The sequence below is a fragment of the Micromonospora sp. NBC_01740 genome (genome assembly GCF_035920365.1).
In the GTDB taxonomy this organism is placed as follows: domain Bacteria; phylum Actinomycetota; class Actinomycetes; order Mycobacteriales; family Micromonosporaceae; genus Micromonospora; species Micromonospora reichwaldensis.
In genome coordinates, this window is the sequence record NZ_CP109150.1 from 5,073,133 (window position 1) to 5,129,422 (window position 56,290).

The following is a 56,290-nucleotide window of genomic DNA, read 5'->3' on the forward strand; positions in this document are numbered from 1 at the left end:
GAACTCGTTCATGCAGAACCCGGTCGGCTACCGGATCAACCCCGACACCGGCCGCGCCGAACTCACCGACTTCGTGGCCGTGCTGACCAACAAGGTCGCCATGATCACCTTCCCGCACACCATCGCCGGCGCGTTCCTCGTGGCCGGCTCGCTGCTGGTCGCCGTCGCCATGTGGCACCTGGTACGCAACCGCGACTCCGCCGACACCCCCGCCTACCGCTTCGCCGCGAAGTTCGGCTCCTGGGTCACCCTGGTCTCCGCCGCCGCCGTCGCCATCACGGGCGACATCCAGGGCAAGATCATGACCCAGGTGCAGCCGATGAAGATGGCCGCCGCCGAGGGCCTCTACACCACCGAGAGCCCCGCCTCGTTCTCCGTGCTCACCGTCGGCAGCCTCGACGGCAGCCGCGAACTGTTCGCTCTCAAGATCCCGCACCTGCTGTCCTGGCTGGGCACCGGCGACCCCAACGGCACCGTGCAGGGCATCAACGACCTACAGGCCCAGTACGCCGCCCAGTACGGCGCCGGCAGCTACACCCCGATCATCCCGGTCACCTACTGGAGCTTCCGCTTCATGATCGGCTTCGGGATGGCCGCCGCCGCCATCGCCCTGCTGGTGCTCTGGAGCCAACGCAAGGGCCGCACCCCCACCAGCAAGTGGCTGCTGCGCGCCGGCCTGGTCATGCCCCTGCTGCCCCTCGCCGCGAACTCCTTCGGCTGGATCTTCACGGAGATGGGCCGCCAGCCGTGGATCGTCTTCGGCGAGATGCTCACCCGCGACGGCGTCTCCCGCAGCGTCTCGCTCACCGAGGTGCTCACCTCCTTCACCGCCTTCACCCTCATCTACGCCACCCTCGCCGTCGTCGAGGTCAAACTGCTGCTGCGCTACGCCAAGGCCGGCGTACCCGACCTCACCCCCGACCCCGAGATCGACGACACCCACGACGACGCCGAGCGCCCGCTCGCGTTCGCCTACTGATCACCGGAGACAACCGTGGAACTCACCACCATCTGGTTCCTGCTCGTCGCGGTCCTGTTCACCGGGTACTTCATCCTCGAGGGCTTCGACTTCGGCGTCGGCATGCTGCTGCCCGTACTCGGCCGCGACGACCGGGAACGCCGCGTCCTGATCAACACCATCGGCCCCGTCTGGGACGGCAACGAGGTCTGGCTCATCACCGCCGGCGGCGCCATGTTCGCCGCGTTCCCCGAGTGGTACGCCACCCTGTTCTCCGGCTTCTACCTGCCGCTGCTGCTGATCCTGCTCGCCCTGATCATCCGCGGCGTCGCCTTCGAATACCGCCACAAGCGCCCCGAGGCGTCCTGGAAACGCCGCTGGGACACCGCCATCTTCGTCGGCTCGGTGGTGCCGGCGATCCTGTGGGGCGTGGCGTTCGCCAACATCCTGCGCGGCGTGCCGCTCGACGCCGACCACGAGTACGTCGGCGGGCTGGTCGACCTGCTCAACCCGTACGCCCTGCTCGGCGGCGCGACCACCGCGGCCCTGTTCCTCACCCACGGCGCCGTGTTCATCGCCCTGAAGACCGTCGGCGAGGTCCGCGAGCGCGCCGCCGCCCTCGCGGTACGCGTGGGCGTGGCCGCCGCCGTGCTCGCGGTGGCGTTCCTGACCTGGACGCTGAACATCCGCTCCAGCACCGCCGCCGTCGTGCTCGCCGTCGGCGCGGCCCTCGCCCTGCTCGGCGGCCTCACCGCCGCCCGCGCCCGCCGCGAGGGCTGGGCGTTCACCGGCACCGCCGTGGCCATCGCGCTGGCCGTGGCGACGCTCTTCGCGGCGCTCTTCCCGAACGTGTTGCCCTCCACGCTCGACGCGGCCGGGACGCTGACCGCCACCAACGCCGCCTCCACCCCCTACACCCTGAAGATCATGACCTGGGTGGCGGTGGTGTTCACCCCCATCGTGCTGGCCTACCAGGGCTGGACGTACTGGGTGTTCCGCAAGCGCATCGGGGTGGCCCACATCCCGCGACACTGACCCGCCCACGGCGGGTGGCGGTGAGGTCCCGCCGCCGCGTCCCGCGCCGGCCGCGGGATCGACGCGCCCCTCCCGCGTCGTTACTCCGGCCGGAGCGTGATGTCGCCGAAGGCTGCCGCGAGCGCCTTCGCGATCAGGTCGGGCAGATCGGTACGCCCGTCGTCCTTCGCCCACCGCACCAGCGCGGTGTGCATGGCGGCCAGACAGGCGCTGGCCGCCGCCGCGGCGTGGAAGGCCGTCTCCGGATCGGCTGCCTCGTCCCCGAGGCCCTCCACGATGGCTTGTTGCAGCACGTAGTGGTTGTCCAGGTGCCGGGCGCGCAGCGCGGGCGTCGAGATCATCAGCCGCAGGCGGGCCAGCAGGAGCCGGTCGTCGCCGGCGGTCAGCGTCCGCGTGGAGTCAACCAGCGCGCTGCCGATGCGGCGCACCAGGGGCTGCCCGGCCGGCGTCGCGGCGATCCGTTCGGCGACCAGCGGCCCGTTCTGATCGACCAGCACGAGGTCCTCCTTCGTCGGGAAGTGCCGGTACACCGTCATCGCAGACACGCCCGCAGCCGCTGCGACGTCGTTCACGGTCGTGCCGTCGTACCCGCGCTCGACGAACAACCGCACCGCGTGCGCCTGGATGACGCGCTGCGTCTCGGCCCGTCGTTGCTCCCGCAGTGTCGAGTGCCGCTCGCTCATGTGGTAGACACTACCGCACTGGTAGTGACTAACAAGTTGGGAGTAACTAACATCATGGGTGATCTGATCGGCAGGACAGCCCTGGTGACCGGCGCGTCGCGCGGCATCGGCCAGACGATCGCGATCCGGCTCGCAGCGCGGGGAGCGGTCGTCATCGCGCACTTCGGCACGGACAGGCAGGGCGCGACGGCGACGGTCGACCAGATCGTGCGGGACGGTGGAACGGCGTACGCCGTCGGCGCGGAACTGGGCGTGGACGCAGATGTCGAGACGCTGTTCGCGGGAGTCGAGGCCAGCCTCGCCGGGCGACCACTCGACATCCTCGTCAACAACGCGGCAGCGCCACCCGCAGGCCCGCTCGGCGCCACGACACGAGCAGCCTTCGACCATCTGTTCGCGGTCAACGTACGGGCGCCGTACTTCATCATCGAACGCGCGTTGCCCCTGCTGCGCGACGACGGCCGGATCATCACGATCTCGTCCGCGGCGACCCGGATGGCCAACGCGACCCAGACGTCGTTCGCCATGACCAAGGGCGCGGTCGAGACGATGACCCTGACGTTGGCCAACCACCTCGGCGCCAGGGGCATCACGGTGAACGCGGTCGCGCCCGGCGCCACCCGGACCGCGACCAACGGCCCGGTCTTCGAGACACCGGGCCTGGCCGAGCTGATCACCGCAATGACGGCACTCAACCGCCTGGGCGAGCCCGGCGACGTCGCCGACGTGGTCGCGTTCCTCGCCTCCGACGCCGCACGCTGGGTCACCGGGCAGGTCATCGACGCCAGTGGCGGCCTGTTCCTGGGCCCGCGCGCCTGACCACCCAAAGGCGCCCGCCAGCCAGCCCGACCTCGCCCCACCGGGCGCGTCGGCAGGCTCGTCGACCACCACACCCGCCAGCGCCGGCGGGGCGAGCGGCACCGCCACCCACCCCGCCGGCCGTCCGCGTCAGTGCGCCTCGCGCAGCTCCGCCAGGCGCGCCTCGATCTCCGCCAGCTCCGCGCGCAGCTTCTCCGCCTGCTGCTCCGCCTCGGCCCGCTCCGCGGCCATGATCTGCTCCACCGCCTCCTGCACGCCCGGCACGTCCACCAGCGCCACCATCCGCAGCGCCTCCGCCGGCTTCACCACGTACGGCTTCGCCAGGGACTTGCTGCCCTGCTGCGCCGCGACCGTCCACTCACCGTCGGCGTACGCCAACGTCACCGTCAGCCCCGCTGGCCCCTTCGGCTTCACGGCCTTCACCGCCTTGCGCGCCGGGGCGGGCTTCGCCTCCGTCGTCTCCACCTTCGGCTCCTCCCGCCGCTGCTGCGGCACCTGCGCCCGGTCCAACACGAACTCCGGCTCCGCAGGCGCCGCCGGCTCGGGCTCCGGCGTCTCCGGCTGCGGCTCCGCCGCCTTGCGCCCGGCACCGCGCGGCGCCACCGCCACGTCGGCGGGGGAGAAGGGCAACTCGTCGCGACCGAACCGGACCACCACGAACTCGTCCGACCCGGCCGGGTCGGTCAGCTCCACCACCTGACCCACCTGCCCGGCGATCTGACCCGCCGAGGCGGTGAACACCACCTTCGGCTTGCGGCCCGCCGCCAGCGCCTCCCGGATGCTCTGCACCTCGTCAGTGGACAAACCCTGGCCAGCAGCACCCATCAGCAACCTCTTCCCCTCGTACACCTGTTCAGATGACTGCCTTGATACCAGCCCACGCCGACAAGCGGAAGATCAACCCCCCAGCGCCCGCAACGCCGCGTCCGCGTGGTCGTTCATGTTCAGCTCACTGTGGACCACCTCGACGATCCGCCGGTCGGTGCCGATCACGAACGTCATCCGCCGCGTGCTCAGCGCACCCAACGGCAGTCGCCGCCGCACCCCGAACAGGTCCGCGACCGTGCCGTCCACGTCCGACAGCAGGGGATAGTCGAACCCGTGCCGGCGGGAAAACTCCGCCTGCTTCTCCACCGGGTCGCGGCTGATGCCCACCCGCGTCGCGCCCACCGCCGCGAACTCCGCCGCCAGGTCCCGGAAGTGGCAGCTCTCCGCCGTGCACCCCCGCGTCAACGCCGCCGGATAGAAGAACAACACCACCGGACCGGTGGCCAGGAACTCCGACAGCCGCCGCGGCGTGCCCGTCTCGTCGGGCAACTCGAAGTCCCGCACCACGTCGCCGACACCCACACCCGCCACCGCACACCTCCACGTCACCGTCCACCGACGTGCCCGAGCCTATGCGCCCACCCACCGGCCCGCCCCGCGCCGCCCGCCGGTAGCGTCGGCCCCGCAGCCACGACAGGGGAGAGGCACATGCGACCGGTCACCGTCATCACCGGCGGCAGCCGCGGCATCGGCGCCGCCACCGCCCGCCGCCTCGCCCACGCCGGGCACCACGTCGCCTTCAGCTACCGCCGCGACCACACCGCCGCCACCGCCGTGCTCGCCGACATCGAAGCCACCGGCGTACGCGGCCTCGCCGTGCCCGCCGACACCCGCGACCCCGAGCAGGTCACCGCCCTGTTCGACGCCGCCGCCGACCTCGGCCCGATCACCGGCCTGGTCAACAACGCCGGCGTCACCAGCCCCATCGGCGCGTTCGTCGACCTCGACCCCACCGACCTGCGCCACGTCGTCGACGTCAACCTCATCGGCTACGTCCTCTGCGCCCAGCAGGCCGCCCGCCGGATGAGCGACGGCGCCGCCATCGTCAACGTCTCCTCCGCCGCCGCCACCCTCGGCAGCCCCGGCGAGTACGTGCACTACGCCGCCGTGAAGGCCGCCACCGACACCCTCACCACCGGCCTCGCCAAGGAACTCGCCCCCCGCGGCATCCGCGTCAACGCCGTCGCCCCCGGCATCATCCGCACCGACATCCACGCCCTCTCCGGCCAACCCGACCGACCCGAGCGGGCCGCCGCCCGCATCCCACTGGGCCGCCCCGGCGAACCCGACGAGGTCGCCGGCGCCATCGCCTGGCTGCTCGGCCCCGACGCCACCTACACCACCGGCACCGTCCTACGCGTCGCCGGCGGTCTCTGACCCGCTGCTTCCTGTCGGTGGTCTGCACTACCGTCCGCCGACGTGAGCGCAACGCAGACGTACCGGTACCTCGGATCCTCCACCCTCGCCAGCGACGGCCTCGGCCTGCAGACCAGCGGCGGACCCGCACCCCACCCCCGATTCTTCACCGGGTTCCTCACCACCCCCCAGGCGGCGGCCGCCGGCCTGCTCGCCGTCGCCGAGGTCGCCCGCACCCGCTACCACCGGCCCGTCAGCCCCGCCAGCCTCGACCCGGTGGTCACCGGCAGCCGCGACCGGCTCCGGTTCGAATCCTTCTCCGGCTGCTGCGGCGTCTACGCCCGCCTCGACACCCTGCCCGCCGGCCTCGACGGCGACGTGATCGAGCACGGCACCACCAACGTCGACGTCAACAACCCACTTCGCGAGGCACTGGCCCGCGTCGGCGGCCTCGACCCACTGCACCTGTCCGTCGGCCCCGACGACCTGACCGTCGCCACCATGAACGGCCCCATCGTGGAGAAGAAGGTCCCCCTCCCGGCGCGCTGGCTGCGCGGCTTCGCCGAGGTGCAGATCCTGTCGGCCACCTTCGAACCCCGCGCCGAGATCCCCGCCACCGAGGCGGCCACGTTCCTGCGCCGACTCCCCACCACCAGCGACCGCTCGGTCCTCTGGGCGGTGCCCGCCGGCCGATCCCTGCGACTGACCTCCCGACCCGTCCCCGGCGCCGTCTGCCTGGCCGGAGCGAGCCGACTCACCGCCCTCCGCGCCATGCTGCGCTTCGCCCAGACCCTGCGCGTGTACGGACCAACCGTCGCCACCGGCTCGGCACCCACACCGAGCACCTGGGAACTGGACACCGGCGCCCTGCGCCTCTCCCTCACCCTCTCACCCGAGCCGTACCGCGGATTCTCCGGCGAAGGCGCCGCCCTCACCGCCCTCGCCAGCGACGATGTCGCCGACGACGCCAACCTCGTCGCCGCCGTACTCTCCTGGGATCCCACCATCGACGTCGACCGGCTGGCCACCGACACCGGCCTCGACCCGGCCCGCGTCCGCGCCGCGCTCGCCCAGCTCGGCACCGCCGGCCGCGTCGGCTACGACGTCTCCGAGGCCGCGTACTTCCACCGGGTCATGCCCTACGACGCGGGCCGCGCCGAACGCGACAACCCCCGCCTCGTCGGCGCCCGGGCGCTGCGCGACGCCGGCGCCGTCCACCTCGACACCGCCACCACCGCCACCGTCCACAGCGGCGACCAGGTCTACCGGGTCCGCCAACTGCCCGGCGGCGACTTCACCTGCACCTGCCCCTGGTGGGCCAAGCATCGCGGCCAACGAGGGCCGTGCCGGCACGCGCTGGCCACCCGCATGTCGACCGCCGCGCGGGCGGAGGAGCGGGTGTGAGAAACGCACAGCAGGCGTTCATCAACAGCGCCGTACGGCGGCGACGGGAACTGGCCGCCGGCGGCACCAGCGACCTGTTCGACCTCATCCAGAACGCCTCCGCCAGCCAGATCGTGGCGGCCCTGGCCGGGCTGCCGGAGCAGCGCCGCCGGGAGATCGGCGCCGAGGTGACGACCTGGTTCAAACAGCGGCAACGCACCACCTGGTGGACGGCCGGCTCCGGCACCGCCCTGGCCGTCGCCGTGGTCGGCTGCCTACCCACCGCCGCGCAGGCCGCGACGATCCTCGCCCGCAACACGGTCAACCCCGACGGCGAACGCGCCGCCGCCCTGATGTCCACGGTCGCCGAGGAACGTGGCATCACCTGGCTCGGCGACCTGGCGCACCGGCTGGCCACGAAGATCAACCAGCAGACCGGGATCGAACACTGGCGGTTCGCCGCCGCGCTGCTGCGCGTCACCGGGACGACAGCACCGGCCAACGACCGGTTCGTCGAACTGTGGCTGGACTCGGTGCAACTGCCCGACCGGCGACGCGCCGGCCGACCGGCAACCCTGATCGAACGGCTCCGCGACGACCCGTTCCTCGACGCCATGCTGCCCCGGCTGTTCGAGATCGACGGCCTCGGCCTGCGCATGACGTTCGACGAGGTCACCACGACCTGGGACGAACGACGACGCCACGTCCTGCCGACCGCGCTGGCTCAGCTCGCCACCGAAGGGACCATCGACCGGACGGTCCTGATCGACGGCGCGATCGGCCGGCTGCTGCGCGGCGACCGGGCGTCGGCCCTGCGCGCCTTCACCATCCTGCTCACCGAACTCGAACCCACCACCACCGAGGTCGCCACCCGCGCCACCGACTACCTCCGCCTGCTCGCCGACGCGCCGGCGCCGGCCGCCACCATGGCGCAGAAGGCCCTACGGGACCTGCCCGACCTCGAGATCGACACCGTCCTCGACACCTCCCGCGACGTGCTGCTGCGACCGGACAAGGCACTCGTCAAGGCCCAACTCACCTGGCTCGACCGGCTAGCCCGCCACCACCGCGACCGGGCGGCCCAGGTCGCCGAGGTCATCGCCGTCGCCGCCGAACACCCCGCCGTCGAGCTACGCGACCGCGCCAACACCCTCGCCACCCGCCACGGACACGACCCGACAGCGGGCGGCATCGGCCCAGCGAAGGCCCGGCCCCGCGGCGACGACCTGCCCCCGCCCGCACCACCGGCACCGGCACCCGCCCCCATCACCGACGTCGACGAACTCGCCGAGGAGGTCGCCGCCCTGCTCGGCACCCCGTCACAGGGCACACCGCTGGACCGCATCCTCGACGCGCTGGTCCGGCTCTCCGCCACCGACGGCGCCCGGGTGCACGCCGCCCTCGCCCCCGTCGTCGAACGCTGCCACTGGTCCTGGGGCAACGAACACCGCCACGACCCCCTCTCCCTGTCCGAGGTGGTCGTCGACGTCCTCACCACCGCCCCGACCACCGACCAGCAGGCCCGCCGACGCAGCCGGTGGGAGACACTGCTCACCGCGCTGCGCCGCACCGACCGGCAGACACCGCAGCCGGAACTGGTCACCACCGACCCCCGGGTGCCCCCACCCCACCGGCTGCTCCGAGCCCGCCTCGCCGAGATCGGCGCGCACCTCGCCGAGCCGGGACACCCCGGCCTGCTCGCCACCCCCACCCACGCCAACGGCACCCTCGACCCGCTCACCCTGATCGAGCGCCTCGCGGCCCTCGGCGACCGCCCAGCCTGGCACTGGGACCTCACCCAGGCCCTGCTGCGCCTACCCGCCGACACCGACGAGACGGTCGCCGGCAAGGCCGCGGCGCTGGGCACCCCGGCGGGGGAGCGGCTCGCCACCTGGCTGCGCGCCGGCGGACTGCCACAACCCGTCACGCGCGCCGTCACCCTCACCCGACGCCCCCGCCGCAACGGCTACGACTGGGAGTACGACCAACTACCGCCCAAGCGCATCCTCGTCGAGCTGCGCCCACCCGACGGATACGACGACCCGTACGGACTGCTGACCGTCGACCCCGCACCGATCGGTGTCGAGCACTCCGCCTGGGCGAACCTGCTGCCGTCGACCCTGCCGGGACACCGGGCAGTCGTCGCCGCGTACGCCCTGCCGATCGTGGCCGCCACCGCGGACATGGACCAACGCGGCGGCACGACCATGCTGCCGCTGCTCGCCGAAACCACCGGCCCCGGCGGACCGGCCCTCGACCTCGCCCTGTCCTACGGCCTCGCGGCCCGCCACGGCACCGACCGGATCGCCGCCCTGGACGCCCTGCTCGCCCTCGCCGCGGCCGGGCAGCTCGACGCCACCGCGACGGGCGGACACCTCGGCCGACTCGTCGCCGGGCAACTGGTGAAGCTGTCCAGGGCACTCGAACCACTACGCGACGCCGCCCAGGCCCGAGCACCGCTGACCGTGTGGCGACTGATCGCCGCCGCACTGCCGTCGGCACTCGCCGCACCCCAGCCCCCGCGCGGCCTGCCGGACCTGCTGAGCCTCGCGGCCGAGACGGCCAGCACGACCGGCACCCGCATCGACGTGCCCGGCCTGGTCGACGTCGCCGGCCGGGGCGGATCCGGCCGCCTCGTCACCGAGGCCCGACGCCTGCACCGCGCACTCGACACGGTATGACCCGGCACACTGGCGGCGACAGGCCGCCGACCCTGCTGGGCAACCCCGACGACACGTGGCACGATCTCGCAGGTGACCAGCAGAGACGCCGCCGACCAGCACCTACGCGACCTCGCCCGGCTGCGCCGCGTCCGCGACCGCATCGACCGCGAGTACGCACAGCCCCTGGACGTCGAGGCGCTCGCCCGCGGCGCGAACATGTCAGCCGGACACCTCAGCCGCCAGTTCCGCCAGGCGTACGGCGAGTCACCGTACGCCTACCTCATGACCCGGCGCATCGAACGCGCCATGGCGCTGCTGCGCCGTGGCGACCTCAGCGTCACCGAAGTCTGTTTCGCCGTCGGCTGCTCCTCGCTGGGCACCTTCAGCACCCGCTTCACCGAACTGGTCGGTGTGCCGCCGAGCACCTACCGCGCCCGGACGGCTCACGCGACGGCGGAGATGCCAGCGTGCATCGCGAAACAGGTGACCAGACCGATCAGGAATCGAGAAGCACGCGCCAGGCAGCCGCAACTAGCCTGACCGGCATGGACATCACCATTCACTACGCCTTCCTCCCGCACACCGACGCCGACGCCGCCCTGACCTTCTACCGCGACACCCTCGGCTTCGAGGTCCGCAACGACGTCGGATACGACGGCATGCGCTGGCTCACCGTCGGCCCCGCCAACCAGCCCGGCACGTCCATCGTCCTGCACCCGCCGGCCGCCGAACCCGGCATCACCGACGACGAACGCCGCACCATCCTCGAACTCATCGCCAAGGGCAGCTACGGCGCCCTCACCCTGGCCACCGACGACCTCGACGGTCTCTTCGAGCGGCTACAGGCCAGCGGCGCCGACGTCGTCCAGGAACCCACCGCCCAGCCCTACGGCGTCCGCGACTGCGCCTTCCGCGACCCCACGGGCAACCTGATCCGCATCAACGAGCTGCACTGAGCCCTCCGGCACACCCAGACACCAGCCAGGCAACACCTCGACGCGGACCGCGACGGCGGCCCCGCGCAGCAGATGGAGACACGATGAGCACCGCCACGGGGACGGACACCCAGGCAACCGCCCACATCGCCGACAGCCACGACCTGATCCGCGTGCAGGGCGCGCGCGTGAACAACCTCAAGGACGTCAGCGTCGACATCCCGAAACGCCGCCTCACGGTCTTCACCGGCGTCTCCGGCTCGGGCAAGAGCTCACTCGTGTTCGGCACCATCGCCGCCGAGTCACAGCGGATGATCAACGAAACCTACAGCGCATTCCTGCAGGGCTTCATGCCGTCGCTCACCCGACCGGACGTCGACCTGCTCGACGGCCTGACCACGGCGATCATCGTCGACCAGGAACGGATGGGCGCCAACCCCCGCTCCACCGTCGGCACCGCCACCGACGCCAACGCCATGCTGCGCATCCTGTTCAGCCGCCTCGGCCAACCCCACATCGGCTCGCCCAACGCGTACTCCTTCAACATCCCCACCGTCCGCGCCAGCGGCGCGATCACCGTCGAACGCGGCAACAAGACCAAGGCCGAGAAGGCGACGTTCCACCGCCTCGGCGGCATGTGCCCCCGCTGCGAGGGCATGGGCACCGTCAACGACATCGACCTGACCGCCCTCTACGACGCCGGCAAGTCACTCAACGAGGGCGCCCTCACCATCCCCGGCTACAGCATGGACGGCTGGTACGGGCGCATCTTCCGCGGCTGCGGCTACTTCGACCCCGACAAGCCGATCAGCAAGTTCACCAAGAAGGAACTGCACGACCTGCTCCACCGGGAACCCACCAAGATCAAGATCGACGGCATCAACCTGACGTACGTCGGCATCATCCCGCAGATCCAGAAGTCCATCCTCGCCAAGGACGTCGACGCCCTCCAGCCCCACATCCGGGCCTTCGTCGAGCGCGCCGTCACCTTCCAGACCTGCCCGAGCTGCGACGGCACCCGACTCAGCCCCGAAGCCCGCGCATCGAAGATCAACGGCAGGAGCATCGCCGACGTCTGCGCCATGCAGATCAGCGACCTGGCCGAGTGGATCCGCGACCTCGACGAACCCCCGGTGGCCCCCCTGCTCAAGGGGCTGCAACACCTCCTCGACTCGTTCACGCAGATCGGCCTGGGCTACCTCTCACTCGACCGACCCTCCGGCACCCTGTCCGGGGGAGAGGCACAACGCACCAAGATGATCCGCCACCTCGGCTCGTCCCTCACCGACGTCACCTACGTCTTCGACGAACCCACCATCGGCCTGCACCCGCACGACATCGAACGGATGAACAACCTACTGCGGCAACTGCGCAACAAGGGCAACACCGTGCTCGTCGTCGAACACAAACCCGAGACCATCATGATCGCCGACCACGTCGTCGACCTCGGCCCCGGCGCCGGCACCCACGGCGGCACGATCTGCTTCGAAGGCACCGTCGAAGGACTGCGGGAAAGCGACACCGTCACCGGCCGCCACCTCGACGACCGGGCCGCCGTCAAGAAGACCGTACGCACGCCCACCGCCACCCTCGAGATCCGCGGCGCGACCGCGCACAACCTGCGTGATGTCGACGTCGACATCCCACTCGGCGTCCTGTGCGCCGTCACCGGCGTCGCCGGCTCCGGCAAGAGCTCGCTGATCCACGGTTCCGTCGCCGGCCGCGACGGCGTCGTCGTCATCGACCAGGGCGCGATCCGCGGCTCCCGACGCAGCAACCCGGCGACGTACACCGGCCTGCTCGACCCCATCCGCAAGGCGTTCGCCAAGGCCAACGGCGTCAAACCGGCACTGTTCAGCGCCAACTCCGAAGGCGCCTGCCCCACCTGCAACGGCGCTGGCGTCATCTACACCGACCTGGGCGTCATGGCGACCGTCGAGACCACCTGCGAGGAATGCGGCGGCAAGCGGTTCCAGGCGGCCGTCCTGGAATACACGCTGGGCGACCGGAACATCGCCGAGGTGCTCGCCATGCCCGTCGCCGAGGCCGAGGAGTTCTTCGGCACCGGCGAGGCGCGCATCCCCGCCGCCCACGCCATCCTGAACCGACTCGCCGACGTCGGACTGGGCTACCTCAGCCTCGGCCAACCCCTCACCACCCTCTCCGGCGGCGAGCGGCAACGCCTCAAGCTCGCCACCCACATGGCCGAGAAGGGCGGCGTCTACGTCCTCGACGAACCGACCACCGGCCTGCACCTCGCCGACGTCGAACAACTGCTCGCCCTGCTCGACCGGCTAGTCGAATCCGGCAAGTCGGTCATCGTCATCGAGCACCACCAGGCGGTCATGGCACACGCCGACTGGATCATCGACCTCGGCCCCGGCGCCGGCCACGACGGCGGCCGGATCGTCTTCGAGGGCACCCCCGCCGACCTCGTCGCCAAGCGGTCCACCCTCACCGGCGAACACCTCGCCACCTACGTCGGCGCCTGACCAAGGCCGCCGGCGGGCACCGGTCCGGCGGGCGCTCCCGCGCTGCGTCGGGCCGGGCCCGCCAACCGCGCCGACTGCGAACGCTCCGCGCCTTCATGGTGGCGGGGGAGCAGCGCCCGGCGGGCCGGGATCCGGCCGCTCGGCATGCGTACGCTCGCGGCCATGCCGACCGCAGTGATCGAGATGGACGACGGTGCACAGCTGCGCACCTGGACCACCGGCTCGCTGGAGCACGCGGACACTCCCTTGGTCGTCCTGCACGGGGGTCCGGGACTGCCGGACCATCTCGGCCCGGTCGCCGCCCTGGTCGGAGACCTGTGCCTGGTCCACCGCTACGACCAGCGAGGCACAGGCGGATCGGCCTGGGAGGGGGAGCACACGATCGCCCGCCACGTCCGGGACCTGGCGCTGTTGCTGGACGCGTGGGGGCATGACCGGGTCGTCCTGGTGGGGCACTCGTTCGGAACCAACCTGGCCGGCTACTTCACGCTGGCGCATCCCGAACGCGTGGCGGGGTCGATACAGATCGCCGGGCCCTTCCTGGACCCCTGGCGGGACGCCTACCGGGCGGTGCAGCGAGCACGACGCACCGGCGAGCAGCAGCACAGGCTCGACGAACTCGACGCGCTCGCATCGCGCACCGACGCCGAAGAGATCGAGTATCTCACCCTGTCGTGGTTCACCGACCACGCCGACCGGGCTCGAGCGTGGGACTGGGCACTGGCGTCGGCCCGCGCGCTGCGACCCGTCAACTACGCGATGAACAGCCAGCTCAATGCCGCGAAGAGGGCGGACCCGCTCGAATCGCACGTGGACGAGCTGCGCGAGCGCCTTCCCGCCGGCACCGTGATCATCGGTGGGGCAGACGACAGCCGTCCCGCCGAGGCCCTGCGACGACTCGGAGCCCGCCTCGGCTGCGAGGTCGTCTCATCCCGAACGCGGGCCACCATCCCTGGCTGGAAGCGCCGGACCAGTTCACCGCGGCGTTCCGCGCCGCGGTGACGAGAGCGTGCCTGACGAATCACCGGGACGATGGCGAAGGCGCGGCGCCATAGGCCTCAAAACCACAGGCAGACCGACCGTGGCCAGTGATTCGATAATGTACATTATGTCAAGTAAGCCGGATCGGGCCCTCCCTCGGCTCGGTCCGACGGCAGGTCGGCGAGGCGCCACAGGTGCGCCTCCACCAGCGCCACACGCACCTGCACCGGCGCGGGCGGCACCGCGATCAGGTGGTGCCCGTGCGCCCGGTAGACCTTCTCGTGCACGCGGGCGAACGCCAGCGACTCGGCGTAGCCGATCCGGCGGGCGGCACTCGGTGTCACGAAGCCCAGCGGCTCGACCAGGAACACCTGCCGCTGGTAGGCGCCGTCCCGCAGCACCCGCCGCACCTCCTCGGTGAGCAAGCGCCCCGGCGGGCGCCCCAGATATTGCGCGAGGGCCAACGTGCACAGCGGCGACCGGTCGTGGAACTGCACCGACCCGTACGCCCCGGGCGCCTCGCGGCGCTCCCGCTGGAGCCGCGTGACGGCGTCGACGAACCCGGCCTCCCGCCACGGTTCGGCGACGCCCCGCCCCTGCTGGGCCGCGATGACGTCGGTGGCCGCCTCGGCGACGACGTCCCACCCGCGTCGACGCAGCGCGTCGGCGAGTGTCGTCTTGCCCGCCCCCGGCGCACCTGTCAGTACGTACCGCCGCATGCTCTCCCCTCTCCCGCCGTTGCCGGCGAACCCGAAAATGCTGCATAATATCCCTTATGCATGACAAACAGGACGAATCGGTACGGCGGCTCATCGAGGAGTTCCTGACGGCCCGCGCGACCCGCAAGCCCTCCCCCCACACGCTGGAGGCGTACCGGCGGGACCTGCGCGCCGTCGCCGAACTGGCGGCCGAGGAGAGCACCCCTCCCCTCCCCCTTGACTCGCTGCCCGTCGCCGCCCTCACCGCCCGCGTCATGCGCGCGGCATTCGCCCGGTTCGCCGCTCCCCGCGCGGCCGCGTCGGTGCACCGGGCGTGGTCCACCTGGAACAGTTTCTTTTCCTTCCTGGTCGCCGATGGAGTGGTCGCCGGCAACCCGATGCCGGCGGTCGGTCGTCCCCGGGCGCCTCTCCCCCAGCCCAAGCCGCTGCGCGGCGCGGACACCCCCGAGCAGCTGCTCGCCTCGGTGGCCCGGCAGGAGGGCCGGCAGCGCGACCCGTGGCCGGAGCGCGACCTGGCGGTGCTGGCGTTGGCGCTCTGCGCGGGGTTGCGGCTGTCGGAGCTGCTGGCGCTGCGGGTGGGATCGTTGACGGGCCGTGCGGGCGAGCGGCGGGTCGACGTGGCCGGCAAGGGCGGGCGGCCGAGGGTGGTGCCGATCGAGCCGGAGCTGGACGGGGTCCTGGCGGGCTACCTGGACAGCCGGGTGCGGCGGTTCGGGTCGCGTACGGTGCGGCCGGACGCGCCGCTGCTGGTGGACCGGCAGGGTGAGCCGCTGCGCCGGGGCGGGCTGCAGTATCTGGTGGAGTCCTGCTACCGGCGGGCGGGCATCACCGACCGGGTGCCGCGGGGGGCGCGATTGCACGCGTTGCGGCACACCTTCGCGACGCGGTTGGCGGAGGACGGAGCGAGCGCGGCGGAGATCATGCGGTTGCTGGGTCACGCGTCGTTGGCGTCGTCGCAGACGTACATCGAGGTGACGGCCGGGCAGCAGCGCGCCGCGGTGCGGTCCAACCGCACCAATCGGGCGTTGGCGGGGTTGGTGGCGGCGGAGGGCGACGCGCGGTCGTGAGGCGGTACGCGGCGGGCGTCGCGGAGCGCGGTGCCCGGCCGGCGGGCTCGTCGGAGCGCGCGCCCATGGCCCGTGCGGGTGTCGGGCGTGGCCGCCGAGGGGCGGTCGGCCCGGCGTCGGGGACCCCGACGCCGGGCCGGGGACGGTCAGGCGTGGCCGGTGGCGCGGCGGGCGGCGTCGAGGGCGTTGCGGAAGAGCATGGCGACGGTGGTGGGGCCGACGCCGCCGACGCGGGGGGTGATGGCGCCGGCGACGTCGGCGCAGCTTTCGGCGACGTCGGGCAGGAGGCGTCGGCCTTCGTAGCGGACGCCGCCGCCGATGACGACGGCGCCGGGGCGGACGTGTTCGGGTTGGATGATGCCGGGGACGCCGGCGGCGGCGATGAGGATGTCGGCGCGGCGGGTGTGGGTGGCCCAGTCGGGGACGCCGGTGTGCACGACGGTGACGGCGGCGTTGGCGGTGGGTCGTTTCTGGGTGAGCAGCAGGGCGAGGGGGCGGCCGAGGGTGGCGCCGCGGCCGAGGATGACGACGTCGCGGCCGGCGACGGGGATGTCGTGGAAGGCGAGCAGGGCTTCGATGCCGGCGGGTGTGCAGGGCAGGGGTCCGGGCAGGCCGAGGGCGAGGCGTCCCATGTTGAGGGGGTGCATGCCGTCGACGTCGAGGTCGGGGTCCATGGTCTGCAGGGCGCGGTCGTAGTCGAGGTGTGCGGGGATGGGGTGCTGGATGAGCAGTCCGTGCACGTCGGGTGCGGTGTTGAAGTCGGCGATGGCGTGGTGCAGGTCGGCCTGGGTGGCGGTGGCGGGCAGGTGTACGTGGGGTGAGGCGAAGCCGAGTTCGCTGGCCTGGCGTTGCTTGATGCGGATGTAGCCGGCGCTGGCGTCGTCGTCGCCGACGAGGATGGTGGCGAGGCCGGGGGTGGTGCCTGCGGCGCGCAGTGCGGTGACGCCGGCGGCGACGTCGGTGAGGATGTGGTCGGCGACGGGGGTGCCGGGCAGGAGTCGGGCGGTGGGCATGGTGCTCCTCTGCCGGCGGGGCCCAGGCGGTCGACCTCCGCGCGTGGAGCTCCCCGATGGTTTGGTGCCCATCCTCTGGCCGCCAGTCGCGTCTGGGGTCAGCTTGCCACAGGGGGTCGGGTGTGGCGTGTCCCGGTGGTGGCTGCCGCGTCGGCGTACTGACTGTGGGTGTCCCGTTGGTCACTGGTTCGGGCTACCCTGTCGGCCTGTCCGTGTCGGGCGCTCGCCCGGGTGTCGTGAGTGGAGGCCGTGGTGCCGGTGCAGGTCGGCGGGGATGGTGTGGTGTCGGGTCCGCGGTTGGGGGTGGAGGAGGAGTTCCTGCTGGTCGATCCGGTGAGTCGGGGTGTGGTGCCGGGTGCGGGGGCGGTGGTGGATCGGGCCGTGGCGCGGTTGGGTTCGCGGGTGTCGGGTGAGATCACGACGTTGCACGTGGAGACAAGGACGGATCCGACGGCGTCGGTGCGGGGGTTGTTGGAGCAGTTGGTGGAGGCTCGTCGGGTGGTGGCGGAGTGCGCGGCGGTCGACGGGTTGCGGATCGTGGCGACCGGTACGCCGGTGTTGCCGGGTGCGACGGCGCCGCCGGTGACGCGGGGGCCGCGGCAGGATCGGGGTACGGCGACGTTCCGGGGGTTGCACGACGAGTTGGCGATCTGTGCGTTGCACGTGCACGTGGAGTTGCCGGATCGGGAGCGGGCGTTGCTGGTGAGCAATCATCTGCGGGCGTATCTGCCGTTGTTGATCGCGTTGACGGCGAATTCGCCGTTCTGGGAGGGGCGGGATTCGGGTTATGCGGGTTGGCGGTCGATGATCTGGTCGCGGTGGCCGGTGGCGGGGCCACCGCCGCGGTTCACGTCGGTGGCTCACTACGAGCGGGTGGTGGAGATGTTGTCGGCGGCGGGGGCGGTGGTGGATCCGGGGACGTTGTTCTGGGACATCCGGCCGTCGGTGACGCATCCGACGTTGGAGGTGCGGGTGTCGGACGTGCCGGTGTCGGCGCAGGAGTCGGCGTTGGTGGCGGCGTTGGTGCGGGCGTTGGTGGTGCGGGGGTTGGAGGCGGTGGATCGGGGTGATCACGGTCCGGAGGTTGCCGGGGAGTGGTTGCGGGCGGCGTACTGGCGGGCGGCGCGTGACGGGTTGGCGGGTTCGTTGCCGGAGGTCGGTTCGGGTCGGTTGCGTCCGGCGCGGGAGGTGTTGGGTGAGGTGGTGGCGTGGTTGGCGCCGGTGTTGCGGGCGTGTGGGGACGAGGATCTGGTGCGGGGCTGGTCGGAGCGGTTGTTGGCGGTGGGTGGTGGTGCGGTGCGGCAGCGGGCGGCGGCGGGTCGGCGGGGTCGGTTGACGGATGTGGTGGATTTTCTGGTGGCGCAGACGGTGGTGGGCGAGTTGCAGCCGGCGTAGGTGTGTGGTCGAGGTTGGCCCGGTGGTGGGGCGTGCGGGTCAGCGGTGGCGGTGCAGTTCGCGGGTGAAGTAGTCGCGCAGGGGTGTCACGTGGCGGTCGGGGCGGCGCCATTCGGCGAGCAGGTCTTCGAGCAGGTGGAGTTCGTCGACGAGGGTGTCGCCGTGGTAGCGGCGGATGACGGGGTGGATGAAGGCGCTTTCGGCGGCGCGGTCGGGTTGGGGGTGGCGTTCGATGGCGAAGACGTCGCCGTAGTCGTCGCGGCCCCAGCGGAGGCTGACGGTGTAATAGTGCGGGTGGTCGTGGAAGCGGGCGCGGACGTGGTCTTCGGGCAGGTCGGTGTAGTGGCGTAGCTGGCCGTGGGGGTCGACGACGAGGGCGTCGCAGAGGAATTCGAACTGGGTCCAGAGGGCGGAGCTCCAGTTGACCCGGTCGAGGACGAGGGTGGTGAGGGTGTCGGGGTCGGGGTCGACGAGGGTGTGTGGCAGGGGTACGCCGTCGTAGCGTTCGCGTAGCAGGGCGGTGAGGGTGCGCAGGTTGTAGCGGAATCCGTCGATGAAGGCGGAGGAGGCCTTCTTGAGGTCGCGGTCCTGGGCGAGGGTGCCGGCGAAGTAGAGGCCGTCGATGTTGGTGGACTGCCAGTCGCCGGTGGTGGTGGGCATGCGGCCGCTGGGGACCATGTCGGGTCGGCAGGTGGGGTCGAAGGGGCTGGTGTCCATGGTGAAGCCGGTGCAGCGCAGGACGGTTTCGTAGTCCATGACGGCGGTTTCGCCGTCGGCGTGGGTGTAGGTGAGGTGCACCTGGTAGCGGTTGTCGAGGGGGCGGATCTCGTCGATGACGCAGTCGAGTACGGAGTGCAGGGTCTTGAACTGGTAGCTGTCGAGGACGGCGCCGTGGTGGCCGCGGACGTCTCCGGGGTGTTTGGTGTTCCAGGCCAGGCGTAGTGGGCGGGGGCTGGCGAGGTGGATCATGGCGGCGTGGCCGAGGATCGCGGAGGCGGTTTCGAACGCGGAGTTGCCCTTGCCGAGGATGAGGACGCGTTGGCCGGCGTAGGCGGCGGGGTCGGTGTGCATGTCCTCGTAGCCGGTGGCGTGTTCGATGCCGCGGATGTCGGGGATGTTGGGTCGGCCCCAGCCGGTGGCGACGATGAGGCAGTGGCAGTGCAGGACGCGGTCGGGGGTGTGGACGAGGAAGCCGTCGTCGAGGCGTTCGATCCGGTTGGCGGGGGTGTCGAAGCGTACGGCGAGTTGGTGGTAGCGCTGGAAGTCGGTGAGGTAGCGCACCATGTCGTCGGCGTGGGGGAAGTATTCGCTGCTGTACTTGGCGAAGGGCAGGTCGGCGGGTTCGTGCAGCAGTGAGTTCCAGTCCCAGCGCAGGCGGATCTCGGGGTCGGTGCTGGTGGTGTGGACCTTGTTGAGGGAGATGAGCCGGCGGTGGCGGGGGAAGTGGCGGAAGAATTCGGCGGGTGCGGGGGCGCGTTCGAGGGTGACGTAGTCGCAGCCGGCCTGTTGGAGGTAGTAGCTGAGTTGGATGCCGGCTGGTCCGGCTCCGATGATGACGTACCGGTGGTGTTCGGTGGTGGGGTCGTGGTGGCTCGTCGGGCCTGGGGTGGGTGCCGTCACGCCAGAGACCTTCGCCGATGTGGCGGGTTGGTGTCAACGCTGGGTGGGGTGACGGTGACGCGACCGCTGGTGAGTGGTGTCGCCTCCCCTGCGGTGTGCGCGGTCAGCCGAGGTCGACCAGGAGGGGGCGGTGGTCGGAGATGGTGGACAGGGGGGTGTGTACGGCGGTGACGGGTGGCAGCTGGTCGAGGCTGTGGCGGTCGGCGAGGATGTGGTCGAGTTGGACGCGGGGTTGCCCGGCGGGGTAGGTGGGGCGGCGGCCGAGGGGGTGCCAGCCGGTGAGGAGTCGGGCGGCGCCGGCGGGCAGGTTGAGGTCGCCGAGGAGGATCCGTGGGGCGGGCAGGGTGCGCAGTGCGCGGACGGTCTGGCGGAGTTGGTGGGCGTTCCAGCCGGGGACGAAGGACAGGTGGGTGGCGGCGACGGTGAGCCGTCCGTGTGGGGTGTCGAGGACGGCGGCGAGGACGACGCGGGGTTCGTCGCGCAGGAGGATGAGTCCGCCGCGGGGGCCGGGGACGTAGACGGGTGAGCGTACGGGGGCGGGGCGCAGTCGGGTGACCTGCCAGGTGTGGACGCGGTGGCGGGTGACGAGGCCGACGCCGTAGCAGGGTTCGCCGTGTCCGTCGTCGTCGTGGGTGAGGGGGCGGAACTGTTCGCCGGGGGTGCCGACGACGGCGGCGGCGAAGCGGTGTTCGCTGGCGTCGAGGGCGCGGGCGGCGATGGCGGTGAGGTCGAGTTTGCCGCTGCGGCTCTGGTCGCGGTCGACTTCCTGTAGGGCGAGGACGTCGGCGTCGAGGGCGGTGACGGCGGCGGTGAGCCGGTCGGGGTCGACGAGTCCGTCGGCGAGGGATCGGCCGTGCAGCAGGTTGAAGGTGGCCAGGCGCACGCTTGCACCCTACGTGGCCGTGGGAGGGTTGCCGGGTGTTGAAGGTGTTGTTGTGCTCGGTGCTGTTGTTCGTGGCGTTGTCGGCGGTGGGTGTGTGGCTGCGTCGGGCGCGGGGTCGGTGACCTGCGGTTCCGGTGAGGCTGGCCACAGGCGGCGTCGTGGGGTGGGTGGTGGTGGGCAGAATGGCGGCCCGTGGATGTGGATCCCCTGTCGTTGACGACCCTGCTCGCCGCGGCCGCGATGGCCGGTTGGATCGACGCCGTGGTGGGTGGTGGTGGTCTGCTGTTGTTGCCGGTGTTGATGGTGGCGGCGCCGGGGATGCCGGTGGCGTCGGCGTTGGCCACGAACAAGTTGACGGCGATCGCGGGTACGACGACGGCGGCGGTGACGTACGCGCGCCGCACGAAGATCGACTGGGCGGTGGCGGGGCCGTCGGCGGTGCTGGCGATGTGTTGCGCCGGGGTGGGTGCGGCGTTGGCGGGGGCGGTGCCGGCGTCGGCGTACCGGCCGGTGGTGCTGGTGGTGCTGGTGTCGGTGGCGGCGTTCGTGGTGTTGCGTCCGCGGTTGGGGGTGGTGGCGCAGCCGCATCGGCGTACCCGGGTGCGGGTGGGTGTGGCGGTCGCGGTGGCGGGGGTGGGTATCGCCCTGTACGACGGGCTGGTGGGTCCGGGTACGGGGACGTTCCTGGTGGTGGCGTTCACGGCGCTGGTGGGGGCGGACTTCGTGCACGGCTCGGCGATGGCGAAGGTCGTGAACGTGGGCACGAACCTGGGGGCGTTGGCGGTGTTCGCGGCGACGGGGCACGTGTGGTGGCTGCTGGGGGCGGCGATGGCGGTGTGCAACATCGCCGGGGCGGCGTTGGGGGCGCGGATGGCGTTGCGGCGTGGCTCGGGTTTCGTGCGGGTGGTGCTGTTGGTGGTGGTGCTGGCGTTGGTCGGCAAGTTGGGCTTCGACCAGTGGGTGGCGGCCTGACGGTCGCCACCCACTGCTCGTCGGTCCCCCGGTGGTCGCCGGGTCAGGCGTGTCGGACGACGTCGGTGTAGTCGAGGCGGGGCAGGCGGGGGAACCAGGCGTTCTCGCCGGGGCGGCCGATGTTGACCACGAGCAGGGTCTTCCAGGTGTTGTCGGCGAAGAACTCGCGGTCGATGGCGGCGGCGTCGAAGCCGGCCATGGGGCCGGCGGCGAGGCCGGCGGCGCGGACGGCGAGCAGGAAGTAGCCGATCTGGAGGGTGGCGTTGAAGCGGGCCATGCGCTCGCGCGCCTCGGGCTTGTCGGCGAGGTCGTCGCGCATCTGGGGCCGGATGGGGAAGACCTGCGGGATGAACTCGTGGAAGTCGGTGTCGGCGGCGAGTACGGCGACCATGGGGGCGCTGGCGGTCTTGGCCTTGTTGCCTTCGCTCATGTGGGCGACCAGGCGGGTGCGGGCGTCGCCGGGGCGCACGTAGAGGATGCGCAGGGGCTGGGTGTTGGCGGCGGTGGGTGGGAACTTGGCGATTTCGAAGATCGCCTGGAGTTGTTCGTCGGTGACCGGCTCGTCGGTGAAGGTGTTGGCGGTGCGGGCGTCGGTGAACAGCAGCGCCTGGGCCTCGGGGTCCAGGTTGATCAGGGGCGAGTGGACGTCGGTCATCGGGGTGTCTCCATCGAATCGGCGGACTTGCTTCGGCTACGGTAGCAGCTAGCTTTTTACTAGTCCCTTGTTCGGGGGATGTCCGCCGTATCCTGGGGTCATGACGGTCAGGCCACAGGTGGGCGACACGCCCCGCACGTGTGACGGGGGCGTCGCCCGGGCCTTCGCGTTTCTCGGCAAGCGGTGGAACGGCATGCTCCTGAGCACCCTCGCCGACGGGCCGGCCGGCTTCGCCGAGCTGACCCGCGCCCTGCCCGGGATCAGCGAGTCCGTGCTCTCCGACCGGCTGGGCGAGCTTGTGCGGATCGGGCTGGTCAGCCGCAGCGTCCGGCAGGGTCCCCCGGTGGGGGTGAGCTACGAGCTCACCGGGCCGGGCGCGGCACTGCTGCCGGTGCTCGACGCGTTGGGCCGGTGGGCGCACGAGAACCTTCCCGCCGAGCCGGAGGCGGCCACCCCGTCGGGCTGCTGAGCACGCCGGCGTCGGGCGGAGCGCCCCGCGCCGGATGTGTGATCATCGGCGGATGCCGGTACGCGCCGAACACGACCGGACCGTCCTGGCCGCGCTGCTCGGGCGGGACCCGGTGCTGCACGCGTACCAGCTCGGTGACCTGGACGACTTCTTCTGGCCGTACACCTCCTGGTTCCGCCACGACGAGGAGGTGGCGTTGCTCTACCACGGCGCGGACCCGCCCACGTTGCTGGCGTTCGCGGCCCCGCCACGGGTGCACCGGCTGGCGGCGCTGCTGCGCCAGATGGCGCCGGTGCTGCCGGCCCGCCTGTGGGCGCACCTGTCCCCCGGCCTGGAGCCGGCCCTGGCCGGGATGTTCCGGATGGACGCGGCCGGCCCGCACCACCGGATGGCCCTGACCGACGCGGCGCGGCTGGACACGGTGACCCCGGCGGGATCGGTGCTGGACGCCGACGACCTGCCGGCGCTGCGCCGGCTGTACGACGTGGCCTACCCGGGCAACTGGTTCGACCCGCGGATGCTCGACACCGGCCAGTACGTGGGCGTGCGCGACGGCGGTGAGCTGGTGGCGGTCGCCGGGGTGCACGTGTTCTCCCCCGCGTACCGGGTGGCGGCGCTGGGCAACGTGACCACCCATCCCCGGCTGCGCGGGCGGGGGCTGGCCGGAGCGGTGGTGGCCGCGCTGTGCCGGCGGCTGCGCGAGCACGTCACGCACGTCACGCTCAACGTGAAGGCGGACAACGCGGCGGCGTTGCGGCTCTACGGGCGGCTGGGCTTCACCCGGGTGGCCGACTACGGCGAGTACGCGCTGCGCCCCCACGACAGCTGAGTCACGCCCCCGACGACCAGGGCGTCGGGGGCGTGCAGGGTGCGGGCGGGTCAGCCGCGGCGGCTGGGTGAGTCGAAGCGGCCGGCGCGGATCTCCCGCAGCGCCTTGCGGCGGGTGTCGCCGCGCAGGGTGTCGACGTAGAGGCGGCCGGCGAGGTGGTCGGTCTCGTGTTGCAGGGCCCGGGCGAGGAAACCGCTGCCGGAGATGGTCAGCGGCTCGCCGTGCTGGTCGAAGCCGTGGGCGGTGGCGTGCAGGGCGCGCCTGGTCGGGAAGTAGAGCCCCGGGATGGACAGGCAGCCCTCGTCGTCGTCCTGCAGTTCCTCCGACAGCTCGAGCGTCGGGTTGACCAGGTGGCCGCGGTGGCCGTCGGCGTCGTAGACGAACACCTGGGCGTTGACGCCGATCTGGGGAGCGGCGACGCCGGCGCGGCCGGGGGCGCCGAGCAGGGTGTCCATCAGGTCGGTGACCAGGGCGCGCAGTTCGGCGTCGAAGCTGGTGACGGGCTCGCTGGGGGTGCGCAGCACGGGGTCACCGATGATCCTGATGGGGCGCATCGTCATGTCGGCCAGGTTATCGCTCGCCGGTCGTGGCGGCGGCGTCCGGGCGGGTGGCGACGAGGACCTCGATGCCGTCGAGGATGCGAGCCAGGCCGAACTCGAAGGCGCCGTGGGGGTTGGCGGCGGCCTGGTACTCCTGGCCGGCGGCGGTGCCGACGCGGGCGGCGAGGGGGTAGCGGCGCGGGTCGAGGGCCTTCTCCAGGTAGGGGGCGTGGGCCTGCCACCACTGCTGCTCGGTCATGCCGGTGCGCGCGGCGGCCTGGGCGGCCTCCACGGCGCTGCGCACGGCGCCGTGGACGTAGCCGGAGACGAGGGTGACGACGGCGTCCATCTCCAGGTCGGTCAGGCCGATGCCGTCGACGGCGCGCAGTTCGTACTCGTAGCGGGCGATGACGTTGGGGCCCAGCGGGGGGCGGGTGGTGGCGACCTGCAGCAGCCAGGGGTGGCGCAGGTAGAGCGCCCAGGTCTCGCGGGCGACGTGGGTGAGCCGCTCCCGCCAGCCGCCGGGCACGTCGTCGGGGCGGGCGGTCTCGCCGTAGACGGTGTCGAGCATGACGTCGAGCAGTTCGCCCTTGCCCGGGACGTAGGTGTAGAGGGACATGGTGCCGACGCCGAGGCGTTCGGCGACGCGGCGCATGGACAGGGCGGCGAGGCCCTCGGCATCGGCCACCTCGATGGCGGCGCGCACGATGCGGTCCACCGACAGGTCGGGCCGGCCCTTGCGGCTGGTGCGTTCGCGGGTACGCCAGAGCAGGGCGAGGCTGCGCGCGGGGTCGCCGGTGCCGCTGTACTCGGTCGTCATCCCGGCACTGTATCGTCCGCCGTACCGTATGCCGTACGGTACGGCGTACGAGTCGAGTGGGTGGAGGGGCGCTGATGCACCACGACGGACCGGCTGTCGAGGCGGAGGGACTGCGCAAGCGCTACGGCGGCACGCAGGCCCTCGCCGGCCTCGACCTGACGGTGCCCGCCGGCACCGTGTGCGGCCTGCTCGGCCCGAACGGGGCGGGCAAGACCACGGCGGTACGGGTGCTGAGCACCCTGCTGCGGCCCGACGCCGGCGCGGCGCGGGTGGCCGGCGCCGACGTGCTGCGCCATCCCGAGCGGGTCCGGGCCCGCATCGGCCTGGTCGGCCAGCACGCCGCGCTCGACGAGGTGCTCAGCGGCCGGCAGAACCTGGTCCTGTTCGGCCGGCTGCACCACCTCGGCGGCGCGCGGGCCCGCGCCCGGGCCACCGACCTGCTCGCCCGCTTCGACCTGACCGACGCCGCCGACCGGCCGGTCGGCACATACTCCGGTGGGATGCGCCGCCGCCTCGACCTCGCGGCGAGCCTGATTCTCGACCCACCGGTGCTCTTCCTCGACGAGCCCACCACCGGCCTCGACCCGCGCGCCCGGGCGCAGGTGTGGGACGCGGTGCGCCGGCTCGTCGCCGGCGGCACCACCGTGCTGCTGACCACCCAGTACCTGGAGGAGGCCGACCAGCTCGCCCACACCGTCCGGGTCGTCGACGCCGGACGGGTCGTCGCCGACGGCACCCCCGAGCAGTTGAAGACCGCGCTCGGCGGCGACCGCGTCGACGTCGTGCTGACCCGCGCCGACGACCTGGACCGGGCGGTACGCGTCGTCGGCGCCGCCGTCGCCGCGACCCCGCTCGTCGACGCGGCGGACCTGCGCCTCAGCGTCGCCGTCACCGGGCGGGTGGCCGCGCTGGCCGCCGTGCTGCGGGCCCTCGACGACGCCGGCCTCACCGCCGCCGACGTCGCGGTGCGCCGCCCCACCCTCGACGAGGTGTTCCTGCAGCTCACCGACGGCCACTCCCCCACCACCCGCCCCGACGAGGACAGGGTGGGCGCATGAGCACGACCGGCGTGCACCCCGTGCCGCAGCGCCTGCGCTGGGCCGTCGCCGACACCGTCACCCTCACCGGTCGGGCGCTGGCGCACTGGCGGCGCCAACCCGGGCAGTTCGTCGTCGGGCTGCTCTTCCCGGTGCTGATGGTGCTGATGTTCGGCTACCTGTTCGGCGGCGCGATGAGCGTGCCCGGCGGCGGCGACTACCGGGAGTTCCTGCTGCCCGGCATGTACGCCATGACGGTGCTCTTCGGCGTCGAGTCGACGTACGCGGCCGTGGCCACCGACACCGCGCGCGGCGTCACCGACCGGTTGCGGTCCCTGCCGATGACGCCCTCGGCGGTGCTCACCGGCCGGGCCGCCGCGGACCTGCTGCACTGCGCCGCCGGTCTGGTCGTCATGCTCGCCTGCGGGGTCGCCGTCGGCTGGCAGTGGCGGGCCGGGGCACCGGCGGCGCTGGCCGCCGTCGGGCTGCTCCTGCTGCTGCGTTTCGCCCTGATCTGGGTCGGCATCCATCTGGCGCTGGTGCTGCGCGCACCCGGGTCGGTGGTGGTGCTGCAGATCCTGGTCTGGCCGGTCGGGTTCACCTCCAACGCGTTCGTCTCCCCCGACACCATGCCCGGCTGGCTCGCCGCCGTCGCCGGGTACAACCCGCTGTCGGCGACCGTCGCGGCCTGCCGGGAACTGTTCGGCAACCCCGGCTGGGGCGGCGAGTCGTTCGCCGCGCAGCACGCCGTCGCGCTCGCCGTGGCCTGGCCGCTGCTGCTGACCGCCGTGTTCGGGCCCCTGGCGGTACGTCGGTACCGCGGGCTCGGCCGGTGACGGAGGCCCGAGCCGGTGACGTCACAGCTGCTGGCCGGTCCTGGGGTCGTAGCTCACCTCCACCGCCACCACCTGGTCGGTGGGCAGCACCTCGATCCACTGGTCGAAGACCTCGTACGGGGCCGCCGGGCGGAAGCCGCCGTCGAGCGGGTCGAACCCGGTCTCGAAGACCTTCTCGGCGACGAGGGTGTTGGCGATCTGCGTGTTGTCCTTCTGCAACTTGAGCGCGAGGATGTTCAGGACCTGCCCGACCGTCTTGTTCCGGTACTCCTCGGGATCGCCGTCCTGGAACGGGTAGGGAAGCCCCAGCGCCGCCTGCCCCTCCACGTTGGCCTGCTTGAGCCACTCCAGCGCCGCCTGTTCGCGCCCGGGTCGTACGGGCAGGACCGCCTTGGCCCACGCGGCGTTGAGGAACTCGTTGCGGCGCGCGTCGCCGTCGGCCTGGATCAACCAGCCCAGCGAGCTCCCCGAGGGGGCCGGCTGGGTCTGCTCGGTGATGAGGTAGTTCACCCGCCACTCGTCGGAGACCGTGCCGTCCGGATTCATCGCGTTCGTCTTGTCGGTGTGGGAGTACCAGGTGACCACGGTTCGGTCCGCGAGGACGCTCGGGTCCCGCACCGGGTACTTGCCGAGGCTGGTGTGGGTGGGCGGGGCAGGCGCCGGCGCAGTGGTGGGCGGCGGGGTGACCTCGCGGGGCCGCCAGTAGTCCGGTGCCACGAAGTACAGCATCTCGTCGACGTCGAAGATCTGCCGGAGCAGCTCCGAGCCCAGATACAGGTCCGCGAACAGGTCGAACGGCTTCAGCTTCTGGATCAGGCTCCCGTAGATCGCCTGGCGTTCCTCGGTGCGCAGGTCCTGCGACGGCCGTGGGCGCATGGCGCTGAGCAGACCGAGCCGGTCCCGCACGGCCGAGGCGTACGCCGTGCGTTGCAGCTCCGCCACCTGCGCCTGGTAGGCCTTAAACTCCTCGTTGTACCGGTCGTGGGCGTCGTTGGTCTGCGGTGGGTCCCACGTGACGTCGAAGGTCAGGCTGATCGGGCTGAGGTCGCCCGAGTGGAAGAACTTCGCGAAGACCGCGAAGCCGGTCTGCTCCTGGTTGGTGCGGATCAGGTCGGGCACGAACGCGCGACCCGGTGCGACAGAGACGAGTCGCGCGTCCTTCAGCTTGTAGCCCCGCTCGGGCGGCGACGGAGTGAAGTCGATGCGGGCCACCGCGTGGATGGCGTTGTCGTGGTCGGTGATCCCCTCGGCGTCCGGGGCGGTGTGGTGCACGAACTCCATGTTCGCTTCCGGCGGGTCCTGGGTGGCCCGCACCTTCCGGATGGGGAACGTCCCGGTGAACGCGGTCGTCCTGGCCACGAGCGGCGGTGGCGGCTCCGGCTTCCGCAGGGCGGTGAGGTCCGGCGCCGCGACGATGTGCACCAGATCCCCCAGGCCCAGGTTGCGGCCCGGCCCGGGGAGGTACACCTGCCAGCACAGCCGCCCGCCGATGTGCTGCACCTGCACACCGACCTTGCGCATCTTGCGCCGCAGCTCGTAGTTCACCAGCTTGCCCGTGGTGTTCTGCACGAGGTAGCGGCGGCTCGACAGGTCGGTGCTCTCGGTCACCGTCTTGAACGTCGTCTTGTAGTTCCTCTTGATCTCGCTGGTGACCTTCGCGCTCTGCGTACGGGAGTGCTTGTGGGTCTCCTCCGAGGACCGCTTCACGGTGGCGTTCAGGCTGAAGCTGGCGCTGGCGTCCGCGTGGTAGACACCGACGTTGGCGCCACCGGAGGCACTGATGCCGAGCTTCGTGTCATTGGCGTTGTCCTCCTTGACCGCGTTGGCGATGTCCTCCTGATCCGTCAGGCTCTCCTCGACCTTGCGGGTGGTCTCCTCGAACTGCTCGGCGGTCTTCTCGACCAGGGTGCGCCGCGTGCTGGTCTCGACGAGTTCCACGGTGCCGCCGGGGCTGAGCCACAGGTGCCCGGCGGGCGGACCCAGGAAAGTGTCGAACTCGAAGAAGTACTGCCGGAAGAGATTCACCAGCCCGACCGGCGAGAGCACCCCACGGATCGGGGCGTCGAAGTGCTCCGCCAGGGCGGTGAGCGCCGCGTCGTCGAGCGTGCTCGCGGCCGCAGCCCTGGAGAACGACTCGTGGCTCAGGTCCACCAGGGCGCGGTCGGTGGCGCCGTGGGCGACGCGCAGCGCGCTCTGCATGCCGAACCAGCCCGCCAGCGGCTGGTAGATGCCGAACAGTTCGCTGGCGTACGGCAGGGTGCCGGCGAAGGCGGTCAGGGGCCGGCCGGTGTGCACCGGCGGGCCGTTGACGGGCGCGGTCAGCACCTGCGCCGGAGCCGGTGTGCCGCCGGGGACGGTGGCGAAGGGCAGCGGAGTCGGCGACTGGCCGGTCACCAGCTTGACCAGCAGCGTCTCGGCGGTGCCGTCGGCGGCCGGAGCGACGAACGAGATGGTCTGCGTGCCCGCCGAGCTGGTGACCCGGCCGGCGTACTGACGCGACGAGCCGGCCTCGCGGACCAGGAACATGTTGGCCAGCGCGGGGGTGTTCGGGAATTCGCTGGGGTCCCGGACGTCCATGTCGCGTGGCAGACCGAGGGCGATCCGTTGGTTGGCCGGGATCTCCCCGGGCGGGTTGGGCTCGATCGTGTAGGACCAGATCCGGTAGCCGGGGTCGGCCCCGGCGAGGGAAGCCTTGCCGCTGAACGTGACGGTGATCGCCATGATGCCCCTTCGGCCGATGCGCGGGGGGGTGACGCCAGGATCGTACGATCGGTGACGGGCTCGCATCCTGCCGTAATCGGATGTCCGTCTGTCCTGGTCCCGCCGCAGGCGGCCTAGGGACGCGTCGCGGCCGCCCGGCCGAGTGTGGTCATCGACAGGGCGTGCGAGAACCCGATCCGGGGCATGGTGTGGTGCGGGTCGAGGAACACCGGCAACTGCGGTCCCGAACTGCCGTCCACGTACGGGTTCGACACCCGCAGGTCCGTCCAGCGGGCGTTCTGCAGCAGCCGCGCCCAGAACGCGCCCCGTGCCGGTGGCGTCGGACGGTCGAGGTCGAGGCCGGCGCCGCGCAGGTCCGTCCACACCGGATGGGGGTCCGTCAGCGGGTCGGGCGGGCCGGTGTCCCCCGAGTGGTAACTGCGTACGACCCGGCCCGGGTCGTGGTTGAACCACACCCGCAGCAGGTCGAGGTAGGCGCGCCAACCGCCGGTGCCGCTGTGGTGGCCGTCGAGGTCCCACACCTCGCGAAACGCGCGGGCCCACTCCCGCCGGCCGTCGGTGCCGCCACCCATCGGCACGCCCCAGAGCGTGGAGTTGAGCCCCACCGGGAAGGTGAGGTCGGACATGAGGGCCTTGACCGCACCGATGCCCTGGCTGAAGCCGGCGACCGCCACCTGCCCGACGCCGGGCACCGTGCCGAAGTCACCGGAGTAGAGCGGCGGGAAGATCGTCCGCAGGTTCGGCCCGGCCAGCTCGTGCGCGGTGGCGTCGGGCTTGCGCAGCCCGAGGCTGCTGGTGCGGCACTGCCGGTGCAGGAACACCGCGACCTCACGCAACATCCGCAGCAGCCCCTCGCCGGTCGCGAACGGGCCCCACTGCCCCTGTGGGAACAGCGGCATCACCAGCACCGAGCGGTTGCCCCAGCCCAGCGACTGGAAGGCGAAGAAGGCCTCGTCGAGAAGGTACTTCCGGGCCAGGTTCAGGTACTCCTGAAGTGGCGCCGCCGCGTTGACCAGCCCGTACGGGTACCGGGCGGTGTAGTCGCCGGTGCTGGGGCTGCAGTAGACGACGAAGTCCAGACTCGTCACGGGCTTGGGGTCCGGCAGGTTCGGCGACACCACGGCGACGACGAACTTCGGCTCGGACTGCGTCGCGGCGTACTCCAGGAAGTGGAACCGGCTCAACGCCGCGATGTTGACCGTGACCTCGCGTTTCTCGCCGAACCGGTCCCAGCCCGCGTCGCTCTCGGCGGCGGCTGCGGGCTTCAACAGCTCCCGGTTGGCCTGACGGAACGTCAGCGTGTTGTTGTAGTGCCCCGCGTAGGTGTGGATCCTCGGGTTGTTGGGCCAGCCCACGACCCGTGCGGCCCTCGGGTCGCGCCCCCGGCTGGCCATGATCCGCGTGACGTCGGCGTCGGAGAGCGTGACGACGGGCGACGGATCCATCCGCCCGAGCGTCACGGTCATCGTCACGTCGTCGCCGGAGACCGCGCGGCGGGCGAGGGAGTTGTCCCATGTGGCGGAGCGCAGGTCTCCGGCGAAGGTCACCCGCTCAGCGACGTACGCCGGATGGCTGACCCGGATCTGCGGCACCGTCGGCTGGTGGGACACGACGGTGCTCCAGCGCCCGGCTGCGTCCGTGGTCCCCTGTCCCCCGTCGAGCACGACGAGCGCGCCGGGCACCGCGCCGAGGTTGGCGTCGACCACGCGGACGGTGAGGGTGATGGCCACCGGCACAGTCTGCAACCGTTGGCCGGTGCACGTCAGGACAAATTGCCGACATCGGGTGCGGAGCCGGCGCGCGGGGCCTGCGGGTGGGTCTGCCGCCGTCGCTGTGGCGCGGCCGGCGGCGGGCCGGGGTCCGGGGCGGGTGGCAGGCCCGCGTCGGCGATGCGTTGGCGCAGCGGCCGTCGGCGCACCGCGGCGAGGACCTCGTGCAGCACGTCGGCCAGCGGCACCGTCAGTTCCGCGTCCAGTTCGCGTATCGCGGCGGTCGTCGCCGCCCACTCCGCCTCGATCAGTGGCAGCAGTTCGCGGGTCCGGTCGCTGAGGTGCACGATGCGCTGCCGGGCGTCCGCCCCCGCGGTCAGCTCGACCAGGCCGGCGCGGGCCATCTGCGCGACGGTCTGGCTGGCCGCCGAGTGGGTGACCCCGACCCGGCGGGCTAGGTCGCGGATGGGCAGTGGGCCGTCGGCGACCAGCACCCGCAGCGGGGGCGAGAACCGGGGCCGGTAGTCGGGCAGGCCCCGTTCGGCGTAGACCGTGGCGACGTCGCCGTCGAGCACGTCGAGCACGTGCCGAAGCAGCGTGCCCAGGGCCTCACGTTCAGGTACGGCTGTCACTCCGCTAATGTAACAGCGCTGTTGTATCGATGATCACGAAGGGGACGACGATGGCGCAGCGGTACCCCCCGATCGAGCCGTACGCACACGGGATGCTCGACGTCGGCGACGGGCAGCTCGTGCACTGGGAAACCTGCGGCAACCCGGACGGCAAACCCGCCGTGGTGCTGCACGGCGGGCCCGGCTCCGGCTGCACGCCCGGCTGGCGGACCCTGTTCGACCCGGCCCGCTACCGGGTGGTCCTGTTCGACCAGCGGGGCTGCGGCCGCAGCACCCCGCACGCCGCCGACCCGGACGTGGACCTGTCCACCAACACCACCGACCACCTGGTCGCCGACATCGAACTGCTGCGTGAACACCTCGGCGTGGACCGCTGGCTGGTGCTCGGCGCCTCCTGGGGCGCCTCCCTCGCCCTGGCGTACGCGCAGCGGCACCCGCGGCAGGTCAGCGAGCTGGTGCTGTTCAGCGTGACCGCCGGCACCCGACGGGAGATCGAGTGGCTCACCCGGGAGATGGGGCGGATCTTCCCGGCCGAGTGGGCGCGTTTCCGTGACGGCGTGCCGCCGGCCGAGCGCGACGGCGACCTGGCCGACGCGTACGCCCGGCTGCTGGCCGACCCGGACCCGGCGGTGCGCGAACGGGCGGCGCGGCAGTGGTGCGACTGGGAGGACACCCACGTGGCCACCGCCCCCGGTCACCGGCCCGACCCCCGCTACGACGACCCGGTGTTCCGGATGCTGCAGGCCCGGCTGGTCACCCACTACTGGCGTAACGGATGCTTCCTGCCGGAGGGGCAACTGCTGCGCGAAGCGGGGCGGCTGGCCGGCATCCCCGGCGTGCTGCTGCACGGCAGGCTCGACATCAGCAGCCCGCCGGAGGTGGCGTGGCAGCTGGCCCAGGCCTGGCCCGACGCCCGGCTGGAACTGCTGGAGACCGCCGGGCACGGATCCGCCAACGGCATGGCGGAGCGGGTCGTGGCGGCGCTGGACGACTTCGCCGAGCGCCGCTAGCCACCCGGGGGTACGGCGCCGGCTACGGCACCATCCAGGACAGCAGAGGCGTCGCCTGCAGCCCGATGAGCACACACATCAGGGCGAGCAGCAGCACGCTCGGGCCGAACATCCGCCGGAACAGGTCGCCCTCGCGGCCGGTGAGACCGACCGCCGCGGCGGCGATCGTGAGGTTCTGCAGGCTGATCATCTTGCCGAGGGTGCCGCCGGAGGCGTTGGCCGCGGCCAGCAGGACCGGATCGAGGCCGGCCCGCTGCGCCGCGGCCACCTGGAGCGCGCCGAACAGCGAGTTGGACGACGTGTCCGAGCCGGTCAGGGCGACGCCGAGCCAGCCGAGCACCGGCGCCAGCACGGCGAAGAGTCCGCCCGCGCCGGCCATCCAGACGCCCAGCGTGGCGACCTGCCCGGAGGCGTTCATGGTGAACGACAGCGCCAGCAGCCCGACCACCGTCAGCACGGCCCACCGCAGCTCGAACAGGGTGCGCCCGTAGAGCCCGACGGCCTCGCGCGGCGGCACCCGCAGCAGCGCCACCGTGATCAGGCCGGCCACCAGCAGCAGCGACCCGGGGGCCGCGAGCCAGGCGAACCGGAACGTCGTCAGCGGTGACGGGTCACCGGAGGCGGTGACGACGTGCAGTCCGGGCCAGGAGAACGCGAGCGTGCCGGCGTCGAGCAGCCGCTTGACGGCCGGCACCTGGGAGACGGCGAAGACCGCCACGATCGTCGCGTACGGCGCGTACGCCCGCCAGCGCGATCCCGCCGGATCCGGCGCGTCGGGCTCCGACGGCCCTGCGGCGTCAGGCTCCGACAACCCGCCGGCGGCGCGCTCCGGCGGCCCGCCGCCGACCGGCACGGCAACCGTCCGCCGCGCCGCGCCACGGCGGACGACGAGCAGCAGGACGCCCGCCCCCGCGAACGCGGCGGTGATGTCGGCGAGGGCGGCCGTCAGCCAGTTCGCCGTGACGAACTGGGCCACCGCGAACGCGCCGCCGCACGCCAGCGCCGGACCCCACAGCTCGCGTACGCCCCGGCGGCCGTCGGCGACGACGAGCAGGACCAGCGGGACGACGACCGCGACCACCGGGACCTGCCGGCCGGCCATCATGCCCAGTTCCGTGGCGGGCAGCCCGGTCACGCCGGCGAGGGTGGTGATCGGCAGGCCGAGGGGTCCGAAGGCGGCCGGCACCGTGTTGCCGACCAGCGCCACGGCGGCCGCCCGCAGCGGGGTGAAGCCGAGGGCCAGCAGCATGACCGTGGTCACGGCGACCGGCGTGCCCTGCCCGGCCAGGGCCTCGAGCAGCGACCCGAAGCAGAACGCGATCACCAGGGCCTGCACGCGGCGGTCGTCGCTGATCCGGGCGAAGCCCTGCCGCAGCGTGTCGAAGTGCCCCGTGTGCACGGTCAGGCGGTGGATCCAGATCGCCGTGCCGAACGTCCAGACGAGCGGGAAGAGGGCGAAGGTGGCGCCCTGACCGGCGGCCAGCAGCGTCTGCGGCAGCGGCATCCCCCACAGCCACCAGGCCAGCACGACCGCCACGCCCAGCGCGCCGAACGCCGCCACCCAGGCCCGCGTACGCACGACTCCGAGCAGCACGAACAGGGTGAGCAGGGGCAGCGCGGCGCAGGCGGCGCTCAGCGCGAGCGACCCACCGACGGGTTGCAGGGGTTGCTGGTACATCGGGACCGCCTTGGCTGCGCACCCCCCTGGCCCGGGTGGCGTGGAGTACGGCCCATCTCACCGGACGCGGCCGGCGCGCGCCCCTTCCAACGTGCGCAGCCCGGCGGATGCGCCGACCGGCCGGTGGGGCCGCGCCGGTCAGCCGCCGGCGAGCGCGGCGCGCACCGGGGCGGCCTTCGCGGCGGCCTCGGCGACCTCGGCGTCGGGATCGCTGCCCCACGTGATGCCCCCACCCGCCCACACGTGCACCCGCTCGGCGTCCACGGCGGCGGTGCGGATGGTCAGGCCCAGGTCGATGCGGCCCGGGGCGACCCAGCCGAGCGCGCCCATGCTGGCGCCCCGGCCGACCGGCTCCAGCGCGGCGATGCGGTCGAGGGCGGCGAGCTTCGGAGCGCCGGTGACCGAGCCGCCGGGGCAGACCGCGCGCAGCAGGTCCGCCAGGCCGAGCCCGTCGGCGACCGCCGCGGAGACCGTCGATTCCGCCTGCCACAGGTCGCACCACCGGCGTACGGCGAACAGCTCGTCGACGCGCACGCTGCCGGTGCGGGCGACGCGGGCCAGGTCGTTGCGTTCCAGGTCGACGATCATCACGTGCTCGGCGCGTTCCTTGGCCGAGTCGAGCAGCTCGGCGCGGCCGGCGGCGGTGGCCGGCCGGGTGCCCTTGATCGGCCTGGTGATCAACCGCCCGTCGGTCAGCTCCACCAGGGTCTCGGGGCTGGCGCAGCCGATCGCCCAGCCCGCCCCGGCGAGGGTGCCGCCGTAGCGTGCGCCGGGCAGCGCGGCCAGCCGGCTCAGGGCCGGCAGGGGGTCGCCGGTGTAGCGGGCGGCGGCGTGGCCGACGACGTTGACCTGGTAGACGTCGCCGCGGCCGATCGCCGCGCGGACCGCGGTGACGGCGTCAGCGTGCTGGCGGGGCGTCCAGCTCTCCGCGAAGGTGCCACGCCACCAGGGGGTGGCGGGGCTGGCGGCGCCTGCGCCGGGCGGCGTGCCCGGGCCGTGGCCGTAGACGACCACGGCGACCTCGGGCAGCCCGGTCACGGGGTTGGCGGCGCCGGCCGGCGCGCCGACCAGGGCGGCGCCGGCGGCCGCGGAGACGTAGAGAGCGGCCCCGCACACCCCGGCCGCGTCGTGGCGGCCGGCGGGGCGGGCCAGGTCGTGCAGCGGCAGGCCGTGCGCGGCGAGGAACTCCTCGGCCCGCGCCGCCGGGTCACCGCCGTCGGCGGGCCGCCACTGCCAGCGGGCCCGCTCGACGAGGGTACGGCGGCAGTCGGCCGGCGCTCCCGGCGCACCGACCGTCAGCCCTGGGAGCGTGTCCACGCCGTCCGGCCCATCTTGCCTCATCCGTTCAGTGGATTTCGGAAAAACGACGCGCATACCTGCTCGATGCCGGCCACTTTCGCTTGGTACTGTGCGTCACTGGTCATGTGAACCATGACACAGTGCCCCCACAGTCCGGAGAACCCGATGTGCCAGCACCAACCCACCTGCCCCTCCGCCGAAGCGACCGACCGGGACGCCGCCCGAGTCCTCGCCTGCTTCCCTGAGCAGGGCTGGAGCCTGCTCTGCAACGGTGTCATCGTCTTCGAGGACACCGGCGAACTCCTCCCCGACGGCAGCAGCATCGCCCCCCACCGCGGCCCCGCCCGACACGCCCTCGTCGCCTGACCCCTGTCACGCTGAGTCACGCCTTTTACACTCGTCGATCCGGGCTGGTCCCCCGGTCGGGACACCCCCCGCCCAGGTCGACGCACCCGCCGGGGCGGCACCACGACCGCCCCGGCGTCACGCGAGGTCAGCCCTCGAACGCCTCCGGCGCCGGGCAGGAACACACCAGGTTCCGGTCGCCGTACGCGCCGTCGATGCGCCGCACCGGCGGCCAGTACTTCCCGGCCCGCTCCACCCCGGCCGGGTACGCGCCCACCGACCGCGGGTACGGGTGCGACCACTCGTCGCCCGACACCATCGCCGCGGTGTGCGGGGCATTGGCGAGAGGATTGTCGCCGGCCGGCCACTCCCCCGAGGCCACCCGGTCGATCTCCGCCCGGATGGCGATCATCGCGTCGCAGAACCGGTCCAGCTCGGCCAGGTCCTCGCTCTCGGTGGGCTCCACCATCAGCGTCCCCGCCACCGGGAACGACATCGTCGGCGCGTGGAACCCGTAGTCGATCAGCCGCTTCGCCACGTCGTCCACGCTCACCCCGGTCGCCTTCGTCAGCGGCCGCAGGTCCAGGATGCACTCGTGCGCCACCAGGCCCTTGTTGCCCGCGTACAGCACCGGGAAGTGCCCGCGCAGCCGCGCCGCCACGTAGTTCGCCGCCAGCACCGCCACGCCGGTGGCCCGCACCAGCCCCGCCGCGCCCATCATCCGCAGGTACGCCCACGGGATCGGCAGGATCCCCGCCGACCCGTACCGCGCCGCCGAGATCGCCGGCCGGCCGTCGACGTGCACGCCCAGCGGATCGCCCGGCAGGAACGGCGCCAGGTGCGCCCGCACCGCCACCGGTCCCACCCCGGGACCGCCGCCGCCGTGCGGGATGCAGAACGTCTTGTGCAGGTTCAGGTGCGACACGTCCGCCCCGAACTTCCCCGGCTTGGCGAACCCGACCAGCGCGTTGAGGTTCGCCCCGTCGACGTACACCTGACCGCCGGCGTCGTGGACCTTCGCGCACAGCGACGCGATGCCCGTCTCGTACACCCCGTGCGTCGACGGATACGTCACCATGATCGCCGCGAGGGCGTCCCGATGCTTGTCGATCTTCGCGTCGAGGTCCACCAGGTCGATGTTGCCGCCGTCGTCGCAGCCCACCACGACGACCCGCATGCCCGCCATCACCGCGCTGGCGGCGTTGGTGCCGTGCGCCGACGACGGGATCAGACACACGTCCCGGTGGGCCTCGCCCCGCTGGCGGTGGTACGACCGGATCGCCAGCAGACCCGCCAGCTCACCCTGCGAACCGGCGTTGGGCTGCACGCTGACCGCGTCGTAGCCGGTCACCTCCGCCAGCCACCCCTCCAACTGGGAGATCATCTCCCGGTAGCCGGTGGTCTGCGCGTCCGGTGCCAACGGGTGCACGTGCGCGAACTCCGGCCAGCTCACCGGCTCCATCTCGGTGGTGGCGTTGAGCTTCATCGTGCACGACCCGAGCGGGATCATCCCCCGGTCCAGGGCGTAGTCGAAGTCCGACAGCCGCCGCAGGTAGCGCAGCATCGCCGTCTCCGAGTGGTGACTGCGGAACACCGCGTGGGTGAGGAAGTCCGACGTACGGGCCAGCGCCGCCGGCAACGCGCCCTCGACCGGAGCGTCCGCCACGGCCACCGGCCGCCCGGCCACGGTGGCCCCGAACGCGTCGCACACCTTCCGCAGGTGCGCGGGGGTGGTCGTCTCGTCGCAGGACACCCCCACGTGGTCGGCGTCGACCAGCCGCAGGTTGACCCCCCGGGCCGCGGCGTCGGCGACCACCGCCTCGGCGCCGCCGGGCACCCGCACCAGGACGGTGTCGAAGAACGCCTCGTGCACCACCTCGACGCCGTCGACACCCCGCAGCGACGCCGCCAACCGCACCGCCATGTCATGGGTACGGCGGGCGATGCGCCGCAGCCCGTCCGGGCCGTGGTAGACGGCGTACATGCCGGCCATCACCGCCAGCAGCACCTGCGCGGTGCAGATGTTGCTGGTCGCCTTCTCCCGCCGGATGTGCTGCTCCCGGGTCTGCAACGCCAGCCGGTACGCCGGGTTGCCGTCCGCGTCACGCGACACCCCCACCAGCCGGCCCGGCAGCATCCGCTCCAGCCCCGCCCGTACCGCCAGGTAGCCGGCGTGCGGCCCGCCGAAGCCCATCGGCACGCCGAAACGCTGGGTGGTGCCGGCCGCGATGTCGGCGCCGATCTCCCCCGGCGCGCGCAGCAGCGTCAGTGCCAGCAGGTCCGCCGCCACGGTCACCAACGCCCCGACCGCGTGCGCCGCCTCGACCAGACCCGCCTGGTCACGCACCGCCCCCGACGCCCCCGGGTACTGCAGGTGCAGCCCGAAGAACTCCGCCGGCAACTCGTCGCGCCCGGTGTCGACGATCCGCACGTCGATGCCGAGGGGCTCGGCCCGGCTGGTGATCACCGCGATGGTCTGCGGCAGGGTGTCGGCGTCGACCACGTACACCGCGCTCCGGCTCTTCGACGCGCGGCGCGCGAGCGTCATCGCCTCCGCCGCGGCGGTGCCCTCGTCGAGCATCGACGCGTTCGCGGTGGCCAGCCCCGTCAGGTCCGTGACCATGGTCTGGAAGTTCAGCAGCGCCTCCAGCCGCCCCTGGCTGATCTCCGGCTGGTACGGCGTGTACGCCGTGTACCAGGCCGGGTCCTCCAGCACGTTGCGGCGGATCACCGCCGGGGTGTGCGTGCCGTGGTAGCCCAGACCGATCATCGACACGGCCACCGTGTTGCGGGCCGCCAGGGCCCGCAGCTCCGCGAGGGCGTCGTGCTCGCTGGCCGGCTCCGGCAGGTCCAGGGTGCCGTGCCAGCGGATCACCTCGGGAATCGCCGCGTCCATCAGCTCTTCGACCGAGCCGTAGCCGACGGCCTCCAACATCCGGCGCTCGTCGTCCGGATCCGGGCCGATGTGGCGGGCGGCGAACTGCTCTGCGGTCATGGGCGGCGCTCCCGGGGGGCGAGGTCGACAGGTCGGCCTCCCCCTCTGTCGCGCCCGCGAGGCGCTCCACAGTGCCTGCCCACGAGGTCCTTTTGCCTGAGAGGTTCCGGGGAGGATTTGCCCCTTCGGCGCCGCCCGGGATGCTGCTGGGCGGTCTCTCCCACGTGGGTGCTGCCGGCATGGTCAACGCTACCAGCGCCGCACCGCCCACCGGAGGTCGTACCCCCGCCGGCGACGACAGTCGATGACCGGCCGGCCCCGCACCCCCGGCGGACCGCTACCGGCCGACGCCCGCCAGCCCCGCCGCGGCGTCGCCAGCCGTCCGGTCGGCCAACGCCGGCAGCAGCCGCCCCAGCGGTGCGTCGACGGTCAACGCCGCATACCCGTCGCCCCGGGTCGGGCCCTGGTTGACGATCACCACCGGAATGCCCAGCTTCGCCGCGCGCACCACGAACCGGCGACCCGACATCACCGTCAACGACGAACCCAGCACCAGCAGCAGCCGCGCCCGCGCCACCAGCTCGAAACAGCGCGACACCCGGGCCGCCGGCACCGTCTCCCCGAAGAACACCACGTCCGGCTTCAGCATGCCGACCCGGCAGAACGTGCAGCCGACCGTACGGAACCGGGCCACCTCGTCGTCGGCGAGATCCACGTCACCGTCCGGGTTGACCGCCGCGGCCCGCGCGTCGAAGCCCGGGTTCGCCTCCCGCAGCCGCCGGTCCAACTCCTCCCGCGACGTCCGGTTACCGCAGCCCAGGCACACCACCTCGTCGAGGCGGCCGTGCAACTCCACCACCCGCGGGCTGCCCGCGGCGGTGTGCAGCCCGTCCACGTTCTGCGTGATGATCCCCTCGACCAACCCGCCGGCCTGCAGCCGCGCCACCGCCCGGTGCCCCTCGTTCGGGGCCGCCCGCGCGATCACCCGCCACCCCAGGTGGCTGCGCGCCCAGTAGCGCCGCCGCGCCTGCGCGTCGCGCGTGAACGCCTGGTACGTCATCGGGGTGTGCCGCCGCGCCGCGCCGCTGGGCCCCCGGTAGTCCGGGATGCCCGACTCGGTGGACAGGCCCGCCCCGCTCAACACCACGACACCACCGCCGGCCACCAGGCCGGCCAGCGCGTCGACCGTCTCCGTCACCCGTCCATGCTGCCTCAGGCAACCACCCTGCGGCGAACACCCGGGCACCGCCGCCGCCCCGCGGCGGAGCTCGTGAAGATCACCACCGGCTGGTGATCTCTACCGCCGCGCCCGACCCGGGCCCCGCCGACCGGCCCCGCCGTGGCGCGACGGCGGCTAGGTTGGCGGTATGCGCGTCGTCATCGCCGGAGGACACGGCAAGATCGCCCAGCTGACCCACCGCGAACTCGCCGGACGCGGCGACACCGCCATCGGGCTGATCCGCAACCCCGACCACTCCGCCGCCCTGCGTGCCGCCGGCGCCCAGCCCGTCGTGGCCGACCTCGAACACGTCGGCGCCGACGAGCTCGCCGCCCACCTCGAGGGCGCCGACGCCGTCCTCTTCGCCGCCGGCGCCGGCCCCGGCAGCGGCGCCGCCCGCAAGGACACCGTCGACCGGGCAGGCGCCGTCCTGCTCGCCGACGCCGCGCAACGCGCCGACGTCCGCCGCTACCTGCTGCTGTCCTCGATGGGAGTGGAAGGCGAACCACCCGCCGGCACCGACGAGGTGTTCGCGGCGTACCTGCGCGCCAAGAAGGCCGCCGAGGACGACCTGACCGGCCGCGACCTCGACTGGACGATCCTGCGACCCGGCCGGCTCACCGACGACGCGCCCACCGGGCGGATCACCCTCACCCGACACGCCCCCGCGGGCGCCGTGACCCGCACCGACGTCGCCCGGGTCCTCGTCGCCCTGCTCCACCACCCACACAGCGCCGGCGCGATCCTGGAACTCGTCGGCGGCAACACCCCCATCGCCGACGCCGTCGCCGCCGTCGACCAGCACTGACCCGCCGTCCGGCGGGCAGGCGACGCCGCTACTCGCCGAGCACGGCACGCAGCTGCGCGCCGACCGCCCCGGCCGCCTCCGCGTCGGAGCGCAACTGCTCCGACTGCTCCGACAGGTACGCCTGCCACCGGCTCAGGTGCTGCTGCGCCGCCGCCACCGCCGCCACCAACGCCGCCTGCCGGCCCTCCAGCTCCCGCACCTGCCGCCGCAACTCCTCGCCCTCCGCCCCCGCCGGGCCGGCGACACCCCCGGCCAGCACGTGCGCCTCGGCGATGATCTCGTCGGCCTGCCGCCGCGCCTCCGCGATGATCTCCGCGCCCTCCGCGCTGGCCTCACCGATCGTCCGGTTCGCCTCGTCCTGCGCCCGCACCGCCAACTCGATCACCATCGGATCCGGGCCCTGCGCGCCGGTGCTGGGCAACGCGCCGTGGCGCAACATCTCCACCTGCCGCGCCAGGCCCTCGTTCTCCCGCCGTAACCGGTCCACCTCACCACCCAGCAACGCCGACCGCTCGTCGGCCGACCGGGCCAGGCCCGACACCTCGTCGGCGGACAGCCACCGGCCACCCCGGAACCGGCGCGCCTCCAACGCGCCCACGGCCCGGGTCAGCTCACCGTGCGCATCGGCGACCACCCGGTCGCCGTGGTCGACGCTCATCGCACACCCGTCCAACTGAAGTCGTCCGGCGCGGCGGCGGCAGCGCCCGCCAGCGGCGGATACAGGCAATGGTCGTAACTCTCCACCAGGATCCGCTCCCGCGGCACCCCCGACGCCGTCAACGCGGCAACCGTCGCCCCGGTCATCTCCGGACTGCCGCACACCAGCACCTCGGTGTCGTGCCACGGACCCAACCGCACCGCGGTCTCACCGGCCGTGCCCACCGCCCCCTGCCACTGCCAGCCGGACTCCACCGTCGGCACGTACCGCAGCCACCCGGACTGCCACGACTGCGCCGACGCGGCCGCCGCCAACTCCCGCAACGCCACGTCGTCGTACAGGTCGTCCGGGGTCCGTCCCCCCACCACCAACGTCGTCGAGCGCCCCGGACCCAGCCGCAACGCCTCCACCACCGCCCGCAGCGGCGCCACCCCGGTGCCCCCCGCCACCAGCAGCAACGGCAGGCCCGGCGACCGGTCGTACGACGACAACGCCGTCCCCACCGGCGCGCCCAGCAGCACCCGGTCACCCTCCCGCAGCCTGCGCACCAGATGCGTGGAGAACCGGCCCGCCGCCCGCACGTGGAACTCGATCGTCCCGTCCGGACGCGGCGCGTTCGCCGGCGACAGATACCGCCACGTCCGCAGCTGCGGCACCTGCATTGGCAGCGACTGCCCCGGCAGGTACTCACACAGGTAGTTCGGACGGACCGTGAACACACACACGTCGGCCCGCCGCCGCTGCACCGCCAGGACCTCCGCCTCCCAGTACGGCGGCGACGTCCGCTCCGCCTCCACCGCCCCGGCCAGCATCAACCGCGCCACCAACTCGTACGCCGCGGCCCACTCGGCGTGCAGCTGCGGCGTCCACCGTGGACCCAGGAACCGCTCCAACGTCGCCAGCAACGCCTGCCCGACCCGGATGTAGTGCCACTCCGCCAACGGCACCGGCCGGCCCTGCCGGTCCTCGCCCTGGAACCGCCGGTGATCGGCGCCCAACCGCTGCGCGAACGCCGTCACCTCCCGCTCGTCGTCGACATGGGTGACGATGTGCCCCAACGCCGCCAGCAACTTGTCCTGCTGGTACTGCATGTTCGTCGGGAACATCGCACGCGTCTCCGGCGCGATCAGGAACAACGTCGCGTAGAAGTACTTCGCCGCCTCCGGCCCGGCCACCGACAGCTGGGCCCAACTCTGACGCAGCGCCACCACGTCCATGCCTCAGCCCTCCCGCCGACGGGCCACGTCGTGCCGCTGCCGCAGGGACAGCGCCTCGACGCCCGCCGGACCGTACGCACGATCGGTCTGCCACAGGTTCGGGTTCGGCACCCGGGTGTCGTAGTACCGGTGGTGCACCGCGTGCAACGCCGCCCACCCCACACTGCCGTTGAGCCACGACCAGTCGCCGTGCACCGGCCGGCCCGCCCGCTCCTCCTGCGCGCAGAACCGCATGAACAGCTCCGACTCCGTGTGCGGATCCGACACCCGCACCCCCGCCGCACGGAACGAGTGCAGCACCGCCTGGTTGATGACCAGAGCCGCGTGCTCCCGCCACAGGGTGTCCTCCCGCGAGGTGTCCAACCCCAACCCCCGCGCCACCGGCAGCAACTGGTCGTACCGGTCCCCGTCACCCATGTTCCGGGTGCCGACCTCGTCGCCCAGGTAGTGCCCGTTGAACGGGGCGCAGCTGTAGTCCACCCCACCCACCCGCAACCGCATGTTGCTGATCACCGGCAGCGCGTGCCAGCGCAACCTCAACTCCTCGAACCACGGATACGCCGGATGCGTCAGGGCGACCTCACGCACGAGCTCCCGCGGCACCTCCACCAACGTCGGATCCTCGTACGCCGTCTCGAGCACCCACGGCAGCAGATCGAACCGGCCCGGCACCGGCGGCGGATGCCAGCCCAGCGCCCGCACCGCGTCCGTCATCGCCACCTGCGCCGGATCACCCAGGATCGACCCGTCGTCCATCCGGTGTCCGCAGTAGCGGATCAGCTGGTCGTTCCAGAGCCGCGCCCGCGGACCCACCCCCGGCCGGTCCGGCGCGAACACCGTCATCACCGACTGGATCCGCCCGCCGTTGTCCGCCACCGCCAGATGCCGCGCCAACTCCTCCGCGATGCCCGCGACCGTCGTCACCCCACGGCGGTCGCGGACCCTCAACCCCGCCCACCGGACCCGCCCCACGCAGCGCGCCGACTGCCGCCACGCCACCTTCGCGCCGTGCACCAACTCATCGCCGGTGTGCCGGTACGTGCCGGTCACCGCGATCTCCTCCCGTACCCGCGCGACCCGGTCCGCCACCCCCGGCAGCCGTCGCTCCTCGTGGTACAGGTGCAGGAACTCCACCGCTTCCGCGGTCACGTCCACCGGCGAGTCGGACGCGTGCGACACGGGACAGCCGCCCGCGTCCCCGGCCCGCACGCCGACGCGCGCCGACATCGCGCCGGCATCCACGTCGGTCTGCACTTCGCACTCAATCCGATCGTCGGGCAAGCGTCGCCGCCCGCTGCCTGCGTCGTCGCGTGACACCGGCCCGCAACTGCCCGTACCCCGACGGAACAGCGACCCACGTGCGAAACAGGCGCAACGACGCAGACAGGATTGCCATGATCGTCAGAAGTGTCAACAAGCCGACAGGTCAGGACGTGGCGCACGCCACACCGCCGCAGGCCCCCACGCCACCAGCCGATCGGACGGTTCGGTCGTGGACGACGATTACCGGGCAGCGCTGGTGACGCGAACCAACGACGTGCAGCGAACCCGGCCCGGCCCGGGCGGATCAGCCCGAGCGACCCCAGCGAACCCGGAGTGCGCGGGGCGGATCAGCCGAGCCGCCGGCCCCTCAGCCGGCCCGGCGCCGCGCCCGACGCGCCGCCAACTCGTCACCCACCGGCTCCGCCGCCACCTGCGGCTCCACCGACGTCGCCGGCTCAGACGGCAGGTGCGACAGGGAACCCTGGATCTCCTTGAACGCCCCACCGATCGCGATACCGAACACGCCCTGGCCACCCTGCAACAGGTCGACCACCTCCTCCGGCGACCGGCACTCATACACGGTCGTGCCATCGGAGATCAACGTGATGCCCGCCAGGTCCGCCACCCCACGGGAACGCAGCGCCTCGATCGCCTTCCGGATGTTCTGCAACGACACCCCGGCGTCCAGCAGCCGCTTCACCACCTTCAGGACCACCAGGTCCCGGAACGAATACAACCGCTGGGTGCCCGAACCCGAAGCGTCACGCACACTCGGCACCACCAACCCGGTGCGGGCCCAGTAGTCCAACTGCCGGTAGCTGATCCCCACCGCATGGCAGGCCGTCACGCCCCGGTAGCCCACGGCACCGTCACCCTCGGTCGCCCACCCCGGCGGCGCCACACCCGGCTCGTCCAGCTCCGTACCCGGATCGGGATCTCGCGGCTCGTGCATCCGGACAACCTCCCCGCCAGTGCGGTGACACGTCGTTTCCGGGACGTGCACCCCTCGACACGGCAACCCTATAGCCGCCTTCAGGAATTGCCCCGCAGAAGTCGCCGCGACACGCCGCGACACGACAACGAAGATCACCCACAGCACCGGGACATCACCGAACGTGACATCCCGAAGAAGACCGGACTCAGCCGGCGAAGTCCTCCGGACGCACCTGGTCCAGGAACTCGCGGAACTTCTCCACCTCGTCCTCCTGCTCGTCCGGGATCACGATCCCCGCCTCGCTGAGGACCTCCTCCGCACAACGAATCGGCGCACCGACCCGCAACGCCAGGGCGATGGAATCGCTCGGCCGGGCCGACACCCGCACCCCGTCCCCGAGCAACAGATCGGCGTAGAAGACGTTCTCCTTCAACTCGGTGATCTCCACCGCCTGCAAGGGCGCCTTCAACGCCGTCAACACGTCCCGTAGAAGATCGTGGGTCAGCGGCCGGGCCGGCTTGACCCCCTGCTGCTCGTAGGCGATCGCCGTCGCCTCGACCGCACCGATCCAGATCGGCAGATAGCGGTCCCCCTCGACCTCCCTGAGCAGGACGATCGGCTGGTTGCTGGGCAGCTCCACCCGAACTCCGACCACGCTCAGCTCGCGCACCGCCGCCTCCGTGTCGTTGTCACCTACGCCGCACCGCGCCCTTCCCTGCACGGTACACGGACCGCGACACGGCCGTCCCATGCGCTACCCGCACACGCCCGCGCCAGAAAGGGGTTACCCCGGCAAGCCTACGACACGCTTCCCGGGGAAGATCTTTCCGCACAGCCCCCGCCGGATCACCGACCCAACGTCGACCGCAACCCCACCCGCACCAACGCCGCATGCAACTGCTGCGACAGCGCCACCAACTCCCGCGCCGTCTCCGCCGCCCGCGCCCGCGCCGCCGGATCACTCTGCCGCGCCAACGGCGTCAACAACTGCGCGAACAGACCGGCCTCCCGATCCGCCGCCGTACGGAACGCCCGCAGATGCCGCGGCTCCAACCCGTACGCCGCCAGACCCGCCACCGCCCGCGCGATGATCAACGCGTCGTCGTCGTACCAACCCGGCGGATCCGACACCACCACACCGAGGCGCTCCAACTCGCCCAGCGTCGACTCGTCGATCCCGCTGCGCGCCACCAGGTCCAGCCGGCCGAGCCGCACCTGCGGCGACCCGACCGGCTCCTCCGGCACCCGCCCCGGAACCTCACCGTCCGGACCCACCGCCACCAACGTCGGCCGCTGCCGACCCGGCGACTCCCCGGACGCGTCCCACTGCGCCAACTGATCACGGATCACCCGCAACGGCAGATACTGGTCCCGCTGCGCAGTCAGCACGAACCGCAACCGCGCCACATCGTCCCAGCTGTACTTCCGGTAACCCGCCGCCGTCCGCTGCGGCTCCACCAGGCCCTCGGCCTCGAGGAACCGCAACTTCGAGATGGTCACGTCCGGGAAATCGACCCGCAGCTGACCCAGCACCTCACCGATACTCATCAGCGGGCGCGCACGGGCCGCCTCGGGCGGCGTGGAGGCCGCAGGCTCGTTCACCCCCGGCCGGCCCCCTCCTCGGGACGCGGACCGGCGATGAACACCACCCGGAACTTGCCGATCTGCACCTCGTCACCATTGCTCAACGTGGCCGCCTCGACCCGCTCCCGGTTCACGTACGTGCCGTTCAGGCTCCCCACGTCCCGCACCGTGAACGTCCCACCGTCACGGTGGAACTCGGCGTGCCGCCGCGACACCGTCACGTCGTCGAGGAAGATGTCACTGTCCGGGTGACGGCCACTGGTCGTCACATCGTGATCCAACAGGAACCGGGCACCCGCATTCGGACCCCGGCGAACCACCAGCAGCGCCATACCCGGCGGCAACGAACCGGACATCCGGCTCGGCACCACATCGGTGTCCGGCCCCTCCAGCACTTCGTCGAGCGAACCGAGATTGAGCGTCGAAGTGACGTCGAGTGGGGGGAACTCGTCGTCTGGGCGCGTCATGGGACCACCTCACGGATCTGTTCGGTCGGCGTCGGGTAATGGCGGGTCTGGCCGCCGGGCAGTGCAACACCCGGCGGCTGGCTCCCCGTGCCCGGAAAGGCAATTCCGCAACGCTGAACTATTTGGTTCTCGGTCGACTGGGCGAGCCTAGCCAGCGCCGAAATGCAGGGCAACCGGACGCGCGGAACACCCGCCACGCCCGAAGGGGACGCACTCAGCTCTCGGTGAGCTCACGATACGCGTCCGCGGACAGCAGACCATCGACCGCCGCCGGATCGTCCGGGGTGATCTCCAGCAACCAACCCGCACCGTACGGATCAGTGTTGATCACCTCAGGGGTGTCGCCGAGCGCCTCGTTGCGCGCCGCCACCGTACCGCTGAGCGGGGCGTAGATCTCCGACACGCTCTTCGTCGACTCGATCTCACCCAACGACTCACCGGCCGCCACCACCACACCCGCATCAGGCAGCTGGACATACACGATGTCACCCAGGGCGTCCTGCGCGAAGTGCGTGATGCCGACCCGGACAGTGCCGCCGCCGTCACCCGCCACCCACTCGTGCTCGGCGGTATACCGCAGATCCTCAGGAATCACCAGACGCGTCCTTCATCCATCGGCGCACCGGAAACCCGGTGCGGGCCGCGCCGGTCAGGAGACCGGACGGGCGTGTTCCAGCTTGATCGGCGCGTGCAGCGCCGAAACCTCGGCAGCCTCACGATCCTCGACGATCAACTTACCGCCGTCACCCGTCACCGACGCCACCACCCCGCCGGGAATGTTCAAGGCCGTACGCATCGTCGCCGGATCACCGATCACCGTGATCGTGAACGGACCCGTCAACCGACGCCCGTCCACCACCAACGACCCGCCCTCCCCGTCCAGGAAGAACGTCGACGCGATGATCCGCACCGTCGCCCGGTCACCACCGGAGATCTGCATCGCCTCCGCGCCCGCGCCCCGCAACTCCTGCACCGCGTCCAACACCCGCGACGCCGAGATCGGCTTCTCACCCGCCTCGAACCGCACCGACAACCCCGGCCCCGTCGCCGGCAAAGTCCCCGCCAGGATCCCCAACTCGTCGGCCCGCCGCGTCGCCTCCTCCAACGCCGCCTGCCGCCCCTGCTGACCCGAACGCAACTGCCGCTGACTCTCCTCCAGCGTCGCGATGTCCTGCCGCAGCCGGACCTCCCGCGAGTTCAGGTCGTACAGGATCCGCACCAGATCCTCCTGCCGCGTCGCCGCCACCGTCGGATCCGTCGACGTCGACTTGAACTGCACCACCAGGGTGAACCCCAGCAACGCCAACAGCGCCGCGATCATCACCCCGGCCGAACTCACCCGCCGCCGCGGCGTCCCGCCACCCCCGGCCACCGCCGGCGCGGGTGGGATGGCACCGGCGGCAGCCCGGCTCAGCTCCACCGTCACGCCGTCGTCGGGCTCCACCACCGCCCGCTCCTGCACGGGCGGCTCCACCGGCGGCGCGGACCGCTCCGGCGCCAACGGGCTCAACTCGTCCGGATCCGGCGCGTCCGGCCGCGGATCGGGCTCCCCCGCCGGACCCGACGGCCGCCCCGGACCCGCCGGCTGCGGCCAACCCGTGCCCGTCTCGGTGTGCTCGTCGCTGCTCATCGCCACCAACCTACGCCCGGAACAGGTGCCGACGGATCGCCGCCACGTTCCCGAAGATCCGCACCCCGAGCACGACCACCACGCCGGTGGAGAGCTGACCGCCCACCCCCAACTGGTCACCCAGGTACACGATCAGACCCGCCACCAGCACGTTCGAAATGAACGACACCACGAACTGCTTGTCGTCGAAGATCCGGTCGAGCTTCGCCCGCACCCCGCCGAACACCGCGTCCAACGCGGCCACCACCGCGATCGGCAGGTACGGCTGCAACGCCGTGGGAACCGTGGGGTCGAGCCACACGCCGAGGACCACACCGGCGAACAACGCCAGCACCGCGATCATCGACCACCTCCGGAGGGGCTGGGAGACGTCCTCGAACCGGTCGGCCCAGGACTGACGGAACGGTCGGCCCTCGACGGCGACGGCGTCGGGCTCACCGAGGGCTGCGCGTAGCGTAGCCGCGGGTCCGGAGCGGCCGGCAGGGTGAGGTCCTCCGCCTCACGCACCCCGAACGACAACCCGGTGTCCTCGGCCACCTTCCGCATCGTCAACGCGCTGCGGCTGTCCTCGTACCGGTCCCGCATCGACCCCGGACCGATCGCCGACACCTCGTACGGCCCCGTCACCGGCCGGAAGTCCACCAGGATCGCCTGCCCCGCCGAACGGATCGTCGACATCGCCGTCAACCGCTGACCGTTGATCGCGATCGCCTCAGCCCCCGCCGCCCACAGGTCGTTGGCCACACCCTGCAGATCGCTGTAGATCACCCGGGACGGCCCCACGTCCGCGCCCGTCACCGCGTCCTGGTTCTGCGGCGCGTCCGCCAGTCGCACCACCACGCCGTCACCGCGCACCCGCCCCAGGCCGGTGCCCGCCTCCAGGTTGTGCAGCCGCGCCGCCTCCGAGCCACCCAGCGCCGCCGCCCGCTGCCGCGCCACCTCCGCCCGCAGCTCGTCGGCCCGCACCGACAACCGGTCCGTCTCGGTCTCCCGCTGCTTGATCTGCTCGACCAGGCCGGACCGGGCCTGGCTGCGCCCCGGCTCGGCCTCCAGCGTCTGCCGGTACGCCACCGCGAACAGGAAACCCAGCAGCAGCGCCACCACCACGGTGACGGAACGCGCCGACCACCGCCGCCACCTCGGCGACGGCGTCTGCCGCTCCCGGCGCCGGGCCGCCGCGTCGGCGTAGCCGGGATCCAGCGGATTGCGGAACAGCTCGGTGAGGAAGTCCGGGGCGTACACCCGGTCGCCGCGGCCCCGGCCGTCGCCCGGCGTGCCCGTCATGCCGGCGCTCCCCCGGCCCGAACCGCCCTGACCAGCCGGCCGGCCTGCACGACGTAGAGCGCGCCGGCCACCCAGTAGAGCACCAGGCCCCACCAGGCCAGGCCCCAGCCGATCGCCCCGGCGACGGTCGCCGCACCCGGCACCGCCGCGGCGAGCAGCAGGACCGGGAAGGCGGCCAGCAGCAGGAAGGTCGCGGTCTTGCCCACGTAGTGCACCGGCGGCGGGCCGTACCCGTGCCGGCGCAGCACAGCCAGCGAACCGAGCAGGAGCAACTCCCGGGCCAGCAGCGCCGCGGTGAACTGCCAGGGAACCACGTCGCGGGCGGTGAACCCGAGCAGGGTGGCGAGGATGTAGAGCCGGTCGGCGAGCGGGTCGAGCAGCTCCCCCAGCCGGCTGACCTGGCGCATCCGGCGTGCGACCCAGCCGTCCACCCAGTCCGTGGTGCCGCCGATGGCCAGCACCACGAGCGCGGCCACGTCGGCGTGCGCGACGAGCAGCAGGTAGAGGAAGAGCGGCACGCCGAGCAACCGGACGAAGCTGATGACGTTCGGCAGCGTGAGGATCCGGTCGCCGACGGCCGATCCGCTCGTGCCGTCGGTGGCCCCCGGGTGCTCTTCCCGAGCCGGCGGACGCGACACCGAACCTCCTCCGCGACACGCTCCGCCGCCCGGCCGAGGACCGGCGGCGCGGAGAACGTGGGCGCTGTCGGGCCGGCTGCCGCCGGCGTCCCCTGCGGTCCCCCGTATACGGGACCTTCGCCTGACATCGGCCCGCGATCGTGACGATCACGGGCCGGTTGCGCTGCCACTATATCGGGCCCTCGGCGCCTCCTCCGGCCTCAGGCGTCCGGGCCCGTCGGCGACGGTGTCGTCGGGTATGGTGCGTCACCACCCGTAAGGCATCCTAGGACACTAGTGGAGCAGGTGTGGAAGGCGCGTACGGCGGGAGACGACCCGTCAGGCGGTGCGGGCCTGGGAGTCCGCCGGCGACTCGGTCGGGGCGGCGGTGGCCGCGCGTTCGAAGGCCATCAACGCCAGCAGCAGCTCGTGCTGCGCCCGACCGGGCATCCGGTCCAGCACGGCCTGCACCGCCCGGTGCCGGTGCTCCTGCAGCTCGCGCAGCAGCGCCTCGGCGGCGGCCGTCGGCATCAGCCGCACCTCCCGCCGGTCGCGGGGATCGGGCACCCGGCGCAGCAGCCCGGTGGCCTCCAACCGGTCGCAGAGCCGGCTCGCCGAGGACGGCACGACGTCCAGCAACTCGGCCAGGCCGTTGACGTTGGTCTCCGGCCGGCCGCTGATCAGCGACAGCACCCGCAGCTGCGTCGGGGAGACGGCCATCTGGTGCCGGGGCACCGCCGAGTCGAGCACACCGACGAGTGCCTCGGCGGCGGCGTCGATCGCCGCGGCGAGATTCGGAGGTCGCTCCACCCGGTGTCCCCTGCGATCGTCCCGCTCGTGCCCTGCCGGTGCGACGACGGCTCTCACCCGTCGCCCCGCCCGGCGGAACCACGCCAGTCCAGGCAGACGACGACCGCGTCGTCGCGCAAATCGGCGTCCGCGTGCCAGGCGTGCAGTTCGCGCATCACCGTACCAACTGCTTCCGCCGGCGGTTGCAGCCGCGTGGACCGCATCGCCCGCGCCATCGTCCGTTCGCCGTACGCGCCGCGGTCACCGGGATCGGCGGCCCACACCCCGTCGCTGACCACGAACAGCCGGTCCCCCGGTTCCAGCGCGAACTCCTGGACGTCGTAGCGGGCCTCGGCGAACATGCCCAGCGGCAGCTGCTGCTCCAGGTCGATGGGCGTCACCGTGCCGCCGCGCACCCGCAGCAGGTGCGGGGAGCCGGCGTCCACCGCCCGCACCCGGCCGGTGACGGTGTCCAGTTCGAGGAGCAGCGTGGCCACGTACCGGCGACCGCGGTGCTGGTAGAAGACCGTGTCGGAGGCCAACTCGGCCTGCTCGACGAGGCTGCCTCCGGAGCGCCGGGCGTTGCGCAGCGCGTTCACGGTGACGGCGGTCAGCAGCGCCGCAGACAGCCCGATGCCGGCGCCGTTGAGCACCGTCACGGTGAGCCGGTCGTCGTCCACGGACCAGTCGAAGTGGTCTCCGCCGACCGTGTACGCCGGTTCCAGCTGGCCGGCGAGATCGAACGCCGCGTGGCTCACGCCGCGTCCCGGCAGCAGTTCCCACTGCATCTCGGCGGCCATGCTGAGTCGCTCCCGTCGGCGGACCCGGCGGTACCGGTCGGTCTCCCGGTCCGCCGCGCGCAGCACGACGGCCAGCTCGCCGGCGATGTCCGCGGCCCGCTCGACGACGTCCGGTTCGGGCTGGTCGGGCAGCTCGACCAGGAGCACGCCCAGCCGCTCCCCCCACACCGACAGCGGCAGGTAGAGCCGGCACCGGCCCTCGTCGTCGGTGTCGGTCATCGGCTGCTGGCTGCTGAAGCAGCGCTGCGCCGCGTCGTGGCAGGCGAGGAAGCCGCCGCCGGAGAGGTCCGCGTCGAGCACCGGCCAGAGCCCGGTGATCCGGTAGTCGGCGATGAACACGTCCGTTCGCGAGGCGCCCAGGGCGGACCGGATAGCCTGGTCCGCCGCCTCCACCACCTGGTCGGGCGGGGCCGCACGAAGCGCACGCGAGACCTGGCCCGGTGCCTCCAACATGATCATCCTCCGGAAGCTTGCCGTAGGGCAAGCATCATACGGAGCCCCCTCCCCCACCCTCCGGGCGGGCGGGCACACGGCGGGTGCCCGCCGCCGTGGCCCCGCACCCGGCTCGGGGCCCGGCGCGCGGCGCCCACGTCGCCTCGGCCGGCGCCGGCGACAGTTGGGGGTGCTGCGGGGCAGCGGGGTGCACAGGTCAGGCCAGGTTGCTGCGGCAGCAGCGGGCGCTCAGGCGGCGACTGGTGTTGAGACGACCGGTGGTCAGGTGGCGACCCGGGTGCCGCGGTGACGGCCGGTCAGGACGGCAGGCCGCACACGCGTACCTCGCCGTCCGGAGGCGTCAGCACGCCGGCGAGTGGACGGCGACCCCGCCGTGGAAGGCGTCGGGCACCTGCGCGGGCGGGCCGTCCGGCCGCCACCGGGCGATCGGGACGATGCCGTCCTCGGTGGGCGTCCAGCGGCCCAGCAGCGGCACGAACGCGGCCGGCGGGCGCATCCGGAACGCCGGGCCCATCATCGCGAGGGCCGCCGGGAAGCCGGCCAGCTCCTCCGTGTCGAAGTCGACGGCGAGCAGGCTGCCCGGCGCGGTGGCACCGTAGAGCTCGTCGAGGGTGCGGGCCAGCGTCTCGTCGTCGAGGAACGCGGCCAGACCGAGGAAGACCACGCCGACCGGTCTCCTCCCCCACCCCGGCACGAACCGGTGCAGCTGGGCGCGGTCGACCGTGCCGATGTCGGTGGCGTCGCCGTAGCCGTAGCCGGCCCGGTCGCTGCCGGCCAGCAGGCGCTGGCCGAGGCGGATGGTGACCGGGTCGACGTCGGTGTAGAGGACGGTGGCGTCCGGGGCGACCTCATGCACGTTGCCCATGGTGGGCACCCCGGCGCCGAAGACGAGGAAGCTGTCGACCCCCCGCGCGGCCATCGCCCGGACCGCCCGGCCGAGAAAGGCGCGCAGCTCGCGGAAGACCGGCTCGCACGGCCCGTACGCCTGCTCGAAGTCGCGGGCGGCCGCCACGTCGACCGGGAAGTGGTGCTCCCCGCCGAGCCAGAAATCGATCATCCGCGCGGTGCTCGGCTGGTCCGGCTCAACCATCGACGACGCTCCCTCCCCGGTGGGCGTGGACAGCGTACCCACCGGCCGGCCTACGCGGTATCGGCCCGCCGACGGGTTCCCGGCCGCGATACTGGCCGGGAAGCGGCGGGAGGTGGGCGGTGAACTCGGCGAACGGCGCGGCGGTGGTCGTCGGCGCGGACGGCTCGGACTCGTCGCTGCGCGCCGTGCGGCTCGCCGCCGTCGAGGCGGCCCGCCGGCACCGGCCACTGCGGATCGTGCACGCCTTCATCTGGCCCCTGCTGCGCGTGCCGGTCGACGCCCCCGCCGCCGGCCCACCCGGCGCCGGCCTGCGGCACCAGGCGGAGCAGGTCGTCGCCGCCGCCACGGACGAGGCCGAGGCGACGGTGCCCGGCTTGCGGATCTCCGGCGAGATCATCGACGGCGAGGCCGCCGCGGTGCTGCTCGGCGAGTCGCCGGCCGCCGCGATGATCGTGCTCGGCGACCGGGGGCTCGGCGGCTTCTCCGCCCTGGTGGTGGGGTCCGTCGCGGTGCAGGTCGCCGCGTACGCCGACTGTCCCGTGCTGGTCGCCCGGGGCACCGACCACCCCGACGGGGCCGTCGTCGTCGGCGTGGACGGCTCCGAGACGGCCCGGCTCGCCGCGGAGTTCGCCATGGAGGAGGCGTCGGTGCGCGGCGCGGCGCTGGTCGCGTTGCACGCCTACCGGCATCCGACCTCCACCGGGCCCGGGGACATGCGACCACTGGTGTACGACGACACCGAACTGCGTTCCGAGGAGGAGCGGGTGGTCGCCGAGTCGCTGGCAGGGCTCACGGAGCGGTGGCCGGACGTGCCGGTCAGCCGGGAGACCACGCGCGGCCGCCCCACCACCGTGCTCGCCGAGGCGTCCCGGCGGGCCCAGCTGCTGGTGGTCGGCCGGCAGGGACGCGGCGAGCTGACCGGGCTGCTGCTGGGCTCGGTGAGCCAGTCGCTGCTGCACCACGCCGACTGCCCGGTCGCGGTGGTCCGGCACGCCGCGCTGAGCCGGGCGCCGCGCCGGACCGGTCGCGGGGTTGGTCCCCGCGCAGGCGGGTAGACGAGCGCGGTACGCCAACGGCGACGACGACCGGAGGAGGCAGTGATGCCAGGACCACGGCCGGGCAGCAACGCGTACGACAAGCAGCGGGCGCGCATCCGGAACGCGATCGACGATTCGGGACGACGGGTGCCGGACGACAAGGCCAACGACGTGGCCAACCGGATCCTGCAGTCCGACCGGGGACAGCGGGGGGTCGTCCGCGGCGAGCGGGTCTACGGCCCCAAGGGCGAGCGCGAACCGGGCGACCCGAGGTGAGGGCCGCGAACCTGGCCGACGGGGCGATCGCCGGCGCGGTCGGCAGCGCCGCCCTGAACATGGTCAGCTACCTCGACATGGTGCTGAGGGCGCGGCCGGCGAGCAGCACCCCGGAGGAGAGCGCCGGGCGGGTGGCCCAGGTGGCACACGTCGACCTGGGGCCCGAGGACCGGGCGGCCAACCGCCGCTCGGGCCTCGGGCCCTTGCTCGGCTACGGGATCGGCGTGGCGGCGGGCGTCGGGTACGCCCTGCTCGCCCGGGGCCGCCGGATGCCGCTGCCGCTGGCCGCCGGGGTCCTCGGCGGCACCGTCATGACGATGTCCGACGGGTCGATGACCGTGCTGGGCGTGACCGATCCGCGCACGTGGCGTCGGTCGGACTGGCTGGCCGACATCGTGCCGCACCTCGCGTACGGCGTGGCGGCCGCAGCCACCTGGAACCGGCTGCGGCCGCCCGTCTCGGGCCGGGGCTGTTATTAGCCCCGGGCGCTCTCGTCGTCGGCGACCGGCTCGGTGGCCGGGCCGTACGGCGACACCTGCCCCCGGGGCACCGGGCGGCCCTCGTCGCCGTGCGACGAGCCGCGGTTGCGCGGGTGCCCCGCGGGGTTGGGGCCCTTGCTGTCCTGGCTGGTGGCGCCCTTGTTGTTGCGGCGGAATTCCTCCTGCTGCGGATTCACCACGGGTTTCTCCTTCCGGGGTCCGGCCGTGTCCGACGTCGGTTACCCGTCCGCCCCGGCGGCATACCCGCCGGGGCGGACGGTCGCAGGGGTGGCCGGGCGCAGGGCGGGTACACCCCGAGGATGGGCGACGACCGGAAGGTGGCGCGGGTCCTGCTGGAGCGGCGGGGCC

At 72.7% G+C, this 56,290-nt stretch carries 57 protein-coding genes and 1 riboswitch (2 of these 58 running past the window's edge); of the genes, 24 read left to right on the forward strand and 33 right to left on the reverse strand.

The annotated features are described in order from the left end of the window. Together OG989_RS22520 and cydB are read left to right on the forward strand one after the other, a co-directional pair. Positions 1-979 carry the 3' portion of a cytochrome ubiquinol oxidase subunit I gene (locus OG989_RS22520; RefSeq protein WP_327028338.1) on the forward strand. Its footprint begins 437 nt before the window's first position, so the window shows 979 of its 1,416 coding nt (coding positions 438-1,416); the start codon falls outside the window, past its left edge; its stop codon occupies positions 977-979. A 15-nt stretch (positions 980-994) separates the two neighbouring features. After that, positions 995-1,993 carry a cytochrome d ubiquinol oxidase subunit II gene (gene cydB / locus OG989_RS22525; protein WP_327028339.1) on the forward strand — a complete coding sequence of 333 codons (999 nt, stop codon included), beginning with the start codon at positions 995-997 and terminating at the stop codon, positions 1,991-1,993. An 80-nt stretch (positions 1,994-2,073) separates the two neighbouring features. Here cydB and OG989_RS22530 read toward each other — a convergent pair whose 3' ends face one another. Continuing rightward, on the reverse strand, positions 2,074-2,676 hold the full coding sequence (locus OG989_RS22530; protein ID WP_327028340.1) for a TetR/AcrR family transcriptional regulator: 603 nt from the start codon (positions 2,674-2,676) through the stop codon (positions 2,074-2,076). Between the two features lie 24 nt (positions 2,677-2,700). Between OG989_RS22530 and OG989_RS22535 the strand changes: the two genes are divergently transcribed. After that, entirely contained in the window at positions 2,701-3,495 is a 795-nt protein-coding gene (locus OG989_RS22535; protein WP_327028341.1) for an SDR family oxidoreductase, read from the forward strand. Positions 3,496-3,624: 129 nt separating this feature from the next. On the opposite strand, the gene OG989_RS22540 is transcribed toward OG989_RS22535, so the two are convergent. Next, positions 3,625-4,320 (reverse strand): hypothetical protein, encoded by a 696-nt coding sequence (locus tag OG989_RS22540; RefSeq protein WP_151453206.1) that lies wholly within the window; start codon positions 4,318-4,320, stop codon positions 3,625-3,627. A 72-nt stretch (positions 4,321-4,392) separates the two neighbouring features. Continuing rightward, positions 4,393-4,854 carry a peroxiredoxin gene (locus OG989_RS22545; protein WP_327028342.1) on the reverse strand — a complete coding sequence of 154 codons (462 nt, stop codon included), beginning with the start codon at positions 4,852-4,854 and terminating at the stop codon, positions 4,393-4,395. A 117-nt stretch (positions 4,855-4,971) separates the two neighbouring features. Between OG989_RS22545 and OG989_RS22550 the strand changes: the two genes are divergently transcribed. From OG989_RS22550 to OG989_RS22580, 7 genes are all read left to right on the forward strand, one after another. After that, on the forward strand, positions 4,972-5,700 hold the full coding sequence (locus OG989_RS22550; protein WP_151457683.1) for an SDR family oxidoreductase: 729 nt from the start codon (positions 4,972-4,974) through the stop codon (positions 5,698-5,700). Positions 5,701-5,742: 42 nt separating this feature from the next. Then, the gene (locus tag OG989_RS22555) at positions 5,743-7,083 is read left to right on the forward strand and encodes an SWIM zinc finger family protein (RefSeq protein ID WP_327028343.1); all 1,341 of its coding nucleotides are present in this window, start codon (positions 5,743-5,745) and stop codon (positions 7,081-7,083) included. After that, on the forward strand, positions 7,080-9,743 hold the full coding sequence (locus OG989_RS22560; protein ID WP_327028344.1) for a DUF6493 family protein: 2,664 nt from the start codon (positions 7,080-7,082) through the stop codon (positions 9,741-9,743). Before OG989_RS22555 ends, OG989_RS22560 begins: the two co-directional genes overlap by 4 nt. A gap of 72 nt (positions 9,744-9,815) precedes the next feature. Continuing rightward, on the forward strand, positions 9,816-10,265 hold the full coding sequence (locus OG989_RS22565) for a helix-turn-helix transcriptional regulator (RefSeq protein WP_327028345.1): 450 nt from the start codon (positions 9,816-9,818) through the stop codon (positions 10,263-10,265). 5 nt (positions 10,266-10,270) lie between these two features. Then, on the forward strand, positions 10,271-10,681 hold the full coding sequence (locus OG989_RS22570) for a VOC family protein (RefSeq protein ID WP_327028346.1): 411 nt from the start codon (positions 10,271-10,273) through the stop codon (positions 10,679-10,681). A gap of 83 nt (positions 10,682-10,764) precedes the next feature. Next, on the forward strand, positions 10,765-13,152 hold the full coding sequence (locus tag OG989_RS22575; protein WP_327028347.1) for an excinuclease ABC subunit UvrA: 2,388 nt from the start codon (positions 10,765-10,767) through the stop codon (positions 13,150-13,152). A gap of 162 nt (positions 13,153-13,314) precedes the next feature. Next, positions 13,315-14,154, forward strand: a complete 840-nt coding sequence (locus OG989_RS22580) for an alpha/beta fold hydrolase (RefSeq protein ID WP_327028348.1) — start codon at positions 13,315-13,317, stop codon at positions 14,152-14,154. Between the two features lie 104 nt (positions 14,155-14,258). Here OG989_RS22580 and OG989_RS22585 read toward each other — a convergent pair whose 3' ends face one another. Then, entirely contained in the window at positions 14,259-14,852 is a 594-nt protein-coding gene (locus tag OG989_RS22585) for an AAA family ATPase (protein ID WP_327028349.1), read from the reverse strand. Positions 14,853-14,908: 56 nt separating this feature from the next. On the opposite strand from OG989_RS22585, the gene OG989_RS22590 reads away from it, so the two are divergent. Then, positions 14,909-15,919 (forward strand): tyrosine-type recombinase/integrase, encoded by a 1,011-nt coding sequence (locus OG989_RS22590; RefSeq protein ID WP_327028350.1) that lies wholly within the window; start codon positions 14,909-14,911, stop codon positions 15,917-15,919. 146 nt (positions 15,920-16,065) lie between these two features. Here OG989_RS22590 and OG989_RS22595 read toward each other — a convergent pair whose 3' ends face one another. After that, positions 16,066-16,932, reverse strand: coding sequence for a bifunctional 5,10-methylenetetrahydrofolate dehydrogenase/5,10-methenyltetrahydrofolate cyclohydrolase (locus tag OG989_RS22595; protein ID WP_327028351.1), 867 nt, complete (start codon positions 16,930-16,932; stop codon positions 16,066-16,068). Positions 16,933-17,172: 240 nt separating this feature from the next. Here OG989_RS22595 and OG989_RS22600 point away from each other — a divergent pair, with 240 nt between their 5' ends. After that, complete coding sequence (locus tag OG989_RS22600) at positions 17,173-18,327, forward strand: carboxylate-amine ligase (protein WP_327028352.1); 1,155 nt, start codon at positions 17,173-17,175, stop codon at positions 18,325-18,327. A gap of 39 nt (positions 18,328-18,366) precedes the next feature. Here the strand turns inward: OG989_RS22600 and OG989_RS22605 are convergent, their stop codons facing one another. Both OG989_RS22605 and OG989_RS22610 read right to left on the reverse strand, forming a co-directional pair. Continuing rightward, a complete protein-coding gene (locus OG989_RS22605) occupies positions 18,367-19,947 on the reverse strand; it encodes an NAD(P)-binding domain-containing protein (protein WP_327028353.1) in 1,581 nt (526 codons plus the stop codon). Positions 19,948-20,050: 103 nt separating this feature from the next. Continuing rightward, positions 20,051-20,830, reverse strand: coding sequence for an endonuclease/exonuclease/phosphatase family protein (locus OG989_RS22610; protein WP_327028354.1), 780 nt, complete (start codon positions 20,828-20,830; stop codon positions 20,051-20,053). Positions 20,831-21,028: 198 nt separating this feature from the next. Between OG989_RS22610 and OG989_RS22615 the strand changes: the two genes are divergently transcribed. Further along, positions 21,029-21,802: a sulfite exporter TauE/SafE family protein gene (locus tag OG989_RS22615; protein WP_393168629.1), complete on the forward strand. Its 774-nt coding sequence runs from the start codon at positions 21,029-21,031 to the stop codon at positions 21,800-21,802. A 43-nt stretch (positions 21,803-21,845) separates the two neighbouring features. On the opposite strand, the gene OG989_RS22620 is transcribed toward OG989_RS22615, so the two are convergent. Further along, entirely contained in the window at positions 21,846-22,457 is a 612-nt protein-coding gene (locus OG989_RS22620; RefSeq protein WP_327028356.1) for a malonic semialdehyde reductase, read from the reverse strand. 100 nt (positions 22,458-22,557) lie between these two features. On the opposite strand from OG989_RS22620, the gene OG989_RS22625 reads away from it, so the two are divergent. Then, positions 22,558-22,926: a winged helix-turn-helix transcriptional regulator gene (locus OG989_RS22625; protein ID WP_151456047.1), complete on the forward strand. Its 369-nt coding sequence runs from the start codon at positions 22,558-22,560 to the stop codon at positions 22,924-22,926. 52 nt (positions 22,927-22,978) lie between these two features. Continuing rightward, a complete protein-coding gene (locus OG989_RS22630) occupies positions 22,979-23,755 on the forward strand; it encodes a GNAT family N-acetyltransferase (RefSeq protein WP_327028357.1) in 777 nt (258 codons plus the stop codon). Positions 23,756-23,805: 50 nt separating this feature from the next. Here the strand turns inward: OG989_RS22630 and def are convergent, their stop codons facing one another. Further along, positions 23,806-24,315 carry a peptide deformylase gene (gene def / locus OG989_RS22635; RefSeq protein WP_327028358.1) on the reverse strand — a complete coding sequence of 170 codons (510 nt, stop codon included), beginning with the start codon at positions 24,313-24,315 and terminating at the stop codon, positions 23,806-23,808. 10 nt (positions 24,316-24,325) lie between these two features. Next, positions 24,326-25,114 carry a TetR/AcrR family transcriptional regulator gene (locus OG989_RS22640; RefSeq protein WP_327028359.1) on the reverse strand — a complete coding sequence of 263 codons (789 nt, stop codon included), beginning with the start codon at positions 25,112-25,114 and terminating at the stop codon, positions 24,326-24,328. 74 nt (positions 25,115-25,188) lie between these two features. Here OG989_RS22640 and OG989_RS22645 point away from each other — a divergent pair, with 74 nt between their 5' ends. Further along, a complete protein-coding gene (locus OG989_RS22645) occupies positions 25,189-26,172 on the forward strand; it encodes an ATP-binding cassette domain-containing protein (RefSeq protein ID WP_327028360.1) in 984 nt (327 codons plus the stop codon). Beyond that, complete coding sequence (locus OG989_RS22650) at positions 26,169-26,987, forward strand: ABC transporter permease (protein WP_327028361.1); 819 nt, start codon at positions 26,169-26,171, stop codon at positions 26,985-26,987. Before OG989_RS22645 ends, OG989_RS22650 begins: the two co-directional genes overlap by 4 nt. Before the next feature lie 21 nt (positions 26,988-27,008). Here the strand turns inward: OG989_RS22650 and OG989_RS22655 are convergent, their stop codons facing one another. The 3 genes from OG989_RS22655 to OG989_RS22665 form a co-directional block, all read right to left on the reverse strand. Next, entirely contained in the window at positions 27,009-29,708 is a 2,700-nt protein-coding gene (locus OG989_RS22655; RefSeq protein ID WP_327028362.1) for a hypothetical protein, read from the reverse strand. 113 nt (positions 29,709-29,821) lie between these two features. Beyond that, a complete protein-coding gene (locus tag OG989_RS22660) occupies positions 29,822-31,438 on the reverse strand; it encodes an Ig-like domain-containing protein (RefSeq protein ID WP_327028363.1) in 1,617 nt (538 codons plus the stop codon). A 32-nt stretch (positions 31,439-31,470) separates the two neighbouring features. Beyond that, on the reverse strand, positions 31,471-32,049 hold the full coding sequence (locus tag OG989_RS22665; protein WP_327028364.1) for a MarR family winged helix-turn-helix transcriptional regulator: 579 nt from the start codon (positions 32,047-32,049) through the stop codon (positions 31,471-31,473). A 50-nt stretch (positions 32,050-32,099) separates the two neighbouring features. Between OG989_RS22665 and pip the strand changes: the two genes are divergently transcribed. Further along, positions 32,100-33,059, forward strand: a complete 960-nt coding sequence (gene pip / locus OG989_RS22670) for a prolyl aminopeptidase (RefSeq protein WP_327028365.1) — start codon at positions 32,100-32,102, stop codon at positions 33,057-33,059. A 22-nt stretch (positions 33,060-33,081) separates the two neighbouring features. On the opposite strand, the gene OG989_RS22675 is transcribed toward pip, so the two are convergent. Further along, entirely contained in the window at positions 33,082-34,737 is a 1,656-nt protein-coding gene (locus OG989_RS22675) for an L-lactate permease (protein WP_327028366.1), read from the reverse strand. 138 nt (positions 34,738-34,875) lie between these two features. Beyond that, positions 34,876-36,078, reverse strand: a complete 1,203-nt coding sequence (locus OG989_RS22680; RefSeq protein WP_327028367.1) for a chorismate-binding protein — start codon at positions 36,076-36,078, stop codon at positions 34,876-34,878. Between the two features lie 123 nt (positions 36,079-36,201). On the opposite strand from OG989_RS22680, the gene OG989_RS22685 reads away from it, so the two are divergent. Continuing rightward, the gene (locus OG989_RS22685; protein ID WP_151456036.1) at positions 36,202-36,402 is read left to right on the forward strand and encodes a DUF5999 family protein; all 201 of its coding nucleotides are present in this window, start codon (positions 36,202-36,204) and stop codon (positions 36,400-36,402) included. A gap of 127 nt (positions 36,403-36,529) precedes the next feature. Here the strand turns inward: OG989_RS22685 and gcvP are convergent, their stop codons facing one another. After that, the gene (gcvP, locus tag OG989_RS22690; protein WP_327028368.1) at positions 36,530-39,376 is read right to left on the reverse strand and encodes an aminomethyl-transferring glycine dehydrogenase; all 2,847 of its coding nucleotides are present in this window, start codon (positions 39,374-39,376) and stop codon (positions 36,530-36,532) included. A gap of 74 nt (positions 39,377-39,450) precedes the next feature. Next, a riboswitch (glycine riboswitch) is annotated at positions 39,451-39,549 on the reverse strand. A 104-nt stretch (positions 39,550-39,653) separates the two neighbouring features. Beyond that, complete coding sequence (locus OG989_RS22695) at positions 39,654-40,514, reverse strand: NAD-dependent protein deacetylase (RefSeq protein WP_327028369.1); 861 nt, start codon at positions 40,512-40,514, stop codon at positions 39,654-39,656. 169 nt (positions 40,515-40,683) lie between these two features. On the opposite strand from OG989_RS22695, the gene OG989_RS22700 reads away from it, so the two are divergent. After that, positions 40,684-41,343, forward strand: a complete 660-nt coding sequence (locus OG989_RS22700) for an SDR family oxidoreductase (RefSeq protein WP_151457351.1) — start codon at positions 40,684-40,686, stop codon at positions 41,341-41,343. 28 nt (positions 41,344-41,371) lie between these two features. Here the strand turns inward: OG989_RS22700 and OG989_RS22705 are convergent, their stop codons facing one another. From OG989_RS22705 to OG989_RS22775, 15 genes are all read right to left on the reverse strand, one after another. Beyond that, positions 41,372-42,001 (reverse strand): hypothetical protein, encoded by a 630-nt coding sequence (locus OG989_RS22705; RefSeq protein WP_327028370.1) that lies wholly within the window; start codon positions 41,999-42,001, stop codon positions 41,372-41,374. Then, entirely contained in the window at positions 41,998-43,218 is a 1,221-nt protein-coding gene (locus tag OG989_RS22710; RefSeq protein ID WP_327028371.1) for a globin domain-containing protein, read from the reverse strand. The genes OG989_RS22705 and OG989_RS22710 overlap by 4 nt, the downstream gene beginning before the upstream one ends. Before the next feature lie 3 nt (positions 43,219-43,221). Beyond that, complete coding sequence (locus tag OG989_RS22715; RefSeq protein WP_327028372.1) at positions 43,222-44,472, reverse strand: nitric oxide synthase oxygenase; 1,251 nt, start codon at positions 44,470-44,472, stop codon at positions 43,222-43,224. 376 nt (positions 44,473-44,848) lie between these two features. Next, the gene (locus OG989_RS22720; protein WP_151454620.1) at positions 44,849-45,433 is read right to left on the reverse strand and encodes a MerR family transcriptional regulator; all 585 of its coding nucleotides are present in this window, start codon (positions 45,431-45,433) and stop codon (positions 44,849-44,851) included. A gap of 187 nt (positions 45,434-45,620) precedes the next feature. Continuing rightward, positions 45,621-46,085 carry a bifunctional nuclease family protein gene (locus OG989_RS22725; RefSeq protein WP_151454621.1) on the reverse strand — a complete coding sequence of 155 codons (465 nt, stop codon included), beginning with the start codon at positions 46,083-46,085 and terminating at the stop codon, positions 45,621-45,623. 176 nt (positions 46,086-46,261) lie between these two features. After that, a complete protein-coding gene (gene ftsR, locus OG989_RS22730) occupies positions 46,262-46,963 on the reverse strand; it encodes a transcriptional regulator FtsR (protein WP_192581391.1) in 702 nt (233 codons plus the stop codon). Between the two features lie 50 nt (positions 46,964-47,013). Then, a complete protein-coding gene (gene odhI / locus OG989_RS22735) occupies positions 47,014-47,466 on the reverse strand; it encodes an oxoglutarate dehydrogenase inhibitor Odhl (protein ID WP_089000305.1) in 453 nt (150 codons plus the stop codon). 214 nt (positions 47,467-47,680) lie between these two features. After that, a complete protein-coding gene (gene gcvH, locus OG989_RS22740; protein ID WP_151454622.1) occupies positions 47,681-48,061 on the reverse strand; it encodes a glycine cleavage system protein GcvH in 381 nt (126 codons plus the stop codon). Positions 48,062-48,115: 54 nt separating this feature from the next. Next, positions 48,116-49,096, reverse strand: coding sequence for a DUF881 domain-containing protein (locus OG989_RS22745; RefSeq protein ID WP_327028373.1), 981 nt, complete (start codon positions 49,094-49,096; stop codon positions 48,116-48,118). 10 nt (positions 49,097-49,106) lie between these two features. Continuing rightward, on the reverse strand, positions 49,107-49,439 hold the full coding sequence (locus OG989_RS22750; RefSeq protein ID WP_151454624.1) for a small basic family protein: 333 nt from the start codon (positions 49,437-49,439) through the stop codon (positions 49,107-49,109). Further along, complete coding sequence (locus OG989_RS22755) at positions 49,436-50,380, reverse strand: DUF881 domain-containing protein (RefSeq protein ID WP_327028374.1); 945 nt, start codon at positions 50,378-50,380, stop codon at positions 49,436-49,438. Before OG989_RS22755 ends, OG989_RS22750 begins: the two co-directional genes overlap by 4 nt. After that, positions 50,377-51,018, reverse strand: a complete 642-nt coding sequence (locus OG989_RS22760) for a CDP-alcohol phosphatidyltransferase family protein (protein ID WP_151454626.1) — start codon at positions 51,016-51,018, stop codon at positions 50,377-50,379. Before OG989_RS22760 ends, OG989_RS22755 begins: the two co-directional genes overlap by 4 nt. A 318-nt stretch (positions 51,019-51,336) precedes the next feature. Next, positions 51,337-51,807 carry a MarR family transcriptional regulator gene (locus OG989_RS22765; RefSeq protein ID WP_151454627.1) on the reverse strand — a complete coding sequence of 157 codons (471 nt, stop codon included), beginning with the start codon at positions 51,805-51,807 and terminating at the stop codon, positions 51,337-51,339. Positions 51,808-51,860: 53 nt separating this feature from the next. Then, positions 51,861-53,039: a PP2C family protein-serine/threonine phosphatase gene (locus tag OG989_RS22770; protein ID WP_151454628.1), complete on the reverse strand. Its 1,179-nt coding sequence runs from the start codon at positions 53,037-53,039 to the stop codon at positions 51,861-51,863. Positions 53,040-53,379: 340 nt separating this feature from the next. Beyond that, positions 53,380-54,129: an SAM-dependent methyltransferase gene (locus OG989_RS22775; RefSeq protein WP_151454629.1), complete on the reverse strand. Its 750-nt coding sequence runs from the start codon at positions 54,127-54,129 to the stop codon at positions 53,380-53,382. Between the two features lie 119 nt (positions 54,130-54,248). On the opposite strand from OG989_RS22775, the gene OG989_RS22780 reads away from it, so the two are divergent. From OG989_RS22780 to OG989_RS22790, 3 genes are read left to right on the forward strand one after another with little or no spacing between them, the layout of a single operon-like run. Then, on the forward strand, positions 54,249-55,184 hold the full coding sequence (locus tag OG989_RS22780; RefSeq protein WP_151454630.1) for a universal stress protein: 936 nt from the start codon (positions 54,249-54,251) through the stop codon (positions 55,182-55,184). Positions 55,185-55,229: 45 nt separating this feature from the next. Then, positions 55,230-55,442, forward strand: a complete 213-nt coding sequence (locus OG989_RS22785) for a phosphatidylethanolamine-binding protein (protein WP_132237733.1) — start codon at positions 55,230-55,232, stop codon at positions 55,440-55,442. Beyond that, complete coding sequence (locus tag OG989_RS22790) at positions 55,439-55,921, forward strand: hypothetical protein (RefSeq protein WP_151454631.1); 483 nt, start codon at positions 55,439-55,441, stop codon at positions 55,919-55,921. Before OG989_RS22785 ends, OG989_RS22790 begins: the two co-directional genes overlap by 4 nt. On the opposite strand, the gene OG989_RS22795 is transcribed toward OG989_RS22790, so the two are convergent. After that, positions 55,918-56,121: a hypothetical protein gene (locus OG989_RS22795; protein WP_132237737.1), complete on the reverse strand. Its 204-nt coding sequence runs from the start codon at positions 56,119-56,121 to the stop codon at positions 55,918-55,920. The two genes, OG989_RS22790 and OG989_RS22795, sit on opposite strands and share 4 nt — an antisense overlap. 120 nt (positions 56,122-56,241) lie before the next feature. Between OG989_RS22795 and OG989_RS22800 the strand changes: the two genes are divergently transcribed. Beyond that, positions 56,242-56,290, forward strand: partial view of a hypothetical protein gene (locus OG989_RS22800; protein WP_327028375.1) — the 5' end (the start) only. It continues 602 nt past the right edge of the window; 49 of the gene's 651 nt are visible here — the first part of the coding sequence; the start codon lies at positions 56,242-56,244; the stop codon falls past the right edge of the window.

Excerpts from the sequence above, each read along its gene's own strand:
- OG989_RS22770 (WP_151454628.1), bottom strand. The coding sequence starts at position 53,039 with ATGTTGGAGGCACCGGGCCAGGTCTCGCGTGCGCTTCGTGCGGCCCCG.
- OG989_RS22530 (WP_327028340.1), bottom strand. The coding sequence starts at position 2,676 with ATGAGCGAGCGGCACTCGACACTGCGGGAGCAACGACGGGCCGAGACG.
- OG989_RS22745 (WP_327028373.1), bottom strand. The coding sequence starts at position 49,096 with ATGAGCAGCGACGAGCACACCGAGACGGGCACGGGTTGGCCGCAGCCG.
- OG989_RS22630 (WP_327028357.1), top strand. The coding sequence starts at position 22,979 with ATGCCGGTACGCGCCGAACACGACCGGACCGTCCTGGCCGCGCTGCTC.
- pip (WP_327028365.1), top strand. The coding sequence starts at position 32,100 with ATGGCGCAGCGGTACCCCCCGATCGAGCCGTACGCACACGGGATGCTC.
- OG989_RS22590 (WP_327028350.1), top strand. The coding sequence starts at position 14,909 with ATGCATGACAAACAGGACGAATCGGTACGGCGGCTCATCGAGGAGTTC.
- OG989_RS22720 (WP_151454620.1), bottom strand. The coding sequence starts at position 45,433 with ATGCACGAGCCGCGAGATCCCGATCCGGGTACGGAGCTGGACGAGCCG.
- OG989_RS22550 (WP_151457683.1), top strand. The coding sequence starts at position 4,972 with ATGCGACCGGTCACCGTCATCACCGGCGGCAGCCGCGGCATCGGCGCC.
- OG989_RS22585 (WP_327028349.1), bottom strand. The coding sequence starts at position 14,852 with ATGCGGCGGTACGTACTGACAGGTGCGCCGGGGGCGGGCAAGACGACA.
- OG989_RS22685 (WP_151456036.1), top strand. The coding sequence starts at position 36,202 with ATGTGCCAGCACCAACCCACCTGCCCCTCCGCCGAAGCGACCGACCGG.
- OG989_RS22680 (WP_327028367.1), bottom strand. The coding sequence starts at position 36,078 with ATGAGGCAAGATGGGCCGGACGGCGTGGACACGCTCCCAGGGCTGACG.
- OG989_RS22575 (WP_327028347.1), top strand. The coding sequence starts at position 10,765 with ATGAGCACCGCCACGGGGACGGACACCCAGGCAACCGCCCACATCGCC.
- OG989_RS22775 (WP_151454629.1), bottom strand. The coding sequence starts at position 54,129 with ATGGTTGAGCCGGACCAGCCGAGCACCGCGCGGATGATCGATTTCTGG.
- ftsR (WP_192581391.1), bottom strand. The coding sequence starts at position 46,963 with ATGAGTATCGGTGAGGTGCTGGGTCAGCTGCGGGTCGATTTCCCGGAC.
- OG989_RS22595 (WP_327028351.1), bottom strand. The coding sequence starts at position 16,932 with ATGCCCACCGCCCGACTCCTGCCCGGCACCCCCGTCGCCGACCACATC.
- OG989_RS22705 (WP_327028370.1), bottom strand. The coding sequence starts at position 42,001 with ATGAGCGTCGACCACGGCGACCGGGTGGTCGCCGATGCGCACGGTGAG.
- OG989_RS22620 (WP_327028356.1), bottom strand. The coding sequence starts at position 22,457 with ATGACCGACGTCCACTCGCCCCTGATCAACCTGGACCCCGAGGCCCAG.
- OG989_RS22675 (WP_327028366.1), bottom strand. The coding sequence starts at position 34,737 with ATGTACCAGCAACCCCTGCAACCCGTCGGTGGGTCGCTCGCGCTGAGC.
- OG989_RS22785 (WP_132237733.1), top strand. The coding sequence starts at position 55,230 with ATGCCAGGACCACGGCCGGGCAGCAACGCGTACGACAAGCAGCGGGCG.
- def (WP_327028358.1), bottom strand. The coding sequence starts at position 24,315 with ATGACGATGCGCCCCATCAGGATCATCGGTGACCCCGTGCTGCGCACC.
- odhI (WP_089000305.1), bottom strand. The coding sequence starts at position 47,466 with ATGACGCGCCCAGACGACGAGTTCCCCCCACTCGACGTCACTTCGACG.
- OG989_RS22755 (WP_327028374.1), bottom strand. The coding sequence starts at position 50,380 with ATGACGGGCACGCCGGGCGACGGCCGGGGCCGCGGCGACCGGGTGTAC.
- OG989_RS22700 (WP_151457351.1), top strand. The coding sequence starts at position 40,684 with ATGCGCGTCGTCATCGCCGGAGGACACGGCAAGATCGCCCAGCTGACC.
- OG989_RS22625 (WP_151456047.1), top strand. The coding sequence starts at position 22,558 with ATGACGGTCAGGCCACAGGTGGGCGACACGCCCCGCACGTGTGACGGG.
- OG989_RS22640 (WP_327028359.1), bottom strand. The coding sequence starts at position 25,114 with ATGACGACCGAGTACAGCGGCACCGGCGACCCCGCGCGCAGCCTCGCC.
- OG989_RS22750 (WP_151454624.1), bottom strand. The coding sequence starts at position 49,439 with ATGATCGCGGTGCTGGCGTTGTTCGCCGGTGTGGTCCTCGGCGTGTGG.
- OG989_RS22650 (WP_327028361.1), top strand. The coding sequence starts at position 26,169 with ATGAGCACGACCGGCGTGCACCCCGTGCCGCAGCGCCTGCGCTGGGCC.
- OG989_RS22570 (WP_327028346.1), top strand. The coding sequence starts at position 10,271 with ATGGACATCACCATTCACTACGCCTTCCTCCCGCACACCGACGCCGAC.
- OG989_RS22710 (WP_327028371.1), bottom strand. The coding sequence starts at position 43,218 with ATGGACGTGGTGGCGCTGCGTCAGAGTTGGGCCCAGCTGTCGGTGGCC.
- OG989_RS22580 (WP_327028348.1), top strand. The coding sequence starts at position 13,315 with ATGCCGACCGCAGTGATCGAGATGGACGACGGTGCACAGCTGCGCACC.
- OG989_RS22540 (WP_151453206.1), bottom strand. The coding sequence starts at position 4,320 with ATGGGTGCTGCTGGCCAGGGTTTGTCCACTGACGAGGTGCAGAGCATC.
- OG989_RS22655 (WP_327028362.1), bottom strand. The coding sequence starts at position 29,708 with ATGGCGATCACCGTCACGTTCAGCGGCAAGGCTTCCCTCGCCGGGGCC.
- gcvP (WP_327028368.1), bottom strand. The coding sequence starts at position 39,376 with ATGACCGCAGAGCAGTTCGCCGCCCGCCACATCGGCCCGGATCCGGAC.
- OG989_RS22645 (WP_327028360.1), top strand. The coding sequence starts at position 25,189 with ATGCACCACGACGGACCGGCTGTCGAGGCGGAGGGACTGCGCAAGCGC.